The organism is Methylobacterium sp. GXS13 (assembly GCF_001455965.1).
Classification (GTDB): domain Bacteria; phylum Pseudomonadota; class Alphaproteobacteria; order Rhizobiales; family Beijerinckiaceae; genus Methylobacterium.
Genome location: NZ_LKKO01000052.1, coordinates 1 through 42,007 on the forward strand (window position 1 = coordinate 1; position 42,007 = coordinate 42,007).

Consider the following 42,007-nt stretch of genomic DNA (forward strand, 5'->3'; position numbering starts at 1 on the left):
AGGTCGCCGCCGGCCACCGGCGGAATGAACCGGCCGTCGAGAGCCCGCAGCAAGGCCGGAAGCTCATGGTCCCGTGCCAGCAGGGCGTCGGTCTGGGCAAGGACCGCGCAGGCGGCGCGCGTCTCCGGATCGCCGGTCAGGCCGGAGACCGCAACGGCCGCCTCGGCGCCCGTCCCCGCGATGAGCGCGCCGAGGCCGGCGCCGCCCAGAGCCCGGTCCTCCGGGGTGTTGCAGGCGCCCAGCGACAGGGCGGCGATGGTGGCGAGGGCGGCTGCGGTCAGCTTCTTCATGGTCCCCTGATCTCCCTTGTGCATCCGGTCCGGCCATCGGCCGTGATCGTCGCGGATCGCGGTGAGCTTAGCAGCAATGCAATGCCTGCCATACGGCTAAGGTTCCACACGCGGCGACGGAGTTGCACCATCTTCCCGTCTCGCCCTATGCCACCGGTGTGAGACGACGCTCCGGCCGGGGCGCCGCGGCGCCATCCCCGAGGGTCCCATGTCGAGAGCCACCACGATCGTCCGCCGGGCCGCGGTTCGCCCCGACCGCGTCGCCGATACGGTGAGCCTCAACCACGCCGCCCGGGCGGCGGCCTCCGGATCCCTGGTGGCGGAGGGCGGCCTCGGGTTCGATGTCGCGCTCGTCAAGGCCGCGGCGCTGGAGGACGGCGATGCCCTGCGTCTGGAGGACGGCCGCCTCGTGGCGGTACGGGCCGCCCCGGAGGACCTCCTGGAGATCCGCGCCGAGAACCCGGCCCGGCTGACCCGCCTGGCCTGGCAGCTCGGCGGCAATCACGTCCCCGCCGAGATCGCCGCCGACGTGCTCTACGTCCCGGCCTCGCCGGCCAATGCCGAGCTCATCCGTGGGCAGGGCTGCACGGCGAGCCCGGTCTCGCGCCCCTTCCGGCCCGAGCGCGCGGCGCACGACCACAGCACCTGCGGGCACGACCACAGCCACGACCATCACGGGCATGATCACGGGCACGTGCACCAGGATCACGGGCACGACCATGGTCACGATCACGCCGATCACGGCCATGACCACGCCGAGGCCCACGACCATGGCAAGAGCCACGACCATGGGCATCCCGGGCACGTCCACGGCCCCGGCTGCAACCACGACCATTAGAAGCCAGCCGGCCGGACCGGCTCCCACGGCGTCCGGGCTCCCGCGCGAAGCCCCCGCCGTCCCGGCGCGCACGCAGCGCCCGTGGCCGGCGCGATTCCCGGGTTGAGAGATCGCCGGATCGCTGCGCGGCGCCCGATGACGCGGCGGGAGGATGGCGCGCCGCGATCGTCCCGGTTTCGCCCCCCCGCCTCGGCAGGCCGCGAATTCTCCCGCCGAAAACCAGCCGCGACGAGCCTTCGGATCGCCCAAAATACCGGGGTGTCAAATAAAGATGATCTGATATTTTGATCGATCAAATATTCAAATCGAACTTTTCAGATACGGTACCATCAGCCCATCACCGCTTCCAGATCACCAAGCGTTGCATCAAGTTAACACACTCTGCGCTAAGCTTTCGATACGACGCCCAGGAATTCATTTCTTGGACCACCATTCCATGCGTAAGATCATTGCGTCCCTGACAGCCTTTACGGCGCTCACCACCGCCGCTGCCGCAGCAGATCTGCCCCGCCGCGCGTATACGCCCCCGCCGCCGCCCGTTCCGGTCTTCTCCTGGGCCGGGGCGTATTTCGGCATCAACGCCGGTTACATCACCACGACCAAGGACAGCGTGACGACGGCCGGCGTGTTCCCGGGCAACACCGGCGTCCGGGCCGGCAACCGTCCGGCCGCGCTGGGCCTGCCGCGGGACGGATTCACCGGCGGCGGCCAGCTCGGCTACAATTTCCAGTTCACGCCGGGCTCGGGCTTCGTCGCCGGCGCCGAGGTCGATCTGCCTATACCGACCTGAACCGCACCCGCAGCACAACCGGGCGCCTCGGCGGGATCAGCACCTTCCGGCAGATGGGCGACTCCCTCGGGACCGTGCGCGGGCGCGTCGGCTACGCCTTCGACCGCACCCTCATCTACGCCACCGGCGGCTTCGCCTATGGGGCCGAGACCTATCGCGGCGTCTTCCAGACGGCAGCCGCCCAGCCGAGCTTCTACGGCAGCAGCTCGCACGTCGAGACCGGCTACGCGGCCGGCGGCGGCATCGAGTTCGCGCTGCCCACCGATTCCGTGTTCAACGTCTTCCACTCCAACGCGGTGACCCTGAAGGGCGAGGCGCTGTACTACGATCTCGGCCGCCGCACCGTCCCGCTGGTGGCGGTCGGACCGGGCGTCGGCGCCTACACCGCCCGCTTCCGGAACGAGGGCGTGCTCGGCCGCTTCGGCTTGAACTACAAGTTCGGCAGCTAGAGCCTTCGCCGCGGAAGCCTGGTCGATCTAGGTTTTCCGGTCCGAGCGGCTGGCGCGATGCGCGAGCCATCAAGGGCTTCGCTTGAGATCGTCGCGATCGCTGGTGGGCTCTTCGGGGACCGACGGACCGTCGATCGTTCGGCCCTCGCGCATTCCGCGGGGCGATGCGGCGCCGGTTCGACCGCGCCGTCCGTTTGCCGATCCCTCGGCGCGGCATTCCCCGCCCGATCAAGCTGGTCGCCCGGTCGAAGGCCGCCCCAGGAGCCATCTCCCGGGCTTTTCCATTCTTCAGAGCCGCTTCGGCACCGGCCGCCGGCAATAGGCGCGGGCCTCCGTCTCCGCCAGGCCGTCCTGGGCTGTCACGCATTGGTCGAGGGTCAGCCCGATGCTGGCCGCGTAGGGCTCGTTCGGCGACAGGGCGGCGCGGGCGAGGCTGGCCAAGTAGAACAGGAACGCGGCCGCCGCGACGAGCAGCGCGGGCACGAGGGCACGGTTCAGCATCCGCTCCAATCCCGGCCTCGCCGGAGGACCGTGCGGCCTCACGGGAAGCCCACGAGCAGCTGCGCCAGCGCGAGGAGCACCAGCCCCGCGCAGATCAGCACGAGGGCGGTGCGATCGAAGCCGCTCCGGCGCATGGCGGTCCGGCCTAACACGCGCGACGCGGCGGGACGCTCACTGGAGCAGGCCCCACAAGCCTGTGGCCAGGCCACAGGCGAGTGATACCAGCGCGGCGCCGAGCAGCGCGCGATCGATGCGGCGCGCGACCCGATCCTCCTGTTGAAATTCGACCATGGCGCGCCTCCCTCGAACCGGAGACTGGCGGTCGCCTGTTGCTACCCTGTGTCGTGGTGCCGGCGCGAAACCGCCGCAGAAGAAGGCGGGGATGCGCCCGGCGCGGCGGCACGGCGCAGGAACACCCCGGGCGGGCCCCCCGTTGGACGCGTATCCCAACGCGAGATCCCGCATGACCACTGATCCGCTGCACAAATACCCGCGCCCGCCGTTCGAGGCACAGCCTCAGAGCTTCCCCGGCAAGACCGGCCGGATGGCGCCCGAGCCCGATCACGGCGAGAACAGCTACAAGGGCTCCGGCAAGCTCACCGGCCAAGTCGCCCTGATCACCGGGGGCGACAGCGGCATCGGCCGTGCGGTGGCGATCGCCTACGCCCGCGAGGGCGCCGACGTCGCGATCTCGTACCTGCCCGAGGAGCAGGCGGATGCCGAGGCCGTGAGCGGCTGGATCGAGAAGGCGGGCCGGCGCGCGCTGCTGCTGCCGGGCGACCTCAAGGACCCGGCCTACGGCCGCTCGATCGTCGCCCGCACCGTCGAGACCTTCGGCCGCCTCGATGTGCTGGTGAACAACGGCGCGTTCCAGCAGCCGAACCAGGGCTTGGACTCCGTCGAAGACACCATCTTCGAGGACCATTTCCGCACCAACGTGTTCGGCCCGTTCTACGTGACCAAGGCGGCCTTTGCCCATCTGAAGCCCGGCGCCTCGGTGATCTTCACCTCCTCGGTGAATTCCAAGCATCCGATGCCGTCCCTCATGGCCTACAGCGCCACCAAGGGCGCGCTCAGCAACATGGTGCTGAGCCTCTCGCAGCTCTTGGCCGAGAAGGGGATCCGGGTGAACGGCGTGCTGCCCGGCCCGATCTGGACCCCGTTCATCCCGTCCGGGATGAGCCAGGATTCGGTCAAATCCTTCGGCGACCAGGTGCCGTTCGGCCGCCCAGGCCAGCCGGCCGAGCTCGCCTCCGCCTACGTGATGCTGGCTTCCGAGGATAGCAGCTACACGTCCGGCGCGCTGATCACCGTGGCCGGCGCGATGCCGGTGCTCTGATCGCGGACCGCACCCGCGTCCTGCATCGGGGGACACCGCCAGGCGCCTCACAGGGCGGTGTCTCACATCCGCGCACTTTTCGCAGCTCGCCCGTCCATGGTATCGACAGAGCCTTCTCCCTAAACCGCCGGATGACATCGGCCGCGTCCCCAGGCGCGGTGCGCCGGCGGGATACGGGTCAGCATGGATCTGGCACACGTGACGGCGGCTGAGACTTGCGGCGCACTTCCGGGCTGGCGGTTCTCCGTCGCCCCGATGATGGACTGGACCGATCGACATTGCCGCGCCTTCCACCGCCCCCAGGGGGCGCGGGCGCGGCTCTATACCGAGATGGTCACCACCGGCGCGGTGCTGCACGGGCCGCGCGAGCGGCTGCTCGGTTTCTCGACGCTGGAGCATCCGGTGGCGGTGCAGCTCGGCGGGTCGGACCCGGCCGAGCTGGCGCAGGCCGCGCGCATCGCCGCGGATTTCGGCTACGCCGAGATCAATCTCAATGTCGGATGCCCCTCCGACCGGGTGCAGGACGGCCGCTTCGGCGCCTGCCTGATGCGCGAGCCCGCCCTGGTCGGTGATTGCGTGGCCGCCCTCAAGGCCGCCGTGTCCGTGCCGGTGACCGTGAAGTGCCGGATCGGTGTCGACGACCAGGATCCCGAGGCAGCCCTCGACGCGCTTGCCGACGCGGTCGTGGCCGCCGGCGTGGACGGGCTGATCGTCCATGCCCGCAAGGCCTGGCTCCAGGGCCTGTCGCCCAAGGAGAACCGCGACGTGCCGCCCCTCGATTACGGGCGCGCCGCCAGGCTGAAGCGGCGGCTCGGCGCCCTGCCGGTGGCGGTGAATGGCGGATTACGCGATCTCCCGGCCGCGCAGGCGCGCCTGGCCGAGGTCGACGGTGTGATGGTCGGTCGCGCCGCCTATACCGAGCCGGCTTTGCTGCTCGGTGTCGATCCGGAGCTGTTCGGCGTGGCCCCGCCGGTGCCCGACGCCTTCGCGGCCGTGGAGGCGTTCGAGCCTTTCGTCGCCGCCGCCCTGGCGCGCGGCGAGCGCCTGCACGCAATCACCCGCCACATGCTCGGGCTGTTCAACGGCCGACCCGGCGCGCGCGCCTTCCGGCGCCATCTCTCGACCCACGGGATGCAGCCCGAGGCCGGCCTCCAGACCCTGCGGGACGCGGTGGCGACGGTCTCGCGCGAGGTGACGGAGGCGCGGGCGGCGTGAGCTGCGCGCGCCTCAAGGCGGGCTCAAGATCAGCCGGTCGCCCCGGACCTCGTAGGCGGACAGGCGCGTCAGGAAGGTCTGGCCCAGCAGGTTGCCGGCGAGCGAGCCGGGCCGCGCCACCATGGCGTTCACCCGCCGCTCGGTGATCGTGCCGATGCGCAGCGAATCCAGCTGGATCGGCGCGGCATAGGCGAGGCCGTTGGCGGTGGAGACCCGGGCGGTGAAGTCGGCCGGCGTCGGATTGATGCCGAGGGCGGCCGCGTTCTCGGCGGTCAGCACCACGCTGCTCGCCCCGGTATCGAACAGGAATTGCTGCACCCGGCCGTTGACCTCGGCCTCGACCCTAAAGTCGCCGTCCGCCCGGCGGGTGATCGTCACGGAGCCGCCGGGGCCGGACACCGCCGAGCCGGGCCGTAGATCGCCGAGTACCCGGGCACCGACGCCCTGGAACCGGTCGCGATAGCTGTAGCCGATCACCAGGGCGAGCCCGATCAGCGCCCAGGCGAAGAGCGCGCGCAGGTTCGGGCCGAGTGCGGACCTGAATTGCTGCCAGTAACCGGCGACCACCAGGGCCAGAATGCCGCCGGTGGAGGCCAGGGCGGCGAGATGGTCGGGCTCGATCACGCCGCCGACACTGTCGCTGCCGTCACTCAGGACCAGCACGGCCGTGACCAGTGCGATGGCGGCGAGCCCGAGATAGATCATAACGGCAGCGGCTCCTCCAGGGGCGCGAAGCCGGCCGCGCGCATCCGGTCCTGAAGCCCGACCATGATGGTACGGCGCGTCGCCTCCGGCAGCCCGCCCCAGGCCGCGATCTCGTCGCGGCTGCGGCCGCACCCGCGGCAGAGCCCGCTGGCGGCGTCGAGCACGCAGACCTTGGTGCAGGGAGAGGAGGGTTTGGGCGCGGGCGACATCGCCGATCCTTGGCCGAGGGATCGTGGCCCGATCAAGGCCCGGAATGCCGCATCACTCCGCCAGGGCCGCCACCAGGGCCAGCAGCGCCGCGATCTCGGACACCTGCTGGCAGGCGCCGATCACGTCGCCGGTCTGGCCGCCGATCTTGTTCCGGGCGAGTCGGGTGAGGGCAAGCGCCGCGAGGCCGGCGCACAGGATCATCAGCGCGACGCCGCGCAGCGGCAGGCCGAGGATCACGCCGGCGAGCGCCACCCCGAGACCGATCCCGAGGGCGATCCAGAGACTCGCCCGGTCCGGGCGGCCGACCGCGGCGGAGAGGCCGCCAGGCCGAGCCGGCGGCAGCAGCACCATCGGGGCGAGGGCGGCCAGCCGTGACAGGGCGGCGACCAGGATGAGCGCGGTCGCGGCCGCGTAGCCGGTGCGGTCGAGGAGGGTCGCCAACGCGCCGATGCGCAGCGCCAGCGCCAGGACCAGGGCCGATCCGCCATAGGCGCCGATCCGGCTGTCGCGCATGATCTCCAGGCGTCGCTCGAGCGTGGCACCGCCGCCGAAGCCGTCGGCGACGTCGGCCAGGCCGTCCTCGTGGAGCGCGCCCGTGGCCAGGACCATGACGGCGACCGCCAGGGTCGCGGCCAGGAACGGCCCGAGCCCGATCCACCAGCCCGCCATCAGCGTCAGGGCGGCGGGGAGAGCGAGGATCAGGCCGGCGAGCGGCAGCATCCGGGGGAGGGCGGTGAAATCGGGGACCCGGTGCGGGTCCGGCTCACCGGGCAGTTGCGGCACGGGCAGGCGGGAGTAGAACCGCAGGCACCCGGCGAGGTCGTAGAGGGCGCCGCGCCCGGGCCAATCGGCTTCCCCGCCGGTCTGCCTGTCCATCGCGGCCTCTCGCCACCACCCGCCTCCGCGCCCCGGTGGGGCGAGCCGATCGCGAACGGTCGGGCGGGGCAGGATCACTATAGTCGCCCCGATACGCCGCCGTCTCCCCGTTCGCGGGCGCCCACAGGAAATCATCGCCGCCATGACCGACGCCGCCCAAACAGATCCCAGCCCGTTCGACGATATCCGCAACCTGCTCAAGGCGATGCCGGGCCCCGACCGGGAGGCGCAGGAGGCGGTGGCCGCCCGGGACGCGACCCTGACCAAGCCGGCGGGATCGCTCGGACGGCTGGAAGACCTCGTGTCCTGGCTGGCGGCCTGGCAGGGCAAGGCGCCGCCGAGCCTCGACCGGCCGCTGGTCTGCGTCTTCGCCGGCAGCCACGGGGTGACGCGCAAGGGCGTCTCGGCCTTCCCGGACGCGGTCAACCGCCAGATGCTCGACAATTTCGCCGCCGGCGGGGCGGCGATCAACCAGATCTGCGCCGCCTACGGGCTCGGGTTCAAGGTGTTCGACCTCGCCCTCGACATGCCGACCGGCGACATCACCGAGGGCCCGGCGCTGGACGAGCGCGCCACCGTGGCGACCATGGCGTTCGGCATGGAGGCGGTGGCCGCCGGCATCGATTGCCTCGGCATCGGCGAGATGGGCATCGGCAACACCACGGTGGCGGCCGCCCTCTATGCCGCCCTGTTCGGCGGCGAGCCCGGCCACTGGGTCGGACGCGGCACCGGCGTGGATCAGGACGGCCTCGCCCGGAAAGTGGCGGCCGTGGAAGCGGCGCTCGCGCACCATGCCGGCCATCTCGGAGACCCGCTCCAAGTGCTCGCCCGGCTCGGCGGCCGCGAGATCGCCGCCATGGCGGGGGCGATCCTGGCCGCGCGCCTGCAGCGCATCCCGGTGGTGATCGACGGCTACGTCGCCACCGCGGCGGCGGCGCTTCTCCACGCCGCCGACCCGTCGGCCCTCGACCATTGCCTGGCCGGCCACGGCGCCGCGGAGGGCGTCCACGCGGAGGTCCTGGAGCGGCTCGGCCTGGTGCCGCTGCTGGCGTTGGGGATGCGGCTCGGCGAGGGCTCGGGCGCCGGCATGGCGATCGGCCTGCTCAAGGGCGCGCTCGCCTGCCACACCGGCATGGCGACCTTCGCGCAGGCGGGGGTTTCGGGCAAGAGCGGCGGGTAGGCGCACGAGGCGCGTTTCGGTGCTATGATCCGGGCGAACCGATAACGGATCCGTCGATCCCGCGTCCCTCCCACCAGATCACCTCGTCCTGAGGTGGCGCAGCGAAGCGGAGCCCTCGAAGGAGGGCTCCAGGACTCGCGGCGGTCCCTGGAGGGCTCCTTCGAGGCCCGTCGATCTCCGATCGCCGGGCACCTCAGGATGAGGGCGCGGGTGGGATCGCTACGAAAAAAACGATGAACATCACCCAAGCCTTCACCTTCGAGGCGGCCCATCGGTTGCCGAACGTGCCCGCCACGCATCGCTGCCACCGGATGCACGGGCATTCCTACCGGGTCGAGCTGACCGTCTCCGGGCCCGTGGATCCGCATACGGGCTGGGTGATCGACTTCTACGACATCGAATCGATCTTCGGCCCGCTCCTAGCCCGGCTCGACCACCATTGCCTCAACGAGATCGAGGGGTTGGAGAACCCGACCGCCGAGAACATCGCGGCCTGGATCTGGCATCGCCTGCGGCCGGACCTACCGGGGCTCGCCCGGGTGCGGGTCGCGGAGACGCCGATGTCCTGGGCCGAGTACGATGGCGACTGACGCGGCGATCATCGGCGACCGCTCGGCGCTGGTGCTGTTCTCCGGCGGCCAGGATTCTGCCACCTGCCTCGCCTGGGCGCTCGACCGGTTCGACCATGTCGAGACCCTAGGATTCGATTACGGCCAGCGCCACCGGGTCGAGCTCGAGCGCCGGGCGGTGCTGCGCGCCGGCATGGGCCACGTCCAGCCGGCCTGGGTCTCGCGCCTCGGCGAGGACCACACCGTCGCCCTCGATGCCCTCGGCCAGATCTCCGAGACGGCGCTGACCCGGGATGCCGAGATCGGGTTCGAGGCGTCGGGCTTGCCCAACACCTTCGTGCCCGGCCGCAACCTCGTCTTCCTGACCTTCGCGGCGGCGCTCGCCTATCGGCGCGGGATCCGGCACGTGGTCGGCGGCATGTGCGAGACCGATTATTCCGGCTATCCGGATTGCCGGGACGACACGATCAAGGCGCTGCAGGTCGCGCTCAACCTCGGCATGGAGCGCCGGTTCGTGCTGCACACGCCGCTGATGTCGCTCGACAAGGCGCAGACCTGGGGCCTCGCCGAGACCCTGGGCGGCCCGCCGCTGGTCGAGCTGATCGTGGAGGACAGCCACACCTGCTACCTCGGCGAGCGCGGCGCGCGCCACGCCTGGGGCTATGGCTGCGGCACCTGCCCGGCCTGCCGGCTGCGGGCGGACGGGTTCGCGCGGTACGGCACGGGTGGTGAGATCGGGGCTTGACGCCCATCGACAGGTCGTGAGGTGGCTGATTCCGACCCCTCACAGACCCTCGGGAAATCCGCCTCTCGGCAGCTGGATGGACGATGCCCTACAACCGCTGGAGGTGGTCTTTCGACTGTCTGCCTACGCGCGGCCATGCGTCGAAATGGACGTCGTTCCCCCTCCCGCTCATGACCGATGCCGAGCATACCGACGATTGTCCAAGCTTCCCGAAAGCAGCCATCAGAAGACGGATCCAAAGGGCACGCGCGGCCTGCTAAACGTAGCCGGTCATCCGGCACTACGAGCACGGTTGCGCATCGGCTCGGCCACTGATGAGATCGCGCGCTCCCCACCGTAACCAGATCGAAGCGCGTCCGAGCGGACCGCGACCTTACGGGAAAGACCGGGCAAGGAATGGGGACTACCGATCCGGGCGTTTGGTACGAAGCCTCGTCGAGGTGACCGTCTACTGGGCGCTCACCAGGGCCGCGTGGCGATACTCGGTGGGAGCTGTGCCGAAACACGCTTTGAACCGGCGGGAGAAGTGGGCTTGGCTGGCGAACCCGCAGCCGTAAGCCAGGGTGCCGATTGGCAAGTGGACGTAGCCTGGATCAGCCAAGCGCTTGGCTGCGGCCTCGAGCCGGCGCTGCCAGATCCAGTCGGAGATGTGCTGGCCGCGCTCTTGGAACAGCTCCTGAAGCCGACGTAGCGACACCCCCACCGCCGCAGCGAGTTTCGGCGGATCGAGGGTCGGGTCGGCGAGGTTGGCCTCGACGAACGCTTTGGCGCGCTGGACGACGACGGTACCGTGCAGCGGCCTGGGTACCTCCTTGGCCATCTGCTCAGCGATGCTGGCCACGATCAGATCGACGCCGATCGAGGCCATGCGATCCGCACTGGCGGGTGAAAGCCCAGGGCCCACGCGGATCAATTCTCGGAAAAATGCTCGTGCCAGTGAGGTTGACGCAAGCTCCGCCCTTGCTGGGAGGGCCGTGTACAGCTGTGTCGGGCCGAGCACGCGCTCTAAGTACTCCCGCGGTATATCCATCGATATGGCTTGTGAGCCTGCGCTCGTGGTTAGCACACCCGGCCGCTTATCCAGGATATAGAGATCGCCAGGACTCAGCACGGCTTCGCGACCGTCCTGTAAGCTGCTCGACGTGCCCGAGAGCTTGAACGCCGCCGTGACCATGCCTTCTCGGCCATGACGCCAGGCTCCGAACTTCCTGAACTCGGTGCGTAGAGCGCTTTGCGACATGCGCAAGATATTGAGAGCACCAACAGTGCTGCTCTCCACCCTGGCCATAAACGGTTCATCATCGACTCGCTGCAGGTCAAGGTTTGCTTCCTGAGCGTCGAGCACGTCATGCCAGCGCTGGAAGCTGTCCCGTGGATGCAGGCCGTCAGTTGTAAATACCGGTTTCATCGCATCGACGTCAGCAACCGACTTGTCGGCAGACAAGTACGCCCTCTATCCGTAACAACCGATGATTGCAAGTCGTGAGAAATATACCTGAGATTGTTGAAACAGGTCGCGATGCCGCTTGGGGAATTAATGTCCAATCGATCAAGTCTGACTGCTGTTCGAGACTTCGCAGAACCATGAACTCGAACACGCATTCGTGAAGGTCGGTCAGGTGTATTCCTGGGTCGTGCGAGTCAGGTGGCAACGTCCGCTTCGATCCATCGCCACTTGGGAGCGGACAATCGCGAAGCTATCCCGATCCACCTATGGGCGGCGGCCGTCGTATGACCGCTACTGGACAGTACTGATACATATCTGAATGCTTGACATGTGCCTAAAGCGGTACGTCCGCTTCGGGACGACAGGCTGGAGTCCGCCCCCCACCCTTCTCGGGCAGCACCAAAATCAAGCGGATTGCCTTCAGACCGTGCCGGAACACGACGGATCAGGAGCTTTTCGGCGCGGGTGTGCCCGAGCCGATCGCAACCGAAGCGTTAAGGGACGCTCCTCGGCGCGCGGATCGGCCACCGGGCAGAGGGCCGTTTCCGCCTCAGGCCTTGAGCCCCTCGACCAGTACGGCCAGCGTATCCGCGAAGGCCGCGGGGCTCGCGAACAGCCGCTCCATCAGCAGCGCCCCCTCCAGGGTGGCGATGACGTAGCGGGCGAGCACCGCGGGCTCCAAGCCGGACCGCACGCTGCCGTCGGCTTGGCCCGCGCGCAGCACCGCCTCCAGCCAGGCGAGATGCCCTTCGAAGAACGTCGCGATGTCGCCGCGCAGGCGCTCCGGCAGGGCCTCGCCCTCGATGGCGAGCGCCGCGCACAGGCAGCCGAGCCCCTGCTCGACGCCGCCGAGATAGAGCTGTCCATAGGCCGCGATCCGCCCCGGGCCGTCCGGCACGTCCGCGCGGATCGCCGCCAGGGCGGCGTCGTAGCGGTCGGCATAGGCGACCACCAGGGTTGCGCCGAGATCGACCTTGGTGGGGAAATGGTGATGGATGCTCGCCTTGCGGATGCCCACCGCCTCGGCGAGGTCGGCGTAGCTGAACCCGGCAAAGCCGCGCCCCCGGACCAGGGTCTCGGCCTGACTCAGCAACTCGGCGCGGGTGTCTCGCATCGCTCGGACATGGTCTCTCTGGGATCGCGCGAACGTGTGACCGCCCGGCGCCCGTTTCCCAACATGCCACTTGACCGCCCAAAGATCTACCTACTTAATGGTAGGCAATGAGAGGCCCTCCCAATCCGCCCGCTGCGGTCTCGTGCGCGGCGGAAAACGCCCGGCCATCGGTTGTTTGGGGAGAGGCTCACAACAGGGAGGTTCTGGCATGACGGCATCCGCCGTCCATTCAGGGGAAACCGCCGTCACGGGCCGGACCCTGTCGCGGCGTCGCGCCCTGTTCGCTGGCCTCTGCCTGTGCTGCATGCCGACCCTTGGCCGCGCCGCCGAGTCCTTCACGCTGGACGAGGTCGGCCCGGGCATCTTCGTGCGCAAGGGACTGATCGCCGACGCTACCGCCGACAATGTCGACGCCATTGCCAATATCGGCTTCCTCATCGGCCGGGACGGCGTGCTCGTCACCGAGACCGGCGGCAGCCTCGCGGACGGCCAGTGGCTGCGGGCCGAGATCGCCAAGCGTACGCCCAAGCCGATCACCCATGTGGTGCTGACCCATGTCCACCCGGACCACGTCTTCGGGGCCGGGGCCTTCGTGCAGGACAAGCCGGTCTTCATCGGCCACGCCAAGCTCGCAGAGGCGTTGGGCGCGCGGGGGGAGTTCTACCGCAAGCGCCTCGTCGAGCTGCTTGGCGAAGACCGCACCGGGCCGGTGGTCTATCCGACGATGAGCGTCGCCGACACCGCCGCCATCGACCTCGGTGATCGCCGCCTGACCTTCACGGCGCACGGTCCGGCCCATACCACCTGCGACCTGTCGATGCGCGATTCAGGCAGCGGCCTGCTCTTCCCCGCCGACCTGCTGTTCGTGAACCGGATCCCGTCGCTCGACGGCAGCCTTGGGGGCTGGCTGACGGAAATCGAGCGGCTGAAGGCCATGGGCGCAACCCGGGCGGTGCCGGGCCACGGGCCGGTTGCGGTCGAGCTCGCCCCGGCACTCGCCGACCTCTCCGGCTACCTGACGGCTTTGCGCGACGGCACCCGCACCGCGATCGCCAAGGATGTCCCGATCGAGAAGGCCGTGGCCAGCGTCGCCCAGGATCAGCGCGACAGGTGGGCTTTGTTCGACACTTATAACGGCCGCAATGTCACCGTGGCCTATCAAGAACTTGAGTGGGAATAGACTTTCGAGCCTCCATATTAAAATCAAACGGGAGAAACGCCATGACGCTCAAGATTGCCCCGACGGCAGCGCTCGCCCTCGTCCTCGCAACGACCGCCCTGGCGGGTCCCGCCCGGGCCGCCGGCGCTTCGGACACCGAACAGGAGCGGACCGCGCGCTGGCAGGAGATCGCCAAGTCGATCTTCGGCGACCGCACCATCGAAAAGACGGACAGCCTGGTGAAGATCGACGCGCCGGCCCGGGCACTCGACGCCGCCCTGGTGCCGATCACCCTGACGATGCCCGAGGACGGGCAGATCAAGGCGGTCTCGCTGATCATCGACGACAACCCGGCGCCCTACGCCGCCCGGTTCGAGTTCGGCCCGGCCGCCGACCCGGCGGAGCTCAAGCTGCGGGTGCGGGTCAACAACTACACCGACATGCATGCCGTGGTGGAGACCCAGGACGGCAAGCTCTACGAGGCCAAGCAGTTCGTGAAGGCGTCCGGCGGCTGCTCGGCCCCGATGGGCATGAGCGACGAGGAGGCCATGAAGGGCATGGGCGACATGCGCATGAAGTTCGCCGAGACCCACCCGGGCAAGCCCGTGGAGGCGACGCTGATGATCCGCCACCCGAACTTTTCCGGGATGCAGATGAACCAGGTCACCCGCGACTACACGCCGGCCCGCTACATCGACAAGCTCACCGTCTCGGCGGGCGACAAGACGGTCTTCACCATGACGGGGGACATCTCGATCGCGTCGAACCCGGTGATCAACTTCGCCTTCAAACCGGACGGCAAGCCGCTCCGGGTCGCGGCGAGCGACAATGCCGGCGGCAGCTGGCAGCACAGCTTCACCCCGCCGAGCCCGACGAACTGACCATGGCGCGCCTGATCCTGATCGGGCGGCTCGCGGCGGCGTTGGCCGCTCTCGGCTGCCTCGCCGCCGCCCGCGCCGCCCACCCCGTCAACGTGCCCGAGCCGGAGGGGCTCTATGCCGGCCCGCCCAAGGGCTACACCCCGCAGACGCTGAAAGGCGCCGCGGTGATCGACGCCGAAAAACTCGCCGCCCTGATGGCCGGGCCGGACAAGCCGGTGCTGATCGATGTGGCCGCACCGGACCGCAAGCCGTCGAACTTCCCCGCCGGCCGGCTCTGGCTGCCGGTGCATCCTTCGATCCCCGGTTCGGTCTGGATGCCGGAAGCCGGGGCCGAGCCCCTGGCGCCGGAGCGTGAGAGCCTGTTCTACGCCCGGGTCGCCGAGCTGACCGGCGGCGACCGGGCGAAGCCCGTCGTGGTGTTCTGCCACGTCGAGTGCTGGGGCAGCTGGAACGCGGCCAAGCGTCTGGTCCGCAAGGGCTATACCGGCGTCCGCTGGTTCCCCGAGGGCGTCGAGGGCTGGCAGGAGACGCACGAGACCACGGCCCTGCGCGAGGATCCCGCGTGGAAGGCGGGGGCCGAACCGCAGGCGGGGCGCTGACCCGCGGGGCGGGGCGGTGTATGAGGGCCGCCGAGCGAGATGGGGCGTGCCCCGTCTCCTGTATGGGCTGAGTGAAGCACGCGCGTTTCCCTCCCCCCTTTGCGGGGGAGGGAAAACCGTGGTGTTTCGGGCGCCATCCGCCGACCCCGATGAGCCCAAAGAGGTCTGAACCATGTCGCAGGTCGTGCAGTCCCGCCGGCTCCGAGCCATCGACATCGGCAAGCGCAAGGCCGAGGGGCGCAAGATCATCGCGCTCACCGCCTACCATGCCCACACCGCCGGCATCGTCGATCCCTATTGCGACTTCATCCTGGTGGGCGATTCGCTCGGCATGGTGATGCACGGGATGGAATCGACCATCCCCGTGACCCTGGAGATGATGATCCTGCAGGCGCAGGCGGTGATCCGCGGCACCGCGAAGGCACTGGTGGTGGTCGACATGCCGTTCGGCTCCTACGAGGCGAGCCGGGAGCAAGCCTTCCTCAACGCCTCCCGGGTGCTCAAGGAGACCGGGGCCGGGGCGATCAAGATGGAGGGGGGGGCCCATTTCGCCGAGACGGTGGCCTTCCTGGTCCAGCGCGGCGTACCGGTGGTGGGCCATATCGGCCTCACCCCGCAGGCGGTGAACACGATGGGCGGGTTCAAGGTCCAGGGCCGGGCGCCGGACGACGAGCGCCGCCTCCTGGAGGACGCGCGGGCGATCTCCGAGGCCGGCGCCTTCGCGATCGTGCTGGAGGGCATCGTCGAGCCGGTGGCGCGGGCGATCGCGACGTCGCCCCAGGTCACCGCCGCCACGATCGGCATCGGCGCCTCGGCGGTCTGCGACGGGCAGATCCTGGTGCTGGAAGACATGCTCGGCCTCTCCGAGAAGACGCCGAAATTCGTGCGCCAGTTCGGGTCGCTGCGGGGCCATATCGAGGACGCCGTGAAGGCCTACGCGGACGAGGTGCGGGCCGGGCGGTTCCCCGCCGACGATCACACCTACGGGTAGGGGCGGGACCTACGCTGCCTGCCCGGTCGCGGCCTTGTCGGGCAGCAGCGCCATGAGGGCGCGCAGGGCTGGGCTGGCGTCCCCCGACCAGACCAGGCGCGTGCGGTTGCGGCGCAGGTGCGGCGGCAGCGGATGGCGCTCCACCGCCGCGCTCATCACCGCGTGGTCGAGCACCTCCGCCGGCACGATGGCCATGCCGGTGCCGGCCGCCACGCAGGCCACGATGGCGTGGTACGAACTCATTTCCAGAACCCGGTCGTAGGACGCGCCCTCTTCCGCCAGCCACTCGATCAGGCGCTGGCGGTAGGAGCAGCCGTGCGGGAACGCCACCAGGGTCCGCCGGCCGGTCCCGAGCCCGTTCCGGCCGGTGATCAGAACCAGCTCCTCGTCGAAGGCCGGCACCGACGACAGGCTCGCGCGATCGAACGGCTCGGAGACGAAGGCCGCCTCGATCGCGAAGCGCTCCAGCTGCCGGAGCATGGCGCGGGTCGTGCCGGTCTGCAGCTCGATCGTGACGTCGGGGAACTGCGCGTGGAAGGCCGACAGGATCGGCGGCAGCCGCGCGCCCGCCGCGCTCTCCAGCGAGCCCAGCCGCAGGACGCCGCGGACCACGCCGCTGCGCAGCTCCTGCTCAGCCAGATCGGCCATCTGCAGCAGCGCCTCGGCATGGCCCAGGAGGGTGCGCCCGGCCTCGGTGAGGGTCAGGCCACGGCCCTCGCGGCGGAACAGGGCCACGCCCAGCCGCGCCTCGAACTGCTTGATCCGGGTCGTCACGTTGGACGGGACCCGGTGCAGCATCGCCGCCGCCCGCGTGACCCCGCCTTCCCGGACCACGCAGCGGAAGATGTCGAGGTCGTCGAGATCCATCGTTCTCATCGAGAGAACCGTACGTCACAAAAATTCATTTTCCAAGAATGGCGGGCGGGGGTTCAAAGGGTGCCGACATGAGCACGCGCCCGCACGCCCCGACCGATTCCGAACGCACGCCCTGGCCGGTGGTCGGCAGCGGCCTCGTCGCCCTCGCGGTGGCGATGGGGATCGGCCGGTTCGCGTTCACGCCCCTGATGCCGCTGATGATGCGCGACGGCACTCTCACGGCCGCCGCGGGGGCGGAATGGGCTTCGGCTAACTATGTCGGGTATCTGGTCGGCGCCCTGACGGCGTCGTGGTTCACCCGCGATCCGCGTCGGGGGCTCCTCATGAGCCTGGCCGGCGTGGCGCTCACGACGGTGGCGATGGCGGCGGTCGATCATGACGGGCCGGCCGGTGCCGGGATCGGATTGCGGGCGCTGGCCGGGGTGTTCAGCGCCTGGGCCCTGGTCTGCGCGAGCGGCTGGTGCCTGGCCGAGCTGGCCCGGCGTGGCGTCGCGCAGCGCGGCGCCTGGATCTACACCGGCGTCGGCTTAGGCATCGCGCTCGCCGGCATGCTGGCTTGGCTCGGCGGCCTCCAACCGGCGGCCCGGTTGTGGCTCGATCTCGGCCTGGTCGCGGGGCTCGGCGCGCTGCTGGTCTGGTTCCTGTCGCGGGGGCAGGGCACGGCCTCGGCCGGGATCGGGGAGCGCGAGGCCACCGCCGTCGTCCGACGCCCCCGGAACGGCCAGACGGCCCTGGTCCTGTGCTACGGCATCTTCGGGTTCGGCTACATCGTGCCGGCGACGTTTCTGCCCGCCATGGCCCGCGAACTGGCCTCCGACCCAAAAGTGTTCGGTCTGACCTGGCCGCTGTTCGGCCTGGCCGCCGCCCTGTCGGTCGCCGCCGTGGCCCGCTGGCTCACACAGGTGCCGCGCCGGCGCCTCTGGGCGGTGGCGCAGGGCCTCATGGCGCTCGGCACCGGCCTGCCCCTGGTCGCCCACGCCCTCTGGGCGGTCGCGACCTCGGCGATCCTGGTGGGCGGCACGTTCATGGTCGCCACCATGGCGGGGCTGCAGCTGGCCCGCGAGGCGCGACTCGACAACCCGACGCCGCTCCTCGCCCGCATGACCGCCGCCTTCGCGGCCGGGCAGATCCTCGGCCCCGTTCTAGTGCGCCTTCTCGGCCCCGGCCGCCGGGCCGGCTGGGCCGCGCTGGACTGCACCGGCGCCGTCGCGACCGTGCTGCTGGTGTTGACGGCGGTCTGGCTGTGGCGCGGCGCGCGACCTTCTGCGAAGAGCCCTACGATGTTCAAACCTCGTCCTCTGTGAAGCGCGACGCGCGCTCCTCAGCCTTTTGGGCTTGCGGATTCACACATCGCATCGGCCGAAGACACGGGAGATACCGCGGCTCTCCCTCCCCCCCTCTGCGGGGGAGGGTGGCCCTCGAAGGGGGTCGGGAGAGGGGAGCAACGGCGCAGAACAGGGCTTCGCCCGTCATGCCGGTCACGCCCTTTCCTGAAACCAGGTTCCCCTCTCCCGACCCCTGCTGACGCAGGGGCCACCCTCCCCCGCAGAGGGGGAGGGAAGGCGCGCTTGGGGTTGGCCTTGGCCCTCATCTGGCAGCGATGCGTGAATGTCGTAGCCCTTGTGGGAGGAGTTGGAGGTGGGGTGGTTCAGAAGGCACCACGGCGCCCCATCCTGCACCACCCTCAGCCCTGATCCGTCCCCGCAAGGAGGAGAGGAAACGCGTTGCTTTTCAGAGGCTTGCTTCTGATTACGATACGGGCATTCGGGAGCCTGAAGCCCGTCTGACGTGGCGTCGAGGCAACATTGCCGACCCGGTGGCCCTCCGTGCGAACGCATCGAGCGCGGTGGATCACCCCACCCGCCGGGACGGCAGCCGCAGCCCGGGGGCCGGCCTTTCCAAAAGAACCTCCCGGCGGAAGCGCACCAGCCGGGCCGGGCGCTCGGCGGTGCCGCGGGTGAGGGCTTCAGTCTCCTCCACCAGCCCCTGCTGGGCCACGAGGCGGCGAAAGTTCTGCTTGTGCAGCTGCGTGCCCGAGAGCGCCTCGACGGTGCGCTGGAGCTGGAGCAGGGTGAAGGCCGGGGGCATCAGCTCGAACACAACCGGGCGGTACTTGATCTTGCCGCGCAGGCGGCCGATCGCCGTGGCCAGCACCCGGCGGTGATCGAAGGCCATGGGCACGCCGGTGGGATCGTTCGGCACCGCCGGGCCGGCATTGCCGCGCGCCTCTGGGATCAGGCCGGCCTCGAACAGCAATTCGTAGCGCTCCAGCACGCGCTCCTCGTTCCAGGTGCCGCCGTTCATCCCGAAGGTGAGGCCGAGCCGGTCGAGGCGGCGGGTCCGGATCGCGCAATCCGCGGGCTCGGCCGCCCAGGACGCGAGCCGGCCCTCGATCGCGTCGAGCTGGGGCGGACGGCCGTTGCGGAAATCCTCGTACGGGAGGTAGCGGTACCAGTTGTGCCACGCCGCCTCGGCGAGGCCGGCCGGGCGCTCCTCGCGGACCAGGGCGAGATAGGCCACCGACAGCGCGTGCGCCTCCGGCGCCTCGTCACCCCCGGAGCGGTCGCGGTCGCCGAAGGTATAGAGCTGCTCGACATAGCCCAGGCGCTGGTGCGTCTGCCGCTCCACCCAAGCGCGCAGGCCGCGCTCCAGGGTGGCGTGCTCGGGCACGAGCGGCCCGGCCGGCAGGCCGTCGCCGCGGCCCGGCGCCTGGTCCGGGACCCGGATGGTCAGGGCGCGCGGTTCCCCCTTGGTCGCCGCGACGATCACCGCGACGAGGCCCACGGAGGAGCGCTCCGGCAGGGCCTGTACCCCGCCCGCACCCGTCTGCGCCGCGCCGACCGTCATCGCCCCTCGAAACCCTCTCCCGCCGGGCGCGGGATTCTGTCAGACCGGATCCGTCCCTATAGGGGGACAGGATCGCCCCGCGTCAACGCGGCCGTGTGACCGGACGGGTTGCCAAGCCGGCGACCGCTGCCCAAACAGGGCCGCCGGAGATGTGCCGGCGCGGGGCCAATTCCGACGAGGGGCAGGCGACCACGATGGCAGCGAACGCGACCTCCGCGACGGCACCGAGCCGGCCCGTCGACCTGCGGCTCTACGGCCTCCTCGATGTCGGGATCTGCGGCGGCGACGGGGACCACCTGGCCCGGCTGGCCGCCGACGCGGTGACGGGGGGCGCCACCCTGCTCCAGTACCGCGAGAAGGACATCCCGGATGCCCGCGCGGCGCTCGCGCGGATCCGGGCGATCCAGGCCGCCGTCGGCGGGCGGGTGCCGGTCCTGGTCAACGACCGGGTCGATCTCGCCCTGGCCGCGGGGGCGGACGGGGTGCACCTCGGCCAGAGCGACCTCCACCCGGCCGAGGCGCGCCGCCTGCTGGGGGAGGGGGCGATCATCGGGTTGACCGTGAAGAACGCCGCCCAGGCCGACGAGCTGTACCGGCTCCCGGTCGATTACGCCTGCATCGGCGGCGTGTTCGCCACCACCAGCAAGGACAATCCCGACCCGCCGGTCGGCCTCGACGGTTTCTCGCGCATCGCCTTCCGGGCGCGGCTCGCCCGGGGTGCGGGCCTGCCGATCGGCGCCATCGCGGGGATCGGCCTGCACAACGCCGCCCCGGTGATCGCCGCGGGAGCAGACGGCGTCGCGGTGATCACCGCCCTGTTCGGGACCGAGCCGGTACGCCAGCGTGCCCGGGAGCTGCGCGCGGCGATCGACGCCGCGCTGACGGCGCGGGGCGCCGCCCGATGAGCGGTGCCAGCCCGATCGCGGTCACCATCGCGGGCTCGGATTCCGGCGGCGGCGCCGGCATCCAGGCCGACCTCAAGACCTTCTCGGCTTTAAGCGTTTACGGCGCCAGCGTGATCACGGCGCTCACCGCCCAGAACACCCGCGGCGTCCAGGGCATCCACGACGTGCCGGCGGCGTTTGTCGCCCGGCAGATCGACAGCGTCTTCTCCGACCTCGCGGTCGACGCCGTGAAGATCGGCATGCTGTCGCAGATCGCGGTGATCGAAGCGGTCGCCGACGGGCTGGCACGGCAGGCGAAGACGATCCCGGTGGTCCTCGACCCCGTGATGGTCGCCACCAGCGGCGACCGGCTGATCTCGGAGGATGCCGTGGCGGCGCTCCGGGACCGGCTGCTCGGGCGCGCCGACCTGATCACCCCCAACCTGCCGGAGGCGGCGGTGCTGCTCGGCGAGGCGGTGGCCGAGGATGAGGCGGGAGCGGCCGCCCAGGCCCGGCGGCCGGCGGCGCTCGGCGCCCGGGCCGTACTGATCAAGGGCGGCCACGGGACCGGCGCCCTAAGCGTCGACCATCTCGTGACCGCCGCGGGTCACGTGCAGACCTTCGCAGCCCCGCGCATCGCCACCCGCAACACGCATGGCACCGGCTGCACTCTGTCCTCCGCGATCACGGCCGGGCTCGCCCGGGGCCTGACGGTGCCGGAGGCGGTGGCCGCCGCCAAGGATTACCTCACGGCGGCGCTCAACGCGGCGGATCGGCTCGCGATCGGCTCCGGCCACGGCCCGGTCCACCACTTTCACGCGATCTGGCACTAGCGTCCGGGGCACGCGCGCCTTGCGTCCGGCCGGCGATTGCGTTTGAAGAAGCGCACGATCGTTCGGATAACGGAACGGCCTAGGTGGACCGGTGACGATGCAGGATCAGGCGGAACGGCCCGACCGGGCGCGCGGACGCGACCTGCTGACCGGGGCGCAGGTGCTCTCCGGCCAGCTTGGCAAGACGATCCAGCGCCTACGCAAGGCCTACAATCTCTCCCTGTCAGAGCTCGCCGAGCAATCGGGCGTGGCGAAGTCGATCATCAGCCAGATCGAGCGTAACGAGACCAACCCGACGCTCGCGACGATCTGGCGGCTGTCGCAGGCGCTCGACGTCTCGATCGACCGGGTCCTGGCGGCGGGCGACGAGGAACCGTTCATCGAGAAAACCTCCCGGGCGGACACCCCGATCCTGGTCTCGGAGGACGGCAAGGTCCGGCTGGCGATCATCGGCTGGATCAAGACGATCGAGTGGCTGCAATGGTACGAGGTCACGGCCGATCTCGGCGGCGTCCTCGATTCGGACCCGCACCAGCGCGGCTCGGTGGAATCGCTCTCGGTGGCCGAGGGCGCGTTCGAGGTCGAGATCGGCGGCAGCGTGCGGAGCGTCCGGGCGGGCGAGACCCTGCGCTATCGCTGCGACCGCCCCCACCTCGTGCGCTGCACCGAAGGCCCGGCCCGGGCCACCATGGTTGTGATCATGAAGGCGGCCGTGATGGAGTGAGGCGGCGGGGACGCAAGCGCGTCGCCTCGTCCGGCGCGGGCATCATGTCGCCCGCAAATCTGTCTTCTCGCTGACCGTGCACACCGGGTCCGACCGGGGCGCGGGACGAGACGGCCGTCTCCTCAGCAGGCGACGGCGTGCGACAGCGCGCGGTGGCGATAGTCGCGCGGGCTCAGGCCGTAGCGCTCCTTGAAGCGGCGGGAGAAGTGAGCCTGGCTGGCGAAGCCGCAGCCATAGGCCAGGGTGCCGAGCGGCATGTGGAGGTATCCGGGATCGGTCAGGCGGTTGGCCGCAGCTTCCAACCGGCGCTGCCAGATCCAGTCGGAAATGTGCTGGCCGCGCTCGTGGAACAGTTCCTGGAGCCGCCGCAACGACACCCCGGTCGCGGCCGCGAGGTGGCGCGGATCTAGCGCCTGGTCGTGAAGGTTGGCCTCGACATAGGCCTTGGCGCGCTGAATCACGACGCTGCCGTGAACGGGCCGGGGCAGCTCCCGTGCGAGGCGCTCGGCGAGGCTGGCGACGACGAGATCGATCCCCACCCCGGCCATGCGCTCGGCCACATGCGGCGGCAGCCGATCCTCCTCGCGCAGCAGGTTGGACAGGAACGAGCGGGCCAGGGTCGCCACCGGCAGATGGCCCTCGACGGTCAGGCCGGCGAAGATCCGGGCCGACCCCAGCACTCCCTCCAGCCGCTCCCGCGGGATCGCGATGGCCAGCACCTCGCTGTACCCGCTGTGCTCGATCGTCCACGGCGTATTCGTGTCGCGGATCGCGAAGTCGCCGTTTGTGTCCGTGCTGGATCGATCGTTCTGGTCTGCGCGGACGGTCCCGGACAGGACCATGCTCATGAAGAGGTGATCGGTCTTGTGATTTTCGTGCCGGAGCGTTCGGGGCGTCGTCGAGGCCCTGAGATTGCGCAACGCGAACTTCGTGAAATCCAGACCGCCGATACTTGCACCGTCGATCGTGGCGTCAAATTGCCCCTCGCCCAGGCAGTCCTGCTCCATCGGGACGAGGCGGTCTTCGCAGACATCCCGCCAATGGCGAAATCGATCTTTCGGTCGAACCTCGTCCGTCGAAAAGATGGTCTGCATAGCGGCTGCGCTATGGCTGCAATTGCTGCAGGCTGCAACCGTCAATTTCTATCGACTCCGCATGGATACGATCGAAAGCAGCCCTGTGACCGGCTCGCTGCGAGAACGACCGGCGGCGCGAAAAGCCCCGATCCGATCCGCACGGACCTTCGGCCCCCGGACGGCGCGGATCCCGTCCGAGACCCGGCGCGCTCAGCGCCCGGTATTCACCCAGCGGACCACGTCGGCCAGCACGATGGTCAGCGCCCGGTCGAGGGCTTGGGCGCCGTTGCCGGCGTCGATCTTCGCCACCGGCACGCGGGCGGTGAAGATCCGGGCGGCGGTAACCTTGCCGGTGCCGTCGGCCACGAGCTTCAGCGACAGGTCGACCACCGCCTCCCCGGTCGTCGCCTGGATGTCGAAGGCGCGGATCTCGCTGATCAGTTGGTAATCGGCCACGACCTTGTCGCCGGGGCGGCTCACCGACCGGAGCCGACCGGAATTCTCCAGGCTCTGGAGGAGCCGGGTCTGGATCAGCCGCGGCAGCCGGTCGGCCCATTGGCCGCCGCCCAGGAAGGCGAGGGCGCCGCCGGATTCGCGCACGATGATCCGGTCGGCCTCGAACGGCTGGATGCCCACCGGCTCCGAGACTGCGATCGAGCGGCCGGCCGCGACGAGGCGCACAACCGGGGGCAGAGCCGCGAGATCGAAGGTCAGGGGCGTGGCGCCACCGCCGCAGCCACCCAGGAGGGCGGCGAGCAGCGCGGCGGCGAGGAGGTGGGACGAGCGGGCCATACGCACAACCTGAGAAACCCCGCCGACACGCGGCAGAGCTGAATAAGCTATGCCGCAGAAACTATCCCTCGCCTGTATCCGTGCCGTGCGCCGGGACACATCGACCCGGCGGCCAGTGATTTCACCGGCCGCCGTTGTATTCGGGCAACGACGGCTTGCCGCCGAAGATCACCTGGCTCGGATCGCGCTCCAGGCTGCGCACGGTCCGGTTCAGGGTGTTCAGCGTGCGCTGGCCGTCCCCCGACAGCGCCTCCACCTCCCGGCGGCCTGTACCGCTCAGGCGGCCGAAATTGGCCGAGATGCTGGCGGTGCGCTTGTCGAGGTTCTCCGACATGACGCGAAAGGCCTTGCCGGCGTCGCGCACCGAGACCGCGGCCGCACGGATCTCGGTGAACGTGCTGGAGCCCTCCTGGCCCGCGGCGGAGCCGAGGAAGCCCTGGGCTCCGTTCAGCACCGAGTCGATCTTGTCGGCCGAGGCGTTGAGCTTGGCCGCGAGCGAGCGGGCGTCGTGGACCGCTCCCTCGATGTCGGGGCTCGACTTGGACAGGGCCGCGGAGAAGCGGTCGGCATTGTCGATCACGTGGCCGAGCTTCACCCCGTCCACCGCCTTGACCAGGGTCGCGATGTTCGGGCCGGCATCGGCCAGCGTCTTCGAGAACGTCTCGACATTGGTGAGGGCCCGGTTGATCGCGCCCTCGTTGCCGGCCACGATCCGGTCGAGGCGGGCCAGCATGTCGTCGGCCCGCTGAGCCACCTGGCGGGCCAGCGCCATCATGTCCTGCATGTCGGAGGAATCGGCGAAGATCGTCGGCGGCTCGCCATTGGCCATCGGCGCGAGCACCGGCGCGTCGGCGTTGCCGCCCGACAGGGAGATCACCGAGACGCCGGTCAGCATCGCCGAATCGAGGCGGGCCCGGGTGTCGGCCCGGAGCGGCGTCGAGGGATCGACCTTGATCTGGGCCAGCACCCGGCGCGGATCCTGCGGGGCGAGGCGGATATCCGTCACCTCGCCGACCTTGATGCCGTTGAAGTTCACGCTCGATCCGCGGGAGAGCCCGCCGACCGAGCCGGAGAACACGATGCGGACGATCTGGCTCACCTGCCGTGACGAGCCGCCGGAGAGCCACAGCACGGTGCCGAAGCCCGCCAGGATGACGGCGAGGGTGAAGGCCCCGATGAGGGCGTAGTTCGCGCGGGTTTCCATGCGGTCAGCCTGCGGTTCCGCTCGGCGAAACAAGTCCGGCCGAGCTGCGTGTCGCCGATCCCGGGAGGGACCGGGACGGGGTCAGGGGGAAGGGGCGGTCAGGCATGCGCCGGCGCCCCGGAGGTGATGGCGCGGGCCCGCTTGCCGTGGAAGTACGAGCGCAACCAGGGGTGGTCGCTCGCCAGCATCTCCTCGATCGTGCCGGCGGCGATGATCTGACCGTCGCCGAGCGCCGCGATGCGATCGCAGGCGGTGTAGAGGCTGTCGAGGTCGTGGGTGACCATGAACACGGTCAGGCCCAGCGTCTCCTTCAGCGTCGAGACGAGGTCGTCGAACTCGCCCGCGCCGATCGGGTCGAGCCCCGAGGTCGGCTCGTCCAGGAACAGGATCTCGGGATCGAGCGCCAGGGAGCGGGCGAGCGCCGCGCGCTTGATCATGCCGCCGGATAGCTCCGAGGGCAGCTTGTCGGCGGCGTCCGGTTGCAAACCGACCATCTCGATCTTGAGCCGCGCGAACTCGTCGAGGAGGCGCTCGGACAGGTTCAGGTGCTCGCGCATCGGGACCTGGATGTTCTGCTTGACGGTGAGCGCCGAGAACAGGGCGCCCTGCTGGAACAGCACGCCCCAGCGCTGCTCCATGCGGCGGCGCTCGGCATAGGTCATGCCGTCGACGTCGCGGCCGAACACCTCGATCGTGCCCGCCCGCTTCGGCGTGAGGCCGAGGATCGTGCGGGTGAGCACCGACTTGCCCTGACCCGAGGGCCCGACGAAGCCCATGATCTCGCCCGCCCGGATGTCGAGGTTGAGACCCTTGAGGATGTTCCGGTTGCGGAATCCGACCACGAGGTCGCGCACCCGGATGATGGGCGCAGGGCCGGCTTCGGGCTCGGGCGTGGCGGGGGCGATCATCAGCACGGGCTCAGAAATCGATCGCGGCGAAGAACACGGCGAACAATCCATCGAGGACGATGACCATGAAGATGGACTTCACGACTGAGGCGGTGACGTGGCGGCCCAGCGATTCCGCCGAGCCCTCCACCGCGAAGCCCTCGATCGTGGCGAGGATTCCGATGATCAGCGCCATGAACGGGGCCTTGATCAGGCCGACCATGACGTGGTGCACGCCCACCGCCGCCTGGAGCCGGACCAGGAACTGATCGAGCGTCAGGCCGCCGTACAGCATGGCGGTGAGGCCGCCGCCGGTGAGCGCGGCGATGTCGCCGATCAGGGTCAGCATCGGCAGGCCGACCATCAGGGCCAGCACCCGCGGCACGATCAGGATCTCGACGGGATCGAGGCCCATGACCCGCAGGGCGTCGACCTCCTCGCGCATGCGCATGGAGCCGATCTCGGCGGTGATCGCCGAGCCGGAGCGGCCCGCGACCATGATCGAGGTCAGCAGCACGCCCATCTCGCGCAGGATCAGCAGCCCGATCAGGTTGACCACGAAGGTCTGGGCGCCGAAGCGCTGGAGCTGGAAGATACCCTGCTGGGCGACGATGCCGCCGACCAGGAACGAGATCAGCACGATGATCGGGGCGCCGTTGAACGCCACCTGCTGGATCTGGTTGACCAGGGCGGTGCCCCGGAACGTGCCCGGCCGCAGGGCGACGCGCCCGCAGGCGGCGATCACCTCGCCCAGGAAGGCGAGGGCGGTGACGAACGCGTGCCCCCCGCGCACGGTCTCGCGGCCGACCGTGTCGAGGAACCCGACGATGCGGCCGCGCCGCGCCGGGGCCGCGGACTCGACCTCGCGCAGGCGCACCTCGCCCAGCAGGGTGCGGTGCTCGGACCGAACGCCGACATAGGTCAGCGCGCCGCCGGCCTGCTCGATCTCGGCGCGGGTCCGCTCGAGCACCCAGGCGCCCAAAGTGTCCAGCCGCTCGATCCCCGACAGGTCGACCGCCACGGGAGCGGCCCGGCCGGCCGCCAGGATGCGCGCCGCATTCGCCTCGACGGTCGGCGCCTGATCGGCGGTCCAGCGCCCGTCGAGCGCCAACCGGCCGCGGCCCGGCCGGTCCCGCAGCGATGCGCCGGGAACCATGCCCTCGCTCAGCAAGCCCTCACTCCTCGATTGGAGGCACCACCCTGAACTGGGGTTATGTCGACATTACGGTTGACGATCCGTCTCCAACGTCACCCCCCTTGGCGCGGCCGGCGGCGAGGGCCAGGCCCAGGCCGCAGGCGGCGAGCGGCGCCATCACGAGAAAGGCGAGGGGACCGCCGGCCCGGTAGGCGAGGCCGCTCACCAGGGTCGCGCCCACGGAGATGCTCGCGTTGACGGCACTCAGCGTGCCCTGCGCCCGCCCGCGCGCGCCCTCTGGGGCGAAGGCCGACACCGCCGCCATCGCGCCGAGCTGCGTCGCCCCGAAGGTCAGGCCGTGCAGGCACTGGAGCGGCACCAGCGCGGCCAGGTGATCGCCCAGAAGATACATGCCGACGGCGCGCAGGATCGACGCCCCGGCGCCGAGGGTCAGGAGCCGCACCGGGCTCCGCCAGGACGCGGGCAGGGCGGTGATGCCGGCAAACAGCGCGATCTCGGCCAGCACCCCGGTCGCCCACAGCGCGCCGACCCAGACCGGCGATATGCCCTGGCTCGTCCAGTAGATGCTGCCGAACCCGTAGATCGCCCCGTGGCTCGCCTGGATCGCCGCCGCGGCGCCGATGCAGAGCCAGAGTGTCAACGGCAGGCGCGGCCGGACGGCGCCGGCCGGGACCTGCGGCAGGGCCACGACCGAGCGGCTGCGCCAGGCCACGATCCCCGCCGCCAGGGCGAGGCCGGTGAGCAGCAGCGGCACCGCGAGCTGGCCGCCCAGCGCCGAAAGCAGGAATCCGCCCGCCAGGTTGGCCAGCAGGAACGCGATGGAGCCCGCCATCCGGATCCGGGCATAGACCAGGCGGGCGTCGCGGCGCACGGCTGCCAGGGTCAAGTAGTCGATGCACGGCACCAGCGGCGCGCCGGCCACGGCGTTGAGGACGATCAGCCCGGCGAGCAGGGGCCAGCCGATCCCGGCGGCGCCGGGCATCAGCGCGTAGGTCAGGCTGAGGGCGAGGCTGCCGAGCAGGATCAGCCGGCGCGGGCCCAGGCCTCGGTCGAGCAGGCTCATCAGCGGCGCCGTCGCGACGATCCGGGTGGCGATCGGCAGGGCCAGGAGCAGGCCGATCACCCGGGCATCGAGGCCGAGGCCGTCGAGCCAGAGCGGCATAAACGGCATCGCGATGCCGATCTCGGTGAAGACGACGGCGTAGAGCAGCGACAGGCGCGCCGGGCCGGACGGGCGATGCAAGGATGGGGGTTCCCGGGCGGGCGTCGAAGGATGCCCCACATCCGGGGGCCGGCCGCCGTAAGCGCCCGTTAAACCCTCCCTGTCAATTTGCCCGCCTCCGGGTCGCGCCGCGTGCCGGCCGTCGCCGCACCGGGCTTTCGGGTTCGGAGGGATCCCATGTCCGGTTCAGCCCCTGCAGGCGCCCTCGCCGAATACGAGGCGATCGAGGCGACCATCTGCCTCAGTGAGCGCGGGCGCTGGTTCCTGTCCGAATATGCCCGCCGCAACCGGGCCGCCCTGGCCCGGATGCTGCTCGGGGCCATGCGCCGCCTCGAACACGCGGTGACCACCGACCGGGATCAGCAGACCGTCGGGCAGCTGCACGGCAATCTCGTCGAGATGGCCGCGGCGATCAGCCAGACCAAGGCCGAGATCGCCGCGATCAGCGCCCGCGACAGCGAGCAGACCCGCCTCACACAGGCTTCCCTGGCCCTCGACGCGATCGTGCGGGAGACCGAGCGGGCGACCTCCGACATCCTCGGCTCGGCCGAGGCGATCCAGGAGGCGGCCTGGGTTCTGCGCGAGCGCGGTGCCGATGCGCCAACCTGCGACGCCCTCGATCGGCACGCGACGGCGATCTACACCGCCTGCTCGTTCCAGGATCTCACCGCCCAGCGCACCGCCCGGATCGTCTACACCCTGCGCTACCTCGAGGACCGGCTCGCGTCGATGATCGCGATCTGGGGCAGCGCCGCCGAGCCGATCCCGCCGATGCCCGGCGACCCAGCGGCCGGGCCCCTGCCGGAGACCCCGCCGTCGGACCTCTGCCAGAGCGATATCGACCGCTACATCGCCATGGAGGTGCCGGCCGTCACCGCGGCGGCGCTGATCGCCCGCCCCGGGAGCCCGCCGCTCCACGAGGATATCGTGTTCCTGCCGGTCTCGGACGGGGAGGGGGCAGAGGCGGCCGATGAAGCCGAGGCGTTCGAGATAGAAGAAGCGCCCGCCCCGGTCGCGCTCGGCCACGCCGCGGTCGATCAGGACGACTCTGAGAATCCAGAGCCCGACGCGGATTGGGCCGGCCATGACCCCGTCGCCCCGGAGCCCGCCGCCGAGCCGGAGGCGCCGATCCTGAGTTTCGCGGCGATCGACGCGCTGCCACCGGAGCAGCGGCTCGCCCTGTTCGCCTGACGGCGCCAAGCGGCCCTGCTATCAGGGGCGCCCGCCCGCCGAAGGTCGTGAGACGAAAACCCCCGTGGCCCTGAACCTGATCAAGCTCTGCGTCGGACCCGCCTCCATCGCCGACCTCGAAGCCCGTCAGGAGCGGTACCGGGCCGAGGCCCTGCGCGAGGGCCGGCCGGCCGACCCGTTCCACGTCACCCGCACCTTGCCCAAGCGCCATCGGGAGATCGCCGGAAAGGGTTCGATCTACTGGGTGATCCGCGGGACCCTGTCCTGCCGGCAGGCGATCACCGCGATCGAGAAACTGACGGACGCGGACGGCATCCCGCGCTGCCGGCTGGTCTTCGACCCGCGCCTGGTTCCCGTATCGCCCCGGCCCTGCCGCCCGTTCCAGGGCTGGCGCTACCTCACGGCCCGCGACGCGCCGGCCGACCTGGGCGCCGGGCAATCGGGCGACCTCGCCGAGATGCCCGAGGCGCTGCGCCGCGAGCTGGTTGGGCTGGGCCTCCTGTAAAACACGTTCCGCCAGCGCGGGCTCTGTGAGCGCCCGCGCTGGCTGTCCTGCTAGGCCCCGTCGAAGCGACCGCTGGCATGGGCCAGCATTGTGTAGACCTTGCCGGTCTCGGACGTGAGGTAGGCGTCGGTCCGCTTGGCGTCGCTGTCGTTCTTGACCACGTCGCCGAGTAGCCGCTCGAACTCACCCACGTAGCGATCGACGCTGCGGCGGAACTCCGCATCCGACCGGTAGCGACGCTGGATCTCCGCGAAGGTGGTCCGGCCCTGCGCGGTGTAGATGCGCGGGTCGAACAGGTTCGGCTCGCCCCGGCGGTAGCGCTCCCACAGGTCGACCGCGGTCCGGTGCTCGATCATCCGGGCGATGTCGGTGGAGATCGTGTCGAGGGCGATCCGCCCGGTCTCGGCCGGAGCCTGAGACAGAGCTTGCGACGGACGGCCCGGCGAGGCCGGCGCAGCGGCGTTGGTCGCGTCCGCCTCGGCATCGTCGTCCTCATCCAGGGAGGCGCGGGTCAGCAGGTCGGACAGCCAGCCGCGCTTGGCACCGCCAGCCGTCATGGCGACGGGGCGGGCGGTCGCGGAGGGCCGCGGCGCCTCGATCCGGGCCGGGGCCGGGGTGGACCGGGCCGGGGCCGAGGGCGCCGGCAGAGCCGGAGCCGACACAGCCTGCGTCTGCGTCGCGGACGGAGCCGGAGCGCTGCTGGCCTGCGGCGCCGCAACCGCGCGGGAGCCACCCTCCGCCACCCGCCGCTGGGCCTGAGGCTGGGCGACATCCACCGAGCGGGTGGTGCGGGAGACCAGGGCCGAGAGCTCGTTGAGCGCCTTGATCTGGTCGGCCACCACCCGGCGCATCTCGCCGGTGGCGTCCTGCGTCTCGCGGGGCAGGTCGAGGACGCCGCGGGCGAGTTCGGCGCGGGTCGCGTCGAGTTCGCCGCGGATCGAGCCCGCCATCTCCCGCAGGGACGACACGGAGGCGCCGAACTTGGTCTGCGCCTCGTCAAGGCCGCTGCGCATCTCCCGCGCCGCCTCCTCGATGGCCTGGCGCACGCCCTGGGCCGCCTTCTCGCTCTCGGCCCCGGCACTGTCCTTGAGGCCCTCGAAGGCGCTGGTGACCGAAGCCCCTGCGCCCTCGGCCGAGCGCGGCAGCGACTCGCCGACGGTGCGGGCGCGCTCCTCGGCACTGCGCAGCGTGCGCTCGATCGTCTCGGCCAGGGCGCCGCCCTGCTGCTCCAGGGCGCTGGCGCGCGCCTCGAAGCCGGCCAGCGCCTCGGCCAGAGCCGCCTCGCGGCCCGACAGGGTCGCACCCAGTCGCTCCTCGATGGCAGCGAGCGAGGACGCCGCCCGGTCGAGGGCCGACACGTGCACGGACGTCTGCTCGCCCAGGGCACGGCCGCGGCCGTCGAGGGTCTCGGCGAGGCCGGACGCCTCGCGGAGCGCCGTATTGGCGACCTCGCGCAAGGCCTCGACCTGGGCTGCGACGCCCGCGGTGGCGCGGCCGGTCTCGGAAGCGATGCGCTGCAGCGCCGTCTGGACCTGCTCGACCCGGCCCGCCCGGCCCGGGTCGATCGCACCGAGATTGGTGCCGGCTCCGGACACCAGCTCGCCCAGCGCCGCGTTGGCGCCCTCGATCCGCTGGAGGACGGCGCCCAGCTCCCGGCCCAGCCGGTCGTTGGTTTCGAACAGCTCGGTGAGGGCACGGCCCGCACCGTCGTCGATGGCGGCGCGCAGCAGCTCGGCCGAGGCCCGCGACTGCGCGGCGAGTTCCTCGGTCTGCAGCCGCAGGGTCTCGGCCAGCGGCACGCCGGTCTCGATCAGCACCCGCTCGATCGAGTTGGCGCGGTCGGCCAGGGCCCGCGACAGGTCGAGCATCGGCCCGTCGATGGCGGCGCGCAGGCGCGCGACATGCCCTTCCAGGCTGTCGCCGACCGCACGGCCGCTGCCGTCGACGCTGGCGATCAGCGCCCCGCCCTTCTCCTCGATGGCGCGGACCAGCGCCTCGGCGCTCTCCGCGAGACGGCGGGACAGGGCCTCGCCGCGGGCATCGACCAGCGCACCCAACGCGGTGGCGCGGCGCTCGAAGCCGGCCCCCAGAGCCTCGGTGCGGGCATCGATCAAGCCCGCCAGCGCGGCCTCGCGCCGGCTGAGCGTCTCGGCCAGGGCGGCGTTGTGCGCATCGACCTGCTCGGCATGGGCCCGCGCCCGCTCGTCGAGGGCGGCCACCAAGCTGGCGGTGCGCTCGTCCATGAGGCCCGCGAAGGCGTCGTGGCGGTCGTCGAAGGCATTGGCCAGCGTCTCGGCGCGCTGGGCGACCAGGGTGGCGAACAACCGCATGCGGCTGTCGATGCGCTGGGTGAAGGCGTCGGCGCGGGCGTCGACACCCCGGGCCAGGGCCTCGGTCTGCGTCTCGACGGAGTGCACCAGGGCGGCGGTGCGCCCTTCGACCACGCCGTCCAGGTCACGGATCCGCGCGTCGAAGGCTTCGACCAGCGAGCCGGTGCGACCCTGGGCGGCGTCGAGCAGCGACTGGCTGCGCTCGTCGACGAGCGCCTCGATCGCTGCGCGCGCCTCGTCGAAGGTCGTGCGCAGGGTCTCGATCCGGGCGTCCAGGAGGGCGGCGACGCCCGTGGGCGCCGCATCGAGGAGGTTGCGCAGGTCTTGCGTGCGCGCCTGGACCGCCATGGCGATCTCCCGGCCGCGGTTCTCCACGGAGGTTTCGAGGTTGGCTTGCGCGCGCTCGAACAGGGTCCGAAGCTGCCCGCTCCGGGCCGCGAAGGTCTCGGCGAACTGGTGCTCGCGGGCCTCGAGCAGGCCCGCGATCGCCGGGCTCGCCTGCTCGATGGTAGCCTGCAGGGCCTGGGTGCGATGCTCGATCGTCGCGGCGATCTCACGGCTGCGACCATCGACCGTGCGGTCGAACTCCGACTGGGCCTGCGCGAACAGCGCCTGCAGCTCCCCGTTCCTGTCCCCGAAGGCCTGGACCAGCTGGTTCTCGCCAGCCTGCAGCAGCCCGGCGATCACCGGGCTTGCCTGCTCGATCACAGCCTGCAGGGCCTGCGTGCGGTGCTCGATCGTCCCTGCGATCTCGCGGCTGCGACCATCGACCGTGCGGTCGATCTCGGCCTGGGCCCGCGCGAACAGGGCCTCAAGCTGGCCGCTCCGGGCGTCGAACGCCTCGGCGAGCTGGTGCTCGCGGGCTTCGAGCAGGCCGGCGATGGCCGGGCTCGCCTGCTCGATCGCGGTCTGCAGAGCCTGCGTCCGCTGCTCGATCGCCCCGGCGATCTCGCGGCTGCGACCATCGACCATGCGGTCGATATCGGCCTGGGCCCGGTCAAACAGCGCTTCGAGCTGCCCGCTGCGAGCCTCGAACACGTCGGCGAGTTGGTGCTCGCGGGCCTCCATCAGGCCGGCGATGGCCGGGCTCGCCTGCTCGATCGCGGTCTGCAGAGCCTGGGTGCGGTGCTCGATCGTTCCGGCGATCTCACGGCTGCGGCCGTCGACCAAACGGTCGATCTCCGCCTGTGCCCGCTCGAACAGGGCGCGCAGGTCCGCGAAGCGGGCGTCCAGCAGGTCGGCCATGTCGGTGGGGGCGGCGTCGAGGGTCTGGCGCAGCCCCTCGGTCCGGGTCGTGATCGTGTCGGCGAGTTCCTGACCGCGCACCTCGACGAGATCGCGCAGGCCGGTCTGGGCCTCCTCGAACAGGGCCCGCAGGCGCTGCGTGCGGCTGTCGAGGGTCGCGGCGAGCTGGCGCTCACGGGTCTCGACCAGCGCGGAGACGGCGGCGGGCGCCTCCTCCAGCATGGTCCGCAGGGCCTGGATCTTGGCGTCGACCGAGGCGGCGAAGCGGCCACCGCCGCCTTCCACCACCGCATCAAGGGCGTTGTGGGCTTCCTCGAACAGGGTCCGCAGGCCCTGGCCACGGGCATCCAGGGTCTCGGCAAGGCGGTTGCCACGGCCTTCGACCAGATTCTCCAGGTGCCCGAGGCGCTCGTCGAACAGGCTGCCCAGCGCCTGCGTCCGGGAATCCAGGCTCCCGGCGGCGTTGCCGTAGGCGTCCTCGACCGCGGCGATCAGGGCGCGGCTACGCGTATCCAGCGCCTCGTTGAGGGGACCCATCCGACCGTCGAGGGTGCTGGCCAGGGTGCCGGCATGGCCGTCCAGCATCACGCGGATCTGGTTGGTGCGGTCGTCGAGCAGGCCGTGGACCGAGCGCACGCCCTCGTCGAGCAGGCCGCTGATATCGGCGGTGCGGCTCGACAGCGTGTGACCCAGGCGTCCTTCGCCGGCCTCGAGCATACGCTCGGCATCCGCGATGGTCTGCTGGAGCTTCGACAGGACGCTCTCGCCGCGCTGATCGATCAGCTCGGCCAGCGATGTGCCGCCGCGGTCGAACAGGCGGGCCAGCTCGGTGATCCGGCCGCCGATCGCGCCGAACACGCTCCGGCCCTTCTCGTCCAGCTCGCTCGACATGGCGGTGATCCGCTCGTCGATCAGCTTCGCCAGCAGCTCCGAACGCTCGGCGAAGGCCGCGCGCACGGCCTCGGTCCGGGCGGACAAGGCCGCGTCGGCACTCTCCGCGCGCTCGTCCACCAGCTGGACGATCTCCTGCACCCGCCCCGACAGCGAAGCCTCGAGGACCCGGGTGGATTCCGCGACGGCACCCGTGAGGGTGCCGATGCTCTCGGCCATCGCCTTGTCGATCCCGCCGGTCCGGTCGGTGATCGTGGCGACGAGATCGCGGGTACGGCCGGCCAGTTCCTCGTCCACCGCGCGGGTGCGCGCCTCGATCAGGCGGATCGCCTCGAAGGCCTGCACGCCGAAGCTCTCGTCCACGAGGCGGGCCCGCCCCTCCAGGGCGTTGGCGATCTCCTGCAGGCGGTTGATGACGCCGGCATCGAAATGCTCGGCGCTGCCGGCGATGCGGCGGGCCATCTCGGCTGTGCGCCGGTCGATATCCTGACCGAGCCCGTCGACCCGGCCGTCGAGCACCGCAACCAGGTTGCGGCTGCCCTCTTCCATGATCCGGGCCATCTCTCCGGTCCGGGCGGCCAGCGCCTCGTTCAGAGCCTTGCCGCGGGAGTCGATCCGGTTGTCGACGTCGTCGACCAGGTTCGCCACGACGTCGCCGATCTCGGCCGCGCGCTGGGCGGAACGCGCCTCCAGGTTGCCGAGATGGGTCTCGACCAGGCTGCCGGCCTCGCGGGCGCGGGTCGCGATGGTCTCGGCCACGGCCTGGCCCTTGACGGTGATGAGCCGGTCCATCTCCTCCAGCCGCGCCCCGACGGTCTCGCCCAAGGTCGCGGTGTCGCGGCCGATGCGGTCGGCCAGGATGTCGCCGCGGGCGATGGTCTCCTGCAGGGCGGTCAGGCGGCTGCCCAGCGTCTCGTCGATCGCCCGGACACGGACGTCGGCGGTTTCGGCGAAGCTGGCGCCGGTCTGGCTGAGGGTGTCGGCGATGCGGGCGCCCTGGCTCGCCACCGCGAGCACGATGTCGCGGCCGGTGCCGCTGATCCGGGTCTGGGTCTCCTCGGCGTGGCTGGCCAGCAGCTCGGCGACGCCCTTGCCGTGCTGACCGAAGGCGGCTTCCATCTCGCCGATGCGAGCGGCGAGGTCGTCCGAGATGGCGCGGGCGGCCTGCGTCAGGCTGCCGGTGGCGTCGCCGGTGCGGGCGGACAGCTCGCGGTTGAGGTCGTCCAGGGCGGCGCGCAGGGCGGACACCGCCGCGGAGCCGCGCTCGCCGAACTCGATGGCGGCGCGGTCGGCAGCGTCGCGGAAGCGGGCCAGCAGGCTCGCGGTCTCGGCCTCGACGGCACCGGTCACCTCGGCCGAGCCGTGGCGCAGGGTCTGGAGGGTATCGACCAGGCGGGCGGAGCCGTCGCGGGTATGGGCCTCGACCTCGTCGGTGACGGCGCTCGCCGAGCCGCGCAGGGACTGGACCGCGGAGGCGGCGCCGGCCTCGAAGCCATGACCCAGCGCCGAGAAGGCGCTCTCCAGACTTTGCGTAGCCGCCTGGGTCCGGTCGGTGATGTGGCCGCCGGCACGCTCGGCCGCGGCGACGACGCGGCTTTCGAGATCCGAGGCCTGCACCGTCACGGTGTCGTGGAGGCGCGCCGCGATGCCGTCCATGCGCTCGGCCAGGGCGTTGCCGCGGTCGGCGATCGTCTCGGCGACCCGCTCGGCAGTGCCGATCAGGTCGTCGCGCACCGCGCCGGCCTGGTTGGTCAGCGTCTCGCCGACGCCGCCCATGGCCAGCGCCAGAGCGGCCTGGGCGTCGCGCCCGCGGCTCTCGATCGCCTCGGCGACGGAGAGGCCGGCAGTCTCGATCTCGGCGCGCAGCGCAAGTCCGCGGCCGGCGATGTCCTGGGTGAGAGCCGCGCCGGTCTCGGCGAAGCGGGCGGTGATCTGGGTCCCCATCGCGCCGAAGCGCTCCGTCAGCTCGGAGCCCCGGGACAGGAACGCGTTCTCCAGGCCGATGACGGAGCGCTCGAAGCTCTCGCGCACCACGCCGCCCTGGCGCTCCAGGGTCTCGCTCACGCGCAGGCCGGTCTCGGCGAGGCTCTGGGCGACGGAGGCGGTGCTCTCGGCGATCCGCCCGGTGAGGGCGTTCCCGGTCGCCTCGAAGGCGCCGCTCACGTCGCGGGCGCGGGTCTCGAAGGCCTGCGTCAGGGTCTCGCCGACTTCGAGAAGGCTGCCCCGCACGACCTCGCTGGTGTTCGCGAGGCTCTCGATCAGCTCGTCGCCGCGCCCGGTCATCAGGGTGACGACCCGGTCGCCCGCCTCGCCCAGGGACGCGGTGATGGCGGCGCCACGGGCGTCCAGCGCTCCGGTGACGCGCTCGCCGGCGCCGTTCAACGCCATGACGATCCGCTCGGACGCGCCCTCCAGCTCCTGGCTCAGGCTCTGGTGCGAGCCGGTGATGGCGCCGCGCACGCGCTCGGCATTGGTGACGATGGATTCCCGTTGCGCCACAAGCTCCTCGACCAGGGAGCGGATGCGGATCTCGTTGTCGGAATAGGCCCGCTCCAGGGTGGCGATCTCGCCGCGGACCAGGGTCTCCAGCTCGCCGGCCCGGGCGAGCGCCCGCTCGACGCCGTCGCCGACCGCGGCGACTTCGCGTCGCACCGTCTGCGACATGGTCAGGACGGCGTCGGTGGAGAAGCTCTCGGGCTCGGCCAAGCGCACCGCGACCTCGCCCACCGCGCGGGCGACGAGGCGCATCTCCTGGGCCCGGGCCGCCAGCATGGCGGCGATCACGAACAGGACGACCTGGCGGAGCAGGGCCGCTGCGCCCACCGTCGCCTGGAGGGCGGTGAGACCGGAGACGACGCCGCGCAGGTCGCCGCCGGATTGCAGCCAGGCGACCAGCACGAGGCCGGCGATCCAGGCGAGGCCGGCCAGCAGGGCAAACAGGTAGGGCTTGGGCGAGGACCGCACCCGCAGGGTCTGCTGCAGGATGCCGATGTTGCGCCGGTCGTCGTTCGCCACCAGCGAGCGGTCGGGCGGCAACAGGCCGCCCTCGCGGCGCGGACGCTCGCGGCCGGGCGGGGGCAGGTCGGAGGCCAGCGGCGGGTCGAGGTCGAGGCGCGGCGGCGTCTGGCGGCCGGCCGGATCGAGGGCGCCGTCGAGCAGGGGATCGGCATCCCCGACATCGGGCAGGCGCGGCTCGGCGCGGCTCTCGGTGCCGGTCGGCGTCAGGGCGTCGAGGTTCAGCGCCTGCTCGATCGCAGAGAGCGCGGCCTCGGCCGGGTCCTTCAGCTTCTTCTCGGTCGCCATTCAACGCCTCGTTACACGGGCTTCACCGGCACCTGGGGAGGCTGATGCCAGAGACGCAACGTCCCGTTTACCATTACAGGATTAGACGCGGACACCGATTGCCGATACCCGAGCCGCCGTCCGACCCCAGAAACCGTTACCAGAATGGTTACTGAGGCCGCTGCCTTCCGGCTCCGCCATCTTGGCGCAGATGACGGCCTCTGCGCGATCCCCGTCCGGCGAATCGGGGGGTGAATCATGGGGATCGGTTCGGCAACCCCCAGAAGAATGCGGATTCCGGGAGTGCGCATGCTGGCCATCGACCGTGCGGAGCTCGATGCACAGACCGGCGGTGACGCCGATCTCGCCGACGAGGTGCTCGCGCTGTTTGCCGGGCAATGCCGGTCGATCCTGCCCCGGCTCACGGATGCGTCCCTGCCCGCGGGACAACGCGCCGACCTCGCCCATACCTTGAAGGGCTCGGCCTCTGGCGTCGGCGCCACGCAGGTCCGAGCCTGCGCGGATGCCGCCGAGGCGCAGCTGCGGGCCGGAGCGGCACCGGCCGCGCTCGACGCGCTGGTGCAGGCGGTCGAGGCGGCGTTGGCCGAGATCGCGCCGGACCGCGAGTCTTAAGAGCATCGACGCGCCGGACATACGCCGATGCGGCGATCGATCCGGAACGGACCGCCGCCACCGCGCTTGCATTCCACGGCCTCAGCCGCCAAGCAGTCACCCCGCCCGTCGAAGCGAGGCCGCTCGACGCGAGCCCGGAGCCGAGCATGCCCAAGATCACTTACGTCGACCACGCCGGGACGGAGAGGACCGTCGAAGGCAGCGTCGGCGCGACCGTGATGGAGACGGCGTTGCGCAACAACGTCCCGGGCATCGACGCGGAATGCGGCGGTGCCTGTGCCTGCGCCACCTGTCACGTCTACGTGGCCGATGCCTGGATCGACGTCGTGGGCAAGGCCCAGGACATGGAACAGGACATGCTCGATTTCGCCTCCGACGTGCGCGAGAATTCCCGCCTGTCCTGCCAGATCAAGATCGCGCCGAACCTGGACGGGCTGGTGGTCACGACCCCCTCCCAGCAGGGGTAGCTCGTCAGGCACTTAGCTGACGAGAGAATGAGGTTGCCCGCCTTCGATGGGGCTTACCTTCACGCGTCATATTCAGCGCGCAGGTGAAGTCGAGAATGACTCCCCATGAGGCTCGCGCGGGACTAAGCTGTCGCGCGGGCATCATCGTTTTCCGAAAGCAAGCCACCATCTTTCGGGACGATGATGCGGGAGCCTGAACATGACCAGGGTTGAATTCCGGCAGGAACAGCGGCTGGACTCGCCCGATGAAACGGCACAGCAGCGTAAGGCTCGCCTCGCAGCCGAAGCGTCCATGCTGGCGGTCGCCAAAGCGGATATCGAGGGCGGTCGCTACATCGCCGATGGCGATCTGGATGCTTGGCTTGATGCTTGGGAAAACGGAGAGCCGGTCGAGCTTCCGGAAGCCTCGACCAGTTCGCCCAAGCCCTGATCTCTATCCTGCGGATTTCAGACAGTGCCGTTTCGCGTCAGGACCTCCCGCGCGGCGGCGGCCGATCTCGCCTCCGTGCGAAGATGGCTCCGCCAGCCTGGCGCAGGGGAGAGGGCGGCACACCGCCTTGCTCAGATCAACAGAGCTCTTCGGGACTTGCGACACACCCCGCTCATGTGGCCGGACGGCGAGCATGAAGGAACGCGATCCCGCAGCGTAGCGGGCCACCGAATTGTCTACACGGTTATAGACGACGAAGGCGCGGGGACAGTCGATGTGCTCCGCGTCTTCGGACCCGGCCAGAACTGGGATAGCCTTTGACGCCCTGCCTGTTTTGACCGGCCCTCACCGCACCAGCGCCCGGGCCGCTGCGTCGAGCCCGTCGAGGGTGAGGGGGAACATGCGGCCGCCGATGAGCCGCTGCACCATCCCGATCGACTGGGTGTAGCCCCAGTGCGTCTCCGGCACCGGGTTGAGCCAGGCCGACTTCGGGAAATGGTCGAGGAGCCGCTGCATCCATGCGGCGCCGGGCTCCGCGTTCCAATGCTCCACCGAGCCGCCCGGCGTGGCGATCTCGTAGGGGCTCATCGAGGCGTCGCCCACGAACACCACGCGGTAGTCGCTGCCGTAGGTGCGGATCACGTCGAGCAGCGGGGTCCTGGCCTCGTGCCGGCGTCGGTTCTCGGTCCAGACCGCCTCGTAGGGGCAGTTGTGGAAGTAGTAATGCGCGAGGTGCTTGAACTCCGAGCGCGCCGCCGAGAACAAAGCCTCCGCCTGCTCGATGTGGAAGTCCATCGAGCCGCCCACGTCGAGGAACAGCAGCACCTTGACGGCGTTGCGCCGTTCCGGTCGCAACCGCACGTCGATATAGCCCTGGCGGGCGCTCTCGCGGATCGTGCCGTCGAGGTCGAGCTCCTCGGCCGCACCCGTCCGGGCGAAGCGGCGCAGCCGCCGCAGCGCGATCCGCATGTTGCGCGCGCCGATCTCGCGGTCGTCGTCGAGATCCTTGAACTCGCGCTTGTCCCAGACCTTCACCGCGCGGAAGTTCCGGTTCCCGTCCTGGCCGATGCGGATGCCCTCGGGATTGTAGCCATAGGCGCCGAATGGGGAGGTCCCGCCGGTGCCGATCCATTTCGAGCCGCCCTGATGCCGCTCCTTCTGCTCGGCGAGCCGCTGCTTGAGCGTCTCGAACAACGTGTCCCAGCCGAGCGCCTGCAGCTCGGCTTTCTCGGTCTCGGTCAGGTACTTCTCCGCAAGCTTGCGCAGCCATTCCTCGGGGATCGCCGCAGGCTCCACCGCCGCGCCGAGCGTCTCCAAACCCTTGAAGACCGTGCCGAACACCCGGTCGAATCGGTCCAGATGCGCCTCGTCCTTCACCAACGCCGTGCGCGACAGGAAGTAAAAGGCCTCCACGTCGTGCTCGGCCAAGCCCCGGTCCAGGGCACCGAGCAGGGTGAGGTACTCCTTGAGGGAGACGGGAACCTTGGCCTCCCGGAGGGCCGTGAAGAACTGCAGCAGCATCTCGGAAGAACGCGCCAGCAAAACGCCCGGGTCAAGCCCAGGCGAATCAGACACGCTTACGGTCGGCCGGGTCGGATGTCTGAGCCTGTTCTCCGAGTCGTCGCAGATGGTCGACAAGATTCAGAAGCAGATAAAGGCCTAATCCTGAAGCCCCTGGAGAGTCTCCAACCGCCACGGAGACTCATAAGCTGGGCATAAGTCGTCGAATCTGTTGATATGTACCAGGCCAAGCCTCGAACAGTCACTGAAACCGTCACGGGAATCGCTCAACTCGGGGCATCAGGTGTGTTCAGCCGCGAGGACGCGTGCCGCACCAAACGAAGCGAGGAGGCCTGCGATGGCGGTCATCCTGCGGAATGTGACGGATTTCAAGCGGTTTCTCGGGAAGCCGGGTGCCACGATTCAGCTGGTGCGCAACACCTTCATGGATCGCCAGCCCGAAACGACCCGGGAGGCCTACCGCGCCAAGGGCATGTACGCGCCGCGCGCCGTTCAGGCCCTGTCGCGCAAGGCCGCGGTGTTCACCCTGCGGGGGTTCCCCGGGACCGTATGGCTGTACTGGGACAAGGGCGCCCGGGGCTGGCGCTTCTCGGGGGACACCGTGACCGTCCCCCTGGTCACCGGCCTCGGACCGGCGGACGAACTGGTCTACCGGTGCAGCTTCGCCGATGGCTTCGAGCCGGCGCCGCGCAACCGCGTGACCCGCCAGCCCAAGCACGCCGAGGCGCATCTGGCCCCGGCCTGAACCGACCGGCTTAGGCCCACTCAGGCCTCTTGGCGCGCGGCCGCGGCCTCCTTCTTGGCCGGCGGCTTGCCGAGGGCCTTGCCCACCGTGCGCCGGGCCCGGAAGATCGGCTTCGCCTCGTTCTCGCGCTTCTTCAGCAGCGCGCGGTACTCGTCGCGCCGCTCGTGGATCGACGCGATGACGAGGCCCATCGGCACGCCGACATCGACCAGCACCGCCTCCGACAATTGCAGGGAGGCCTCGATCGTCTCCGGCACCGCGTCGTCGACGCCGAGTTCGTACAGGGCCGAGGCGTGGCGGGCGTCGCGGGCGCGGGCGACGATCGTCAGGTCCGGCGGCTCGGCCCGGGCCGCCGCCACCGCCTGCTC

37 protein-coding genes and 3 pseudogenes are annotated in these 42,007 nt (G+C 70.7%); 22 read left to right on the plus strand and 18 right to left on the minus strand.

The window, feature by feature from the left end; genetic code table 11:
- Positions 1 to 290 (minus strand): annotated as a pseudogene (locus AO398_RS28395) (hypothetical protein); the annotation flags it as partial.
- Between the two features lie 208 nt (positions 291 to 498).
- Between AO398_RS28395 and AO398_RS18865 the strand changes: the two are divergent.
- Both AO398_RS18865 and AO398_RS18870 read left to right on the plus strand, forming a co-directional pair.
- Entirely contained in the window at positions 499 to 1,128 is a 630-nt protein-coding gene (locus tag AO398_RS18865; protein ID WP_058193698.1) for an urease accessory protein UreE, read from the plus strand.
- Between the two features lie 436 nt (positions 1,129 to 1,564).
- A pseudogene (locus AO398_RS18870) lies at positions 1,565 to 2,367 on the plus strand (porin family protein).
- A 288-nt stretch (positions 2,368 to 2,655) separates the two neighbouring features.
- Here AO398_RS18870 and AO398_RS18875 read toward each other — a convergent pair.
- A complete protein-coding gene (locus AO398_RS18875) occupies positions 2,656 to 2,868 on the minus strand; it encodes a hypothetical protein (protein ID WP_058193700.1) in 213 nt (70 codons plus the stop codon).
- A gap of 463 nt (positions 2,869 to 3,331) precedes the next feature.
- On the opposite strand from AO398_RS18875, the gene AO398_RS18880 reads away from it, so the two are divergent.
- Both AO398_RS18880 and dusA read left to right on the plus strand, forming a co-directional pair.
- Positions 3,332 to 4,207, plus strand: a complete 876-nt coding sequence (locus tag AO398_RS18880; protein ID WP_058193702.1) for an SDR family oxidoreductase — start codon at positions 3,332 to 3,334, stop codon at positions 4,205 to 4,207.
- A gap of 183 nt (positions 4,208 to 4,390) precedes the next feature.
- Positions 4,391 to 5,422: a tRNA dihydrouridine(20/20a) synthase DusA gene (gene dusA / locus AO398_RS18885; protein ID WP_082643348.1), complete on the plus strand. Its 1,032-nt coding sequence runs from the start codon at positions 4,391 to 4,393 to the stop codon at positions 5,420 to 5,422.
- 12 nt (positions 5,423 to 5,434) lie between these two features.
- Here the strand turns inward: dusA and AO398_RS18890 are convergent, their stop codons facing one another.
- From AO398_RS18890 to cobS, 3 genes are read right to left on the minus strand one after another with little or no spacing between them, the layout of a single operon-like run.
- Positions 5,435 to 6,127 (minus strand): TIGR02281 family clan AA aspartic protease, encoded by a 693-nt coding sequence (locus AO398_RS18890; protein ID WP_058193704.1) that lies wholly within the window; start codon positions 6,125 to 6,127, stop codon positions 5,435 to 5,437.
- Positions 6,124 to 6,336 (minus strand): DUF1289 domain-containing protein, encoded by a 213-nt coding sequence (locus AO398_RS18895; protein ID WP_058193706.1) that lies wholly within the window; start codon positions 6,334 to 6,336, stop codon positions 6,124 to 6,126. The genes AO398_RS18890 and AO398_RS18895 overlap by 4 nt, the downstream gene beginning before the upstream one ends.
- 52 nt (positions 6,337 to 6,388) lie before the next feature.
- The gene (gene cobS / locus AO398_RS18900) at positions 6,389 to 7,213 is read right to left on the minus strand and encodes an adenosylcobinamide-GDP ribazoletransferase (RefSeq protein ID WP_058193708.1); all 825 of its coding nucleotides are present in this window, start codon (positions 7,211 to 7,213) and stop codon (positions 6,389 to 6,391) included.
- 142 nt (positions 7,214 to 7,355) lie between these two features.
- Here cobS and cobT point away from each other — a divergent pair, with 142 nt between their 5' ends.
- From cobT to queC, 3 genes are all read left to right on the plus strand, one after another.
- On the plus strand, positions 7,356 to 8,393 hold the full coding sequence (gene cobT / locus AO398_RS18905; protein WP_058193710.1) for a nicotinate-nucleotide--dimethylbenzimidazole phosphoribosyltransferase: 1,038 nt from the start codon (positions 7,356 to 7,358) through the stop codon (positions 8,391 to 8,393).
- A 233-nt stretch (positions 8,394 to 8,626) separates the two neighbouring features.
- Complete coding sequence (gene queD, locus AO398_RS18910) at positions 8,627 to 8,983, plus strand: 6-carboxytetrahydropterin synthase QueD (protein WP_007560611.1); 357 nt, start codon at positions 8,627 to 8,629, stop codon at positions 8,981 to 8,983.
- The gene (queC, locus tag AO398_RS18915; RefSeq protein ID WP_058193712.1) at positions 8,973 to 9,707 is read left to right on the plus strand and encodes a 7-cyano-7-deazaguanine synthase QueC; all 735 of its coding nucleotides are present in this window, start codon (positions 8,973 to 8,975) and stop codon (positions 9,705 to 9,707) included. Before queD ends, queC begins: the two co-directional genes overlap by 11 nt.
- A gap of 448 nt (positions 9,708 to 10,155) precedes the next feature.
- On the opposite strand, the gene AO398_RS18920 is transcribed toward queC, so the two are convergent.
- Positions 10,156 to 11,151 (minus strand): helix-turn-helix domain-containing protein, encoded by a 996-nt coding sequence (locus AO398_RS18920; protein ID WP_348272372.1) that lies wholly within the window; start codon positions 11,149 to 11,151, stop codon positions 10,156 to 10,158.
- Positions 11,152 to 11,704: 553 nt separating this feature from the next.
- Positions 11,705 to 12,268 (minus strand): TetR/AcrR family transcriptional regulator, encoded by a 564-nt coding sequence (locus AO398_RS18925; protein ID WP_058193714.1) that lies wholly within the window; start codon positions 12,266 to 12,268, stop codon positions 11,705 to 11,707.
- A gap of 208 nt (positions 12,269 to 12,476) precedes the next feature.
- Between AO398_RS18925 and AO398_RS18930 the strand changes: the two genes are divergently transcribed.
- The 4 genes from AO398_RS18930 to panB all read left to right on the plus strand — a co-directional run bounded on the left by AO398_RS18930 (position 12,477) and on the right by panB (position 15,898).
- The gene (locus AO398_RS18930; RefSeq protein ID WP_058193716.1) at positions 12,477 to 13,448 is read left to right on the plus strand and encodes a quinoprotein relay system zinc metallohydrolase 2; all 972 of its coding nucleotides are present in this window, start codon (positions 12,477 to 12,479) and stop codon (positions 13,446 to 13,448) included.
- Positions 13,449 to 13,489: 41 nt separating this feature from the next.
- Positions 13,490 to 14,308 carry a quinoprotein dehydrogenase-associated SoxYZ-like carrier gene (locus AO398_RS18935; protein WP_058193718.1) on the plus strand — a complete coding sequence of 273 codons (819 nt, stop codon included), beginning with the start codon at positions 13,490 to 13,492 and terminating at the stop codon, positions 14,306 to 14,308.
- A gap of 2 nt (positions 14,309 to 14,310) precedes the next feature.
- The gene (locus AO398_RS18940) at positions 14,311 to 14,907 is read left to right on the plus strand and encodes a rhodanese-like domain-containing protein (protein ID WP_058193721.1); all 597 of its coding nucleotides are present in this window, start codon (positions 14,311 to 14,313) and stop codon (positions 14,905 to 14,907) included.
- 172 nt (positions 14,908 to 15,079) lie between these two features.
- On the plus strand, positions 15,080 to 15,898 hold the full coding sequence (panB, locus tag AO398_RS18945) for a 3-methyl-2-oxobutanoate hydroxymethyltransferase (RefSeq protein WP_058193723.1): 819 nt from the start codon (positions 15,080 to 15,082) through the stop codon (positions 15,896 to 15,898).
- A 9-nt stretch (positions 15,899 to 15,907) separates the two neighbouring features.
- On the opposite strand, the gene AO398_RS18950 is transcribed toward panB, so the two are convergent.
- Entirely contained in the window at positions 15,908 to 16,765 is an 858-nt protein-coding gene (locus AO398_RS18950; RefSeq protein WP_058193724.1) for a LysR family transcriptional regulator, read from the minus strand.
- Positions 16,766 to 16,842: 77 nt separating this feature from the next.
- On the opposite strand from AO398_RS18950, the gene AO398_RS18955 reads away from it, so the two are divergent.
- Positions 16,843 to 18,078: a YbfB/YjiJ family MFS transporter gene (locus AO398_RS18955; protein WP_082643350.1), complete on the plus strand. Its 1,236-nt coding sequence runs from the start codon at positions 16,843 to 16,845 to the stop codon at positions 18,076 to 18,078.
- Between the two features lie 547 nt (positions 18,079 to 18,625).
- Here AO398_RS18955 and AO398_RS18960 read toward each other — a convergent pair.
- Entirely contained in the window at positions 18,626 to 19,621 is a 996-nt protein-coding gene (locus AO398_RS18960; protein WP_058193726.1) for a hypothetical protein, read from the minus strand.
- Between the two features lie 194 nt (positions 19,622 to 19,815).
- Here AO398_RS18960 and thiE point away from each other — a divergent pair, with 194 nt between their 5' ends.
- The 3 genes from thiE to AO398_RS18975 all read left to right on the plus strand — a co-directional run bounded on the left by thiE (position 19,816) and on the right by AO398_RS18975 (position 22,062).
- A complete protein-coding gene (thiE, locus tag AO398_RS18965; RefSeq protein WP_058193756.1) occupies positions 19,816 to 20,526 on the plus strand; it encodes a thiamine phosphate synthase in 711 nt (236 codons plus the stop codon).
- Complete coding sequence (thiD, locus tag AO398_RS18970) at positions 20,523 to 21,338, plus strand: bifunctional hydroxymethylpyrimidine kinase/phosphomethylpyrimidine kinase (RefSeq protein WP_058193728.1); 816 nt, start codon at positions 20,523 to 20,525, stop codon at positions 21,336 to 21,338. Before thiE ends, thiD begins: the two co-directional genes overlap by 4 nt.
- A 97-nt stretch (positions 21,339 to 21,435) precedes the next feature.
- Complete coding sequence (locus AO398_RS18975; RefSeq protein ID WP_058193730.1) at positions 21,436 to 22,062, plus strand: XRE family transcriptional regulator; 627 nt, start codon at positions 21,436 to 21,438, stop codon at positions 22,060 to 22,062.
- 122 nt (positions 22,063 to 22,184) lie between these two features.
- Here the strand turns inward: AO398_RS18975 and AO398_RS18980 are convergent, their stop codons facing one another.
- The 6 genes from AO398_RS18980 to AO398_RS19005 form a co-directional block, all read right to left on the minus strand.
- The gene (locus AO398_RS18980) at positions 22,185 to 23,156 is read right to left on the minus strand and encodes a helix-turn-helix domain-containing protein (RefSeq protein WP_058193731.1); all 972 of its coding nucleotides are present in this window, start codon (positions 23,154 to 23,156) and stop codon (positions 22,185 to 22,187) included.
- 192 nt (positions 23,157 to 23,348) lie between these two features.
- On the minus strand, positions 23,349 to 23,930 hold the full coding sequence (locus AO398_RS18985; RefSeq protein ID WP_058193733.1) for an ABC-type transport auxiliary lipoprotein family protein: 582 nt from the start codon (positions 23,928 to 23,930) through the stop codon (positions 23,349 to 23,351).
- Between the two features lie 121 nt (positions 23,931 to 24,051).
- The gene (locus AO398_RS18990) at positions 24,052 to 25,134 is read right to left on the minus strand and encodes an MlaD family protein (RefSeq protein WP_058193735.1); all 1,083 of its coding nucleotides are present in this window, start codon (positions 25,132 to 25,134) and stop codon (positions 24,052 to 24,054) included.
- A gap of 98 nt (positions 25,135 to 25,232) precedes the next feature.
- Entirely contained in the window at positions 25,233 to 26,042 is an 810-nt protein-coding gene (locus tag AO398_RS18995) for an ABC transporter ATP-binding protein (protein WP_201025802.1), read from the minus strand.
- A gap of 10 nt (positions 26,043 to 26,052) precedes the next feature.
- Complete coding sequence (locus tag AO398_RS19000) at positions 26,053 to 27,177, minus strand: MlaE family lipid ABC transporter permease subunit (protein ID WP_058193760.1); 1,125 nt, start codon at positions 27,175 to 27,177, stop codon at positions 26,053 to 26,055.
- Between the two features lie 55 nt (positions 27,178 to 27,232).
- Positions 27,233 to 28,420, minus strand: coding sequence for an MFS transporter (locus AO398_RS19005; protein WP_244498822.1), 1,188 nt, complete (start codon positions 28,418 to 28,420; stop codon positions 27,233 to 27,235).
- 156 nt (positions 28,421 to 28,576) lie between these two features.
- Between AO398_RS19005 and AO398_RS19010 the strand changes: the two genes are divergently transcribed.
- Both AO398_RS19010 and AO398_RS19015 read left to right on the plus strand, forming a co-directional pair.
- A complete protein-coding gene (locus AO398_RS19010; RefSeq protein ID WP_058193736.1) occupies positions 28,577 to 29,590 on the plus strand; it encodes a hypothetical protein in 1,014 nt (337 codons plus the stop codon).
- 64 nt (positions 29,591 to 29,654) lie between these two features.
- Positions 29,655 to 30,095: a DUF1489 domain-containing protein gene (locus AO398_RS19015; protein ID WP_058193738.1), complete on the plus strand. Its 441-nt coding sequence runs from the start codon at positions 29,655 to 29,657 to the stop codon at positions 30,093 to 30,095.
- A gap of 50 nt (positions 30,096 to 30,145) precedes the next feature.
- On the opposite strand, the gene AO398_RS19020 is transcribed toward AO398_RS19015, so the two are convergent.
- Positions 30,146 to 37,864, minus strand: a complete 7,719-nt coding sequence (locus AO398_RS19020; RefSeq protein WP_058193740.1) for a hypothetical protein — start codon at positions 37,862 to 37,864, stop codon at positions 30,146 to 30,148.
- 288 nt (positions 37,865 to 38,152) lie between these two features.
- On the opposite strand from AO398_RS19020, the gene AO398_RS19025 reads away from it, so the two are divergent.
- The 4 genes from AO398_RS19025 to AO398_RS27610 all read left to right on the plus strand — a co-directional run bounded on the left by AO398_RS19025 (position 38,153) and on the right by AO398_RS27610 (position 39,694).
- Complete coding sequence (locus tag AO398_RS19025) at positions 38,153 to 38,476, plus strand: Hpt domain-containing protein (RefSeq protein ID WP_058193742.1); 324 nt, start codon at positions 38,153 to 38,155, stop codon at positions 38,474 to 38,476.
- A 146-nt stretch (positions 38,477 to 38,622) separates the two neighbouring features.
- Positions 38,623 to 38,943, plus strand: coding sequence for a 2Fe-2S iron-sulfur cluster-binding protein (locus tag AO398_RS19030; RefSeq protein ID WP_058193744.1), 321 nt, complete (start codon positions 38,623 to 38,625; stop codon positions 38,941 to 38,943).
- Between the two features lie 199 nt (positions 38,944 to 39,142).
- A complete protein-coding gene (locus AO398_RS28405) occupies positions 39,143 to 39,373 on the plus strand; it encodes a hypothetical protein (protein WP_152997563.1) in 231 nt (76 codons plus the stop codon).
- A gap of 24 nt (positions 39,374 to 39,397) precedes the next feature.
- Positions 39,398 to 39,694 (plus strand): type II toxin-antitoxin system RelE/ParE family toxin, encoded by a 297-nt coding sequence (locus AO398_RS27610; RefSeq protein WP_082643351.1) that lies wholly within the window; start codon positions 39,398 to 39,400, stop codon positions 39,692 to 39,694.
- Between the two features lie 24 nt (positions 39,695 to 39,718).
- Here AO398_RS27610 and AO398_RS19035 read toward each other — a convergent pair whose 3' ends face one another.
- Positions 39,719 to 40,894 (minus strand): VWA domain-containing protein, encoded by a 1,176-nt coding sequence (locus tag AO398_RS19035; protein WP_058193746.1) that lies wholly within the window; start codon positions 40,892 to 40,894, stop codon positions 39,719 to 39,721.
- A gap of 337 nt (positions 40,895 to 41,231) precedes the next feature.
- Between AO398_RS19035 and AO398_RS19040 the strand changes: the two genes are divergently transcribed.
- On the plus strand, positions 41,232 to 41,639 hold the full coding sequence (locus AO398_RS19040; protein WP_058193747.1) for a hypothetical protein: 408 nt from the start codon (positions 41,232 to 41,234) through the stop codon (positions 41,637 to 41,639).
- Between the two features lie 20 nt (positions 41,640 to 41,659).
- Here the strand turns inward: AO398_RS19040 and AO398_RS19045 are convergent.
- Positions 41,660 to 42,007: pseudogene (locus AO398_RS19045) on the minus strand (potassium transporter TrkA); the annotation flags it as partial.

Excerpts from the sequence above, each read along its gene's own strand:
- panB (WP_058193723.1), top strand. The coding sequence starts at position 15,080 with ATGTCGCAGGTCGTGCAGTCCCGCCGGCTCCGAGCCATCGACATCGGC.
- queD (WP_007560611.1), top strand. The coding sequence starts at position 8,627 with ATGAACATCACCCAAGCCTTCACCTTCGAGGCGGCCCATCGGTTGCCG.
- AO398_RS18980 (WP_058193731.1), bottom strand. The coding sequence starts at position 23,156 with ATGCAGACCATCTTTTCGACGGACGAGGTTCGACCGAAAGATCGATTT.
- AO398_RS19000 (WP_058193760.1), bottom strand. The coding sequence starts at position 27,177 with ATGGTTCCCGGCGCATCGCTGCGGGACCGGCCGGGCCGCGGCCGGTTG.
- cobT (WP_058193710.1), top strand. The coding sequence starts at position 7,356 with ATGACCGACGCCGCCCAAACAGATCCCAGCCCGTTCGACGATATCCGC.
- AO398_RS18925 (WP_058193714.1), bottom strand. The coding sequence starts at position 12,268 with ATGCGAGACACCCGCGCCGAGTTGCTGAGTCAGGCCGAGACCCTGGTC.
- thiD (WP_058193728.1), top strand. The coding sequence starts at position 20,523 with ATGAGCGGTGCCAGCCCGATCGCGGTCACCATCGCGGGCTCGGATTCC.
- dusA (WP_082643348.1), top strand. The coding sequence starts at position 4,391 with ATGGATCTGGCACACGTGACGGCGGCTGAGACTTGCGGCGCACTTCCG.
- AO398_RS19020 (WP_058193740.1), bottom strand. The coding sequence starts at position 37,864 with ATGGCGACCGAGAAGAAGCTGAAGGACCCGGCCGAGGCCGCGCTCTCT.
- AO398_RS18875 (WP_058193700.1), bottom strand. The coding sequence starts at position 2,868 with ATGCTGAACCGTGCCCTCGTGCCCGCGCTGCTCGTCGCGGCGGCCGCG.
- queC (WP_058193712.1), top strand. The coding sequence starts at position 8,973 with ATGGCGACTGACGCGGCGATCATCGGCGACCGCTCGGCGCTGGTGCTG.
- AO398_RS18960 (WP_058193726.1), bottom strand. The coding sequence starts at position 19,621 with ATGACGGTCGGCGCGGCGCAGACGGGTGCGGGCGGGGTACAGGCCCTG.
- AO398_RS18895 (WP_058193706.1), bottom strand. The coding sequence starts at position 6,336 with ATGTCGCCCGCGCCCAAACCCTCCTCTCCCTGCACCAAGGTCTGCGTG.
- AO398_RS18955 (WP_082643350.1), top strand. The coding sequence starts at position 16,843 with ATGAGCACGCGCCCGCACGCCCCGACCGATTCCGAACGCACGCCCTGG.
- AO398_RS18940 (WP_058193721.1), top strand. The coding sequence starts at position 14,311 with ATGGCGCGCCTGATCCTGATCGGGCGGCTCGCGGCGGCGTTGGCCGCT.
- AO398_RS19030 (WP_058193744.1), top strand. The coding sequence starts at position 38,623 with ATGCCCAAGATCACTTACGTCGACCACGCCGGGACGGAGAGGACCGTC.
- AO398_RS18865 (WP_058193698.1), top strand. The coding sequence starts at position 499 with ATGTCGAGAGCCACCACGATCGTCCGCCGGGCCGCGGTTCGCCCCGAC.
- AO398_RS18990 (WP_058193735.1), bottom strand. The coding sequence starts at position 25,134 with ATGGAAACCCGCGCGAACTACGCCCTCATCGGGGCCTTCACCCTCGCC.
- AO398_RS19035 (WP_058193746.1), bottom strand. The coding sequence starts at position 40,894 with ATGCTGCTGCAGTTCTTCACGGCCCTCCGGGAGGCCAAGGTTCCCGTC.
- AO398_RS18995 (WP_201025802.1), bottom strand. The coding sequence starts at position 26,042 with ATGATCGCCCCCGCCACGCCCGAGCCCGAAGCCGGCCCTGCGCCCATC.
- AO398_RS18880 (WP_058193702.1), top strand. The coding sequence starts at position 3,332 with ATGACCACTGATCCGCTGCACAAATACCCGCGCCCGCCGTTCGAGGCA.
- AO398_RS19010 (WP_058193736.1), top strand. The coding sequence starts at position 28,577 with ATGTCCGGTTCAGCCCCTGCAGGCGCCCTCGCCGAATACGAGGCGATC.
- AO398_RS18975 (WP_058193730.1), top strand. The coding sequence starts at position 21,436 with ATGCAGGATCAGGCGGAACGGCCCGACCGGGCGCGCGGACGCGACCTG.
- AO398_RS19040 (WP_058193747.1), top strand. The coding sequence starts at position 41,232 with ATGGCGGTCATCCTGCGGAATGTGACGGATTTCAAGCGGTTTCTCGGG.
- AO398_RS19025 (WP_058193742.1), top strand. The coding sequence starts at position 38,153 with ATGCTGGCCATCGACCGTGCGGAGCTCGATGCACAGACCGGCGGTGAC.
- cobS (WP_058193708.1), bottom strand. The coding sequence starts at position 7,213 with ATGGACAGGCAGACCGGCGGGGAAGCCGATTGGCCCGGGCGCGGCGCC.
- AO398_RS18985 (WP_058193733.1), bottom strand. The coding sequence starts at position 23,930 with ATGGCCCGCTCGTCCCACCTCCTCGCCGCCGCGCTGCTCGCCGCCCTC.
- AO398_RS28405 (WP_152997563.1), top strand. The coding sequence starts at position 39,143 with ATGACCAGGGTTGAATTCCGGCAGGAACAGCGGCTGGACTCGCCCGAT.
- AO398_RS18890 (WP_058193704.1), bottom strand. The coding sequence starts at position 6,127 with ATGATCTATCTCGGGCTCGCCGCCATCGCACTGGTCACGGCCGTGCTG.
- AO398_RS18950 (WP_058193724.1), bottom strand. The coding sequence starts at position 16,765 with ATGGATCTCGACGACCTCGACATCTTCCGCTGCGTGGTCCGGGAAGGC.
- AO398_RS18930 (WP_058193716.1), top strand. The coding sequence starts at position 12,477 with ATGACGGCATCCGCCGTCCATTCAGGGGAAACCGCCGTCACGGGCCGG.
- thiE (WP_058193756.1), top strand. The coding sequence starts at position 19,816 with ATGGCAGCGAACGCGACCTCCGCGACGGCACCGAGCCGGCCCGTCGAC.
- AO398_RS18935 (WP_058193718.1), top strand. The coding sequence starts at position 13,490 with ATGACGCTCAAGATTGCCCCGACGGCAGCGCTCGCCCTCGTCCTCGCA.